This window comes from Pseudomonas fluvialis, assembly GCF_002835605.1.
GTDB lineage: Bacteria > Pseudomonadota > Gammaproteobacteria > Pseudomonadales > Pseudomonadaceae > Aquipseudomonas > Aquipseudomonas fluvialis.
Map to the genome: position 1 here is coordinate 1 of NZ_PIYS01000003.1, position 55609 is coordinate 55609.

Annotated in this window: 53 protein-coding genes and 1 riboswitch (1 of these 54 cut by a window edge); of the genes, 37 read left to right on the forward strand and 16 right to left on the reverse strand. The window is 65.0% G+C overall.

The annotated features are described in order from the left end of the window. Positions 1-81: 81 nt before the first annotated feature. Together tnpB and tnpC are read left to right on the forward strand one after the other, a co-directional pair. On the forward strand, positions 82-441 hold the full coding sequence (tnpB, locus tag CW360_RS01785; protein WP_058151328.1) for an IS66 family insertion sequence element accessory protein TnpB: 360 nt from the start codon (positions 82-84) through the stop codon (positions 439-441). Positions 442-460: 19 nt separating this feature from the next. Continuing rightward, positions 461-1972 (forward strand): IS66 family transposase, encoded by a 1512-nt coding sequence (gene tnpC, locus CW360_RS01790; RefSeq protein WP_101192531.1) that lies wholly within the window; start codon positions 461-463, stop codon positions 1970-1972. 324 nt (positions 1973-2296) lie between these two features. Here the strand turns inward: tnpC and CW360_RS01795 are convergent, their stop codons facing one another. The 3 genes from CW360_RS01795 to CW360_RS01805 are packed head-to-tail and all read right to left on the reverse strand — an operon-like array spanning position 2297 to position 6099. Next, on the reverse strand, positions 2297-3331 hold the full coding sequence (locus CW360_RS01795) for a hypothetical protein (protein ID WP_101192532.1): 1035 nt from the start codon (positions 3329-3331) through the stop codon (positions 2297-2299). After that, positions 3328-5199 (reverse strand): cell envelope integrity TolA family protein, encoded by a 1872-nt coding sequence (locus tag CW360_RS01800; RefSeq protein WP_101192533.1) that lies wholly within the window; start codon positions 5197-5199, stop codon positions 3328-3330. Before CW360_RS01800 ends, CW360_RS01795 begins: the two co-directional genes overlap by 4 nt. 12 nt (positions 5200-5211) lie before the next feature. Beyond that, on the reverse strand, positions 5212-6099 hold the full coding sequence (locus CW360_RS01805) for an SH3 domain-containing protein (RefSeq protein WP_101192534.1): 888 nt from the start codon (positions 6097-6099) through the stop codon (positions 5212-5214). Between the two features lie 278 nt (positions 6100-6377). Between CW360_RS01805 and CW360_RS01810 the strand changes: the two genes are divergently transcribed. After that, positions 6378-7559, forward strand: a complete 1182-nt coding sequence (locus tag CW360_RS01810) for an MFS transporter (RefSeq protein ID WP_101192535.1) — start codon at positions 6378-6380, stop codon at positions 7557-7559. Here the strand turns inward: CW360_RS01810 and CW360_RS01815 are convergent. Continuing rightward, the gene (locus tag CW360_RS01815; RefSeq protein ID WP_101192536.1) at positions 7556-8923 is read right to left on the reverse strand and encodes a heavy metal sensor histidine kinase; all 1368 of its coding nucleotides are present in this window, start codon (positions 8921-8923) and stop codon (positions 7556-7558) included. The genes CW360_RS01810 and CW360_RS01815 overlap by 4 nt on opposite strands. Continuing rightward, on the reverse strand, positions 8920-9591 hold the full coding sequence (locus tag CW360_RS01820; RefSeq protein ID WP_101192537.1) for a heavy metal response regulator transcription factor: 672 nt from the start codon (positions 9589-9591) through the stop codon (positions 8920-8922). The genes CW360_RS01815 and CW360_RS01820 overlap by 4 nt, the downstream gene beginning before the upstream one ends. A 149-nt stretch (positions 9592-9740) precedes the next feature. On the opposite strand from CW360_RS01820, the gene CW360_RS01825 reads away from it, so the two are divergent. Further along, entirely contained in the window at positions 9741-10241 is a 501-nt protein-coding gene (locus tag CW360_RS01825) for a GlcG/HbpS family heme-binding protein (RefSeq protein ID WP_101192538.1), read from the forward strand. A 14-nt stretch (positions 10242-10255) separates the two neighbouring features. Continuing rightward, positions 10256-10666 carry a hydroxyisourate hydrolase gene (uraH, locus tag CW360_RS01830; RefSeq protein ID WP_101192539.1) on the forward strand — a complete coding sequence of 137 codons (411 nt, stop codon included), beginning with the start codon at positions 10256-10258 and terminating at the stop codon, positions 10664-10666. A 55-nt stretch (positions 10667-10721) separates the two neighbouring features. On the opposite strand, the gene CW360_RS01835 is transcribed toward uraH, so the two are convergent. Together CW360_RS01835 and CW360_RS01840 are read right to left on the reverse strand one after the other, a co-directional pair. Then, on the reverse strand, positions 10722-11720 hold the full coding sequence (locus CW360_RS01835; RefSeq protein WP_101192540.1) for an AraC family transcriptional regulator: 999 nt from the start codon (positions 11718-11720) through the stop codon (positions 10722-10724). A gap of 83 nt (positions 11721-11803) precedes the next feature. Next, a complete protein-coding gene (locus tag CW360_RS01840) occupies positions 11804-13990 on the reverse strand; it encodes a putative bifunctional diguanylate cyclase/phosphodiesterase (protein ID WP_101192541.1) in 2187 nt (728 codons plus the stop codon). A 170-nt stretch (positions 13991-14160) separates the two neighbouring features. On the opposite strand from CW360_RS01840, the gene CW360_RS01845 reads away from it, so the two are divergent. From CW360_RS01845 to CW360_RS01855, 3 genes are all read left to right on the forward strand, one after another. Beyond that, entirely contained in the window at positions 14161-15300 is a 1140-nt protein-coding gene (locus tag CW360_RS01845) for an acyl-CoA dehydrogenase family protein (protein WP_101192542.1), read from the forward strand. Between the two features lie 89 nt (positions 15301-15389). Beyond that, positions 15390-17033, forward strand: a complete 1644-nt coding sequence (locus tag CW360_RS01850) for an AMP-binding protein (RefSeq protein WP_101192543.1) — start codon at positions 15390-15392, stop codon at positions 17031-17033. Between the two features lie 59 nt (positions 17034-17092). Continuing rightward, positions 17093-18274, forward strand: a complete 1182-nt coding sequence (locus CW360_RS01855; protein WP_101192544.1) for a CaiB/BaiF CoA transferase family protein — start codon at positions 17093-17095, stop codon at positions 18272-18274. 149 nt (positions 18275-18423) lie between these two features. Here the strand turns inward: CW360_RS01855 and CW360_RS01860 are convergent, their stop codons facing one another. Together CW360_RS01860 and CW360_RS01865 are read right to left on the reverse strand one after the other, a co-directional pair. After that, positions 18424-18921, reverse strand: a complete 498-nt coding sequence (locus CW360_RS01860) for a SprT family zinc-dependent metalloprotease (RefSeq protein ID WP_101192545.1) — start codon at positions 18919-18921, stop codon at positions 18424-18426. A gap of 23 nt (positions 18922-18944) precedes the next feature. Then, the gene (locus CW360_RS01865) at positions 18945-19538 is read right to left on the reverse strand and encodes a DNA-J related domain-containing protein (protein WP_093986913.1); all 594 of its coding nucleotides are present in this window, start codon (positions 19536-19538) and stop codon (positions 18945-18947) included. Between the two features lie 87 nt (positions 19539-19625). On the opposite strand from CW360_RS01865, the gene ttcA reads away from it, so the two are divergent. The 19 genes from ttcA (at position 19626) to CW360_RS01960 (ending at position 37255) form a co-directional block, all read left to right on the forward strand. After that, positions 19626-20450, forward strand: coding sequence for a tRNA 2-thiocytidine(32) synthetase TtcA (gene ttcA / locus CW360_RS01870; RefSeq protein WP_093986912.1), 825 nt, complete (start codon positions 19626-19628; stop codon positions 20448-20450). Between the two features lie 24 nt (positions 20451-20474). Further along, positions 20475-21146: a DNA-3-methyladenine glycosylase I gene (locus CW360_RS01875; protein ID WP_101192546.1), complete on the forward strand. Its 672-nt coding sequence runs from the start codon at positions 20475-20477 to the stop codon at positions 21144-21146. Positions 21147-21374: 228 nt separating this feature from the next. Continuing rightward, entirely contained in the window at positions 21375-21908 is a 534-nt protein-coding gene (locus tag CW360_RS01880; RefSeq protein WP_425439742.1) for a C40 family peptidase, read from the forward strand. 68 nt (positions 21909-21976) lie between these two features. After that, the gene (locus CW360_RS01885; RefSeq protein ID WP_093986909.1) at positions 21977-22507 is read left to right on the forward strand and encodes a C40 family peptidase; all 531 of its coding nucleotides are present in this window, start codon (positions 21977-21979) and stop codon (positions 22505-22507) included. 26 nt (positions 22508-22533) lie between these two features. Further along, a riboswitch (cobalamin riboswitch) is annotated at positions 22534-22754 on the forward strand. A gap of 114 nt (positions 22755-22868) precedes the next feature. Continuing rightward, positions 22869-24749, forward strand: coding sequence for a TonB-dependent vitamin B12 receptor (gene btuB / locus CW360_RS01890; protein ID WP_101192548.1), 1881 nt, complete (start codon positions 22869-22871; stop codon positions 24747-24749). Positions 24750-24770: 21 nt separating this feature from the next. Then, the gene (locus tag CW360_RS01895) at positions 24771-25343 is read left to right on the forward strand and encodes a hypothetical protein (protein WP_101192549.1); all 573 of its coding nucleotides are present in this window, start codon (positions 24771-24773) and stop codon (positions 25341-25343) included. Further along, complete coding sequence (gene cobO / locus CW360_RS01900) at positions 25343-25954, forward strand: cob(I)yrinic acid a,c-diamide adenosyltransferase (RefSeq protein WP_101192550.1); 612 nt, start codon at positions 25343-25345, stop codon at positions 25952-25954. The genes CW360_RS01895 and cobO overlap by 1 nt, the downstream gene beginning before the upstream one ends. After that, the gene (locus CW360_RS01905) at positions 25954-27243 is read left to right on the forward strand and encodes a cobyrinic acid a,c-diamide synthase CobB (protein WP_101192551.1); all 1290 of its coding nucleotides are present in this window, start codon (positions 25954-25956) and stop codon (positions 27241-27243) included. The genes cobO and CW360_RS01905 overlap by 1 nt, the downstream gene beginning before the upstream one ends. After that, positions 27240-27890 (forward strand): 5,6-dimethylbenzimidazole synthase, encoded by a 651-nt coding sequence (gene bluB / locus CW360_RS01910; RefSeq protein WP_101192552.1) that lies wholly within the window; start codon positions 27240-27242, stop codon positions 27888-27890. Before CW360_RS01905 ends, bluB begins: the two co-directional genes overlap by 4 nt. Beyond that, positions 27887-28792, forward strand: coding sequence for an adenosylcobinamide-phosphate synthase CbiB (cbiB, locus tag CW360_RS01915; protein WP_101192553.1), 906 nt, complete (start codon positions 27887-27889; stop codon positions 28790-28792). The genes bluB and cbiB overlap by 4 nt, the downstream gene beginning before the upstream one ends. Further along, positions 28785-29795, forward strand: coding sequence for a threonine-phosphate decarboxylase CobD (gene cobD / locus CW360_RS01920; RefSeq protein WP_101192554.1), 1011 nt, complete (start codon positions 28785-28787; stop codon positions 29793-29795). The genes cbiB and cobD overlap by 8 nt, the downstream gene beginning before the upstream one ends. Continuing rightward, positions 29783-31249 (forward strand): cobyric acid synthase, encoded by a 1467-nt coding sequence (locus tag CW360_RS01925; RefSeq protein ID WP_101192555.1) that lies wholly within the window; start codon positions 29783-29785, stop codon positions 31247-31249. Before cobD ends, CW360_RS01925 begins: the two co-directional genes overlap by 13 nt. A gap of 9 nt (positions 31250-31258) precedes the next feature. Next, positions 31259-31786 carry a bifunctional adenosylcobinamide kinase/adenosylcobinamide-phosphate guanylyltransferase gene (gene cobU, locus CW360_RS01930; RefSeq protein ID WP_093986900.1) on the forward strand — a complete coding sequence of 176 codons (528 nt, stop codon included), beginning with the start codon at positions 31259-31261 and terminating at the stop codon, positions 31784-31786. Then, positions 31783-32844 carry a nicotinate-nucleotide--dimethylbenzimidazole phosphoribosyltransferase gene (gene cobT, locus CW360_RS01935; protein ID WP_101192556.1) on the forward strand — a complete coding sequence of 354 codons (1062 nt, stop codon included), beginning with the start codon at positions 31783-31785 and terminating at the stop codon, positions 32842-32844. The genes cobU and cobT overlap by 4 nt, the downstream gene beginning before the upstream one ends. Next, positions 32841-33413 (forward strand): alpha-ribazole phosphatase family protein, encoded by a 573-nt coding sequence (cobC, locus tag CW360_RS01940; protein ID WP_101192557.1) that lies wholly within the window; start codon positions 32841-32843, stop codon positions 33411-33413. Before cobT ends, cobC begins: the two co-directional genes overlap by 4 nt. Further along, positions 33413-34150, forward strand: a complete 738-nt coding sequence (locus tag CW360_RS01945) for an adenosylcobinamide-GDP ribazoletransferase (protein ID WP_101192558.1) — start codon at positions 33413-33415, stop codon at positions 34148-34150. The genes cobC and CW360_RS01945 overlap by 1 nt, the downstream gene beginning before the upstream one ends. Before the next feature lie 49 nt (positions 34151-34199). Next, entirely contained in the window at positions 34200-34964 is a 765-nt protein-coding gene (locus CW360_RS01950) for a substrate-binding periplasmic protein (protein WP_101192559.1), read from the forward strand. After that, on the forward strand, positions 34965-35513 hold the full coding sequence (locus tag CW360_RS01955) for a glutathione peroxidase (RefSeq protein WP_093986895.1): 549 nt from the start codon (positions 34965-34967) through the stop codon (positions 35511-35513). Positions 35514-35644: 131 nt separating this feature from the next. Next, positions 35645-37255, forward strand: coding sequence for a hybrid sensor histidine kinase/response regulator (locus tag CW360_RS01960; protein ID WP_245874648.1), 1611 nt, complete (start codon positions 35645-35647; stop codon positions 37253-37255). Here the strand turns inward: CW360_RS01960 and CW360_RS01965 are convergent. After that, a complete protein-coding gene (locus CW360_RS01965; RefSeq protein ID WP_101192561.1) occupies positions 37247-37879 on the reverse strand; it encodes a response regulator in 633 nt (210 codons plus the stop codon). The genes CW360_RS01960 and CW360_RS01965 overlap by 9 nt on opposite strands. Then, positions 37876-38730 carry a sulfurtransferase gene (locus tag CW360_RS01970; RefSeq protein WP_101192562.1) on the reverse strand — a complete coding sequence of 285 codons (855 nt, stop codon included), beginning with the start codon at positions 38728-38730 and terminating at the stop codon, positions 37876-37878. Before CW360_RS01970 ends, CW360_RS01965 begins: the two co-directional genes overlap by 4 nt. 108 nt (positions 38731-38838) lie before the next feature. Here CW360_RS01970 and rnd point away from each other — a divergent pair, with 108 nt between their 5' ends. From rnd to CW360_RS02000, 6 genes are all read left to right on the forward strand, one after another. Further along, entirely contained in the window at positions 38839-39981 is a 1143-nt protein-coding gene (rnd, locus tag CW360_RS01975; RefSeq protein ID WP_101192563.1) for a ribonuclease D, read from the forward strand. Beyond that, entirely contained in the window at positions 39978-40271 is a 294-nt protein-coding gene (locus tag CW360_RS01980; RefSeq protein ID WP_093986890.1) for a YcgL domain-containing protein, read from the forward strand. The genes rnd and CW360_RS01980 overlap by 4 nt, the downstream gene beginning before the upstream one ends. Before the next feature lie 7 nt (positions 40272-40278). Further along, positions 40279-40728, forward strand: a complete 450-nt coding sequence (locus CW360_RS01985; protein ID WP_093986889.1) for a YcgN family cysteine cluster protein — start codon at positions 40279-40281, stop codon at positions 40726-40728. Positions 40729-40836: 108 nt separating this feature from the next. Next, entirely contained in the window at positions 40837-42063 is a 1227-nt protein-coding gene (locus CW360_RS01990; protein WP_101192564.1) for a hypothetical protein, read from the forward strand. A gap of 97 nt (positions 42064-42160) precedes the next feature. Further along, entirely contained in the window at positions 42161-42964 is an 804-nt protein-coding gene (locus CW360_RS01995; RefSeq protein WP_093986887.1) for an SDR family oxidoreductase, read from the forward strand. Positions 42965-43072: 108 nt separating this feature from the next. Then, on the forward strand, positions 43073-43486 hold the full coding sequence (locus CW360_RS02000) for a hypothetical protein (protein WP_101192565.1): 414 nt from the start codon (positions 43073-43075) through the stop codon (positions 43484-43486). On the opposite strand, the gene CW360_RS02005 is transcribed toward CW360_RS02000, so the two are convergent. Then, the gene (locus tag CW360_RS02005; RefSeq protein WP_093986885.1) at positions 43487-44401 is read right to left on the reverse strand and encodes a LysR family transcriptional regulator; all 915 of its coding nucleotides are present in this window, start codon (positions 44399-44401) and stop codon (positions 43487-43489) included. A 141-nt stretch (positions 44402-44542) separates the two neighbouring features. Here CW360_RS02005 and CW360_RS02010 point away from each other — a divergent pair, with 141 nt between their 5' ends. Then, positions 44543-45772, forward strand: coding sequence for an acyl-CoA dehydrogenase (locus CW360_RS02010; protein WP_101192566.1), 1230 nt, complete (start codon positions 44543-44545; stop codon positions 45770-45772). Between the two features lie 6 nt (positions 45773-45778). Here the strand turns inward: CW360_RS02010 and CW360_RS16890 are convergent, their stop codons facing one another. The 3 genes from CW360_RS16890 to xthA form a co-directional block, all read right to left on the reverse strand. Beyond that, positions 45779-45937 carry a hypothetical protein gene (locus CW360_RS16890; protein ID WP_170307343.1) on the reverse strand — a complete coding sequence of 53 codons (159 nt, stop codon included), beginning with the start codon at positions 45935-45937 and terminating at the stop codon, positions 45779-45781. A gap of 72 nt (positions 45938-46009) precedes the next feature. Next, positions 46010-47371 (reverse strand): substrate-binding domain-containing protein, encoded by a 1362-nt coding sequence (locus CW360_RS02015; protein WP_101192567.1) that lies wholly within the window; start codon positions 47369-47371, stop codon positions 46010-46012. Positions 47372-47470: 99 nt separating this feature from the next. After that, the gene (gene xthA, locus CW360_RS02020; protein WP_101192568.1) at positions 47471-48283 is read right to left on the reverse strand and encodes an exodeoxyribonuclease III; all 813 of its coding nucleotides are present in this window, start codon (positions 48281-48283) and stop codon (positions 47471-47473) included. 103 nt (positions 48284-48386) lie between these two features. Here xthA and CW360_RS02025 point away from each other — a divergent pair, with 103 nt between their 5' ends. From CW360_RS02025 to CW360_RS02035, 3 genes are all read left to right on the forward strand, one after another. Further along, positions 48387-50120 (forward strand): autotransporter assembly complex protein TamA, encoded by a 1734-nt coding sequence (locus CW360_RS02025; protein ID WP_101192569.1) that lies wholly within the window; start codon positions 48387-48389, stop codon positions 50118-50120. Beyond that, on the forward strand, positions 50117-53749 hold the full coding sequence (locus CW360_RS02030) for a translocation/assembly module TamB domain-containing protein (RefSeq protein WP_101192570.1): 3633 nt from the start codon (positions 50117-50119) through the stop codon (positions 53747-53749). Before CW360_RS02025 ends, CW360_RS02030 begins: the two co-directional genes overlap by 4 nt. 199 nt (positions 53750-53948) lie before the next feature. Beyond that, positions 53949-55298 (forward strand): alanine/glycine:cation symporter family protein, encoded by a 1350-nt coding sequence (locus CW360_RS02035; protein ID WP_101192571.1) that lies wholly within the window; start codon positions 53949-53951, stop codon positions 55296-55298. A 61-nt stretch (positions 55299-55359) separates the two neighbouring features. On the opposite strand, the gene fabI is transcribed toward CW360_RS02035, so the two are convergent. Beyond that, positions 55360-55609: the 3' end of an enoyl-ACP reductase FabI gene (gene fabI / locus CW360_RS02040; protein WP_093986878.1), read on the reverse strand. The gene runs 545 nt beyond the window's last position; only the last 250 of its 795 coding nucleotides appear in the window; the start codon falls outside the window, past its right edge; the stop codon is at positions 55360-55362.

Below are 55609 nucleotides of genomic sequence, written 5' to 3' on the forward strand. Positions count from 1 at the left end.
GTAAGCGCTCCATAAACCCCACCTGCCCATAGGCCGCAGATCATTGGATGCTGAGCTCCCGTTTTCACTGGAGTTCATCCCATGATGCGTCCCGATGCCAAGGTGCAGAAGGTCTACCTCTACCCAAAGCCCGTCGACTTCCGCAAATCCATCAACGGCCTGGCCGCCTTGGTCGAGCTGGACATCAAGGTGGAAGTGTTCAACCCGGTGCTGTTCGTGTTCCTCAATCGCACGCGCAGCCAGGTCAAGATTCTCTACTGGGAGCGCAACGGTTTCTGCCTGTGGCTCAAGCGACTGGAAGCCGAGCGCTTCAAGACCAAGCCCGATGCAGGCGACGAGGCCATCGAGCTGACGGTTGACGAACTGAACTGGCTGCTCGACGGAATTGACCTGTGGCGCAATCGTCCGCACCAGGTACTGACGCCGCGGTTCGTGGCCTGAGCCGGTATAATCCAGCGCCATGAAATTTGGCGCCGACAACCTTCCTAACGATCCCGTCCTGCTCAAGGCCTTGGTGCTGCAATTGCAGGAGCAGGTCGCCCTGCTGCGGCACAAGCTGTTCTCACCCAAGTCCGAGCGCAGCCCTGAAGATGCCGACTCACCGCAGCTGGCCATGTTCAACGAGGCCGAAGAGCTGGTCGAAGAGCCGACTGCCGAGCCAGCCGAAGCTGAAGCCGAAGAAGTCGTTGCGCCGATCAAGCGTCGTGGCAAGCGCAAGCCGCTGCCGGCCAATCTGCCGCGCGTCGAAGTCGTCCATGAACTGCCCGAGCACGAACTGACCTGCGCCTGCGGCGCCTGCAAGCAGGTGATTGGAGAAGAGACCAGCGAGCAACTGGAGATCATCCCGATGCAGGTGCGGGTTATCCGTCATATCCGCAAGACTTACGCCTGCAAGGCCTGCGAAACCGCACCGGTCACCGCCGACAAACCGGCCCAACTGATCGAGAAGAGCCTGGCTAGTCCCAGCGTGTTGGCGATGCTGCTGACCACCAAGTACGCCGACGGCATCCCGCTGTACCGTTTCGAGAAAATGCTCGGTCGCCACGGCATCGACATTCCCCGCCAGACCCTGGCGCGCTGGGTGATCCAAAGTGGCGAGCAGCTGCAGCCGCTGCTCAACCTGATGCGCGACAAACTGCTGGACTACCCGGTGCTGCACTGTGACGAAACCCGCCTGCAGGTGCTGCACGAACCCGGACGCGATCCCACCGCGCAGTCCTGGATGTGGGTGCAAAGCGGCGGGCCGCCAGATAAGCCGGTGATCCTCTTCGACTACACCACCAGCCGCGCGCAGGAGGTACCGCTGCGCCTGCTCGATGGTTATCACGGCTACCTGATGACTGACGACTACGCTGGCTACAACGCCGTGGCCGTGCAAGAGGGCATCGAGCGGTTGGCCTGCTGGGCGCATGCGCGGCGCAAGTTCGTCGAGGCGCAGAAAGTGCAGCCCAAGGGCAAGACCGGCCGTGCCGACATGGCGCTGAACCTGATCAATAAGCTCTACAGCATCGAACGTGAACTGAAGGACGCCAGCGATGCCGAGCGGCAGGCCACCCGAGTGCAACGCAGCCAACCGCTGCTCGATCAACTCAAGGCCTGGCTGGACAAGACCCAGCCGCAGGTTGCTGGGCAGACGGCTCTGGGTAAGGCCGTAAACTACCTGGCCAGCAACTGGGGCCGGCTGGTGCGTTACGTCGAAGGTGGAAACCTGCCCATCGATAACAACCGCGCCGAAAACGCCATCCGCCCGTTCGTCATCGGTCGCAAGAACTGGTTGTTCAGCGACACGCCCAAGGGCGCCACGGCCAGCGCACAGATCTACAGCCTGATCGAAACCGCCAAGGCCAACGGCCAAGAGCCTTACGCCTGGCTGCGCCACATCCTCGAACACCTGCCAACGGCACAGAGCGTCGAGGACTACGAAGCGCTGCTGCCGTGGAACTGCTCGCCGGCTTCTGCCTTTGCTTCCTGAAAACAAACCCCGTCCACTAGGACGGGGTTTATGGAGCGCTTACGAAATGAAAGGCTTGTTCATCTTCACCACAGGTTTCTGTAAAGGATGAAAGCCCTTCATGGCGATGGCCATGACGGTTCTTTCGGCAACCGGCTATGTTAAGCCATTCGGTGAGTAATGCCGAATGGTTGGGGGCGTTCGAGGAAAACGGCGTTGGCCAACCTCGGGCTTGGCAAGCGCTCAAGCTGAAGGCGCTGTGCTGAATGGGCCAGCAGGCAGCGCCGTGGCCGGGGCATTGCGCGGCGCAAGACAGGCAGCTAACTGCCTGTCTTCGCTGGCCTGTCAGAGGCTTTCCAGTTGCGGGTTGAGGCGGTCGAGCAGGCGATTGATGCGTGCCGGGCTGTCCAGCCGCTCCAGGTCGCTCAGGCGCACCCGTTCTTCAGGCTCCAGGCTCAGGCTGAGCCCGCGTATTTCTCCCAGGGCCAGTTGGCCGAGCAGCTCGCAGGTGTCTTCCAGGCCGCGTGGCAAACGGCCAAGCTCCTCGCTGCACTCGCGCTGCTGCTCTGCCACCTGTTGGCGCAGGTGCTTTTCACGTTGCTTGTCGGCACTGCCGGCAGTCGGGTCGAGGGGCGTGTTGTAGCGCTGGTAGAGCGCCGCGGAACGCTTGAGCATACCCAGGTCACGCAGGCTGACCTGCAGGCTACCCAGTTCGGCTCGTTGCATGGCCAGGGCCAGGTCCTCGGTTTCCTGGACCAGCAGCAGCGGGTTCTCCTGCAGGTCGGCGAGGTTGTCGGTAAAGCGTTGCAACTCGCGGTTGAGGTTGCGCAGGCCGTTCAACTGGTAGTGCAGGCGGGTGCTGAACAGCTCGGGCAGCTCCAGTTCCAGCTCGCTGACCAGGCTGCTGTCGTCGTCATCAATGTCGACGAACAGCGCCAGGTTGAACGCCGGCATTTCCCGTAGCCCGGTGTTGACCGCCGGGGCAAAGCGCGTGGCCTGGTTGAGTTGGCGGTTGAAGCCACCCATCTGGCCGAGTTGGCGCAAGCCGCCCATGGCTTGCTGGTCGGCTTCGATGCCTTGCAGGCGCAAGCGCATGCGGCTGCGCTGCTCGTCGCTGATCACTTCACTGATGTGCAGCTCGGCAGCGCGCAGCAGCGGCTCTTTGCCACCCACATCGAAGGTGATGTCGTGAATGCTGAGGCTGCCACCAAACGGCGATGCAGATACTTTGCTCCAGCTGAGTTTGTCGTCCAGTTGGTGTTCGTACACCCAGTCTTCGAGTCTTTTTTCCGCTTGGGCACTGCTGTAGCTGCTCAGACCGAAGTAGCCGGCCAGGCAGGCGGCCAGCGCGCCACCGGCAATCAGGGGAAGTTTGTTCATTCGTCGTCTCCGGCATCCTGTGCGCGGTCAGGCCAGGCTTGCTTGATCAGTTCCTTGGCGCGTTCGGGCGTCCATTGCGCATCGCCGACTTCCAGGCGTACCAGGCTGAGTGGGTCGCGCAGGTCGCTACAGCCTTTTTCCTCGCAGGGCAGCAGGCTGTTGGCATTGACCAGGGTCAGCGGCAACTGCTGCTCATCCAGGCGCTCGGGGTCGAGGCTGACCTGGCCTTGCACCAGGTACCAGCCTTTACCAGCCTGCTGCTCGCTGTCACGGCTATCGAGCAGGGCCGGGTAGGGGTACTCGACCTGCCACAGCCCGTCCTGTTCCCCGGTGATCTCGACAATCTGCCGGTAGGCGCGCGATTCGCCACGCATCAACGCGGCGTAGTCACCACCGCCCATCGGGTTGTAGCTGATATCGCTGAGGATGCGCTGGTAAAGCGCTTCGGGCTTGCGGGCATCGCGGCGCAGTTGCCGATACAGGGCCAGTTGCTGTTCAGCCTGACGGGCCTGCAGTTCGCGCTGCAGTTGTTCTTCGCGCTGGCGTTGCAGTTCGGCCTGGCGCTGTTGCTCGGCTTCCTTTTTCTCCAGGTTGAACAAGTGGTTCTGCGCGTATTGCGGGTTGAATTGCCATTGCTTGCTGCGGTAATGGCGGCTGACCTGTACCTGATACAGCCAATAGTCGCGGTTACCTTTCAGCAGACCTTGCTCGAGGTCGCGCATCGCGTAGTAGTCAAGGTTGCTCAGGCGCGGCAGCAGGCTGTCGAGACGGGTGGTGGCCAGCTCGATATTGCGGTTGATGGCCTCCAGCGTGCGGTATTGCTCGCGGTCTTCGGTGAGGGCGATCACGTCGGCGTTACCGGCGCTCCAGTAGCCATTCCAGTTGCGCGCCAGGCGCAGCAGGTAGTGGGTCTGGTTGGCTGGCTCGCTGTGCAGCAGGAGCAGCAGGTTCTTGTTGCCATCGAAGCCAACCACCGGCAGCGCCGGGGCGTTGCCTTCGACGGTAAGACCGCTGATGAAGCTGCCTTCGAACTGGTAGAGGCGCTTGCCGTCGCTACGGGTCAGCAGCAGGCTGCCCGGGCCGCTGGCGTAGCCATCGCTGCCACAGCTGACCTGTTGCGATTGCACGCTGATGTTGTACAGCGCTTCGTCAGGCTGGAAGCCCAGGCGGAAGCGGCAGCCTTGGCTGTCCTGTACTTCGACGAGGAATTCGGCCTTGGCCAGGGCCTGGCTGCTGCTCGGTGGTTGCCATCCCGCTACGGCAAAGTCGCGCTTGACCGGCGCCACTGCCGGGGCGGCTTCACGCGTGGTATCCGGTGTGTTGTCGGCCTCAGCCAACGGGCTGCTGCTCGGCGTGGCCGGCGCGGCGGCTGCTGGGGCTGGCTCGGCCGGGGTGCTCTCGTCAACCGGGGCGCTGGCCGGCGCAGCGGGGGCGTCGCTGACCGTCGCGGCGGGTGTTGTTGCCTGGACAGTGGCGCTGTTCTCAGTGGCGACGCTGTCCGGGGTGCTGGCTGCTGCTTGTGCCGGGCTGGCGTCTACCTGTACCGCCCAGCCGCTGGCCAGGCTGGCCTTGCCGCTGGCATGGGCCTGGCCATTGGCGTGCTGGCTGGTCCAGCTGAGTTGTTGCGCGCTGGGGCACTGGCTGCTGAACAGGCTGCCCAGCTTGGGCAGCAGACGTTCCACGGCGGCAACATCCGGCGTGTTGGCAAAGGCGAAGCGCAGGGTCAGGTTGTCGCTGCACCAGGCCTGGCCGTCGGCGTGTTCGACAAACACTTCGACGTTTTCGGCCTTGGAGTAGGCCAGCCGATGGCTGGCCGCCTCAGCCGATACCGCCAGGGCGAGCAGGCTGAGGGTGGCAAGGGTTTTCATGGGCGCGCTCCGTCAGATCAGTTCCCAGGCGCCATCGGCGGCCTGGCAGGCTTTGACGGTCTGCTGCTGGTTGCTGCCCTTGGCATTGACGTCATAGTTGAGCGTGCGACAGGTGGTTTGTGCGGTGACGGGTTGCTCTACCGGGGCGGCGGCAAGATCCACGGCATCCAGGTCGAAGCCCTGGCTCTTGGCGCTGGCCAGTTCGATGCTGTCCAGGTCGGTGGCGCTGTCGGCAACTGCGCGGGGGGCGCTGCTCGGGGTGGCGGGTTTCACGGCTTCCACCAGGGGGGCATAGACATAGCCGATGGTCACGCCACGGCGGCCGACCATGATCCAGTTGTTATCGGTGCGACCTACCGCGGTGAAGGTGCTGTCGGCCGGCAAGCCGCCGACTTTGGCGGCATTCAGATCAGGGGCATTGCGCACGTTGGCCGACTTGATGGCGCGATAAGGCTTGTTGAGCAGGGTCATGTTGGCCACTGGCTGCACCTTGGGGGTGCGCTTGACGGCTACCGGGCGAGCTTCGCTTTCGGTCTTGACCGGGGTGATGGTGGCGCTGGCGCCACTGTGTTCGGAGGTCCACTGGCTGCTCTGGCCGTCCTGGCTGTACTGCAGGGTCTGTTGGGTTTGCAGGGCCAGCGCCTGGCGATCACGCTGATCGAGGTTGGCGCCGATGGTCTTGCCCAGGTAGCCGCCGGCCAGGGCACCGGCAATCATTGCGGCAGTACGACCACGGCCATCGCCAATCTGGCTGCCTACCAAAACGCCTGCGGCTACGCCTACCAGGGTGCCGATGTTTTCCTTGTTCATCCACTGGTTGTCGGACATGTTGGCGCAACCGGAGGAGAAGGCAATGGCGCTGGCCAGCAGCAGGCTGGAGGATTTTTTCTTGAAGTTCATGCGAAGGATCCCTGTAGACGTGGTCTGTGTGCGGCAGGTCAGGGACGGCAGGCGCGCTGCAGGCGTGCCACCGATGCGCGAGGCAGGCGGGTTCATCCCTGAATCTGTGGCCGATTACACACAATAACCGCTGGCAAAACAATGGCTCGCCCGCTCGCCCGCTCGCCCGCTCGCCCGCTCGCGCAAAGCGCTTGTGCGAGGCTGGCAAAGCTCGGCAGCGACAGGTACTGGTAGAGTAGCGCCTGCATTGTTGACCGTTGTCTCAGGAGTTGCGTGTCATGTCCTCCGATCCCGCCAGCCATTGGCAGCGCGGCAGTGCCGGCTACCGGCGAGCCAGCCTGGCACTGTTCTGTGCCGGCTTTGCCACCTTTGCCTTGTTGTATTGCGTACAGCCGTTGTTGCCTTTGCTGGCGGCACATTTTGCGGTGTCGGCGGCGAGTAGCAGCCTGGCCCTGTCGCTGACGACCCTGAGCCTGGCATTGACCTTGTTGCTGGCAGGTGCGCTGGCGGAAAGCTGGGGACGCAAGGGCGTGATGGCCATGGCGCTGGCGCTGGCTTGTGTGTTGGGGCTGGCCTGTAGCCTGGCGCGCCAGTGGGAGCTGTTGCTGTGGCTGCGTGCCTTGCTGGGCCTGGCCCTGAGCGGGGTGCCGGCACTGGCCATGGCGTATGTCAGTGAAGAGTTCGAGCCGGCGGCGCTGCCGTCGGCCATGGGCCTGTACATCGCGGGTACGGCGCTGGGTGGTTTGCTGGGGCGGTTGCTGGCCGGTGTGCTGAGTGACCTGGGCGGTTGGCCGCTGGCCCTGGCAGGCATTGCCGGCCTGGCCGCGTTGGCCTTGCTGTTGTTTTGCTGGCTATTGCCGGCTTCGCGGCATTTCCTCGCCCAGCCGCTGTCCCTGCGTGGGCTGTTGGGTAACTTTGCCATGCATCTGCGTCAGGCCTCCCTGCGCCGCCTGTTCCTGCTGGCCTTCCTGCTAATGGGCTGTTTCGTAGCGTTGTTCAATTACGTGGGGTTTCGCCTGGCGATGCCGCCCTTTGCGCTGTCCAACAGCTGGATCGGCCTGCTGTTCAGCGTCTACCTGCTGGGCATGCTCAGTGCCGGTTGGAGCGGCCGCCTGGTGCTGCGCTGGGGGGCCAAGCCGCTGGTGCAGGCGGCGATCGGCCTGATGCTGCTGGGCGTGGCCCTGTGTGCTTTGCCCTGGTTGGTGGCGGTGGTGCCTGGCCTGGCACTGTTCACCCTGGGTTTTTTCGCTGCCCATGCGGTGGCCAGCGGGTTGCTGGGGCAGCGTGCGCAACAGGCCAAGGCCCAGGCGTCGGCGCTGTATCTGTTCGCTTATTACCTGGGCTCCAGCGTGCTGGGTTATGCCGCCGGGCATATTTGGCAGCAGGCCGGCTGGCTGGTATTGCTGGCCAGCCTGGCTCTGCTGCTGAGCCTGGCCCTGGGCTTGCTGCGACGTGCCTAGGCCGGTGTGGGAAAGTGCAGGCTAAAGCAGGTGCCCTGGGCATCGCTGTGTACGCTGACCTGGCCACCATGCAGGTGCATGATCGAGCGCACGATGGCCAGGCCGAGGCCCCCGCTGTCGCCGCTTTGCTGGCGTGACGGGTCGCAGCGGTAAAAGCGTTCGAACAGGTAGGGCAGGTGCTCGGCGGCAATCGCCTGGCCCTGGTTGTGGACGCTAATCGTGCAGTGCTGGCTATCTTGCAGGCTGCTGATCTGGATGCAGCTACCCGGCGTGGCATGGCGCAGCGCATTGGCCAACAGGTTGGCCAGGGCCCGGCGCAGTAACTGGGGATCAGCCTGCAGGGTGCCACTGCCTTGCTGGCTGAGGCGTAGCTGGCGTTCTTCCGCCACGTCTTCGAAGTAGTCGAACAACTGCGCCAGCAGTGCGGCCAGGTCTACCGTCTGGCGGGCGATCGAGGCCTGTGGTTGCTCGCAGCGGGCGAGGAACAGCATGCTGTCGATCATCCGCGACAGGCGCTCGTATTCTTCCTGGTTGGAGACCAGCACATCCTGGTAATCGCTCACCGAGCGGCTGTGCCGCAGTGCCTGCTGGGTCTGGCCCATGAGATTGCTGAGCGGGGTGCGCATTTCATGGGCGAGGTCTTCAGAAAAGCGCGATAGCTGGGCAAAGCCCTGTTCCAGGCGGGCGAGCATCTGGTTGAGCGCCTGGCTGAGCTGCGCCAGTTCCTGCACGGGCTGCTGTTCGTCGAGACGTGCATCCAGCGTGCGTACGCCGATCGAGGCCGCCTGTTGCGCCAGCTGGCGAACCGGCCGCAGACCGCGTGCACTGACCCAGCCGCCCAGGGCGAAAGCCAGCAGGCCGCAGGCTGCCAGGGCCAGCCACAGGCGCAGGCGATAGCTGGCGAGCATCTGCTGGCGTTCAGCCAGGCTGCGTCCGGCGATCAGGGTGAGTGGGCCTTGCGGGCTGTCCAGGGTTTGCCAGGCCAGGCGCAGGCCTGCGCGGTCGGTGGCATTTGTCAGGCGCGGCTGGGGACTGGCTGGCAGCGTGGGTAGCTGTGCGTTGCTCGGGTTGATGCTGATCAGTGCCTGGCCCTGCGCGTCCAGCAGCCACAGCAGGCTGTCGCGGTTGCCCAGCATGTTTTCATAGAGTGCCGGACGCTGCTGCAAGGCTTGGATACCCGCACTGTCGGCCAGCAGGGCCTGCATGCGTTGCAAGCGGCCGAGCAGCGCCTGGTCGTCGCGCCAGGCCAGCTCGCGGGCCAGCGAGTGATAGAGGTAGGTGCCGAGCAGCCCCAGTACCAGCATGCTGACCAGGGCAAACATCAGCGCCAGGCGCAGACTCAGGCGCCGTGGCCAGTGACTCATGCGGGGGCCTCCAGCAGGTAGCCGATGCCGCGCACGGTATGGATCAGCTTGACGGGGTAGGGGTCGTCGACCTTGGCGCGCAGGCGGCGGATCGCCACATCCACCACGTTGGTGTCGCTGTCGAAGTTCATCTGCCAGACGTGCGAGGCAATCAGTGCGCGAGACAGCACTTCGCCCTCGCGGCTGATCAGCAGGTGCAGCAGGGCAAACTCCTTGTTGGTCAGGGTGAGTCGTTCGCCGTTACGCGTCACCCGGCGACGCAGCAGGTCCAGTTGCAGGTCGGCCACCTGGTAGTGCTCCACCTCACGGACGGGGCCGCGGCGCAACAGGCTGCGTACCCGAGCCAGCAGTTCGGCGTAGGAGAAGGGCTTGATCAGGTAGTCGTCGGCGCCCAGTTCCAGCCCCTTGACGCGATCCTCCACGGCATCGCGGGCAGTGAGGAACAGCACCGGCACCTGGCTGCTACGGCGGATGCGTTGCAGCAGTTGCCAGCCGTCCAGGCCCGGCAGCATGACATCCAGGATGATCAGCGCGAACTCGAACTCTGCCGCCAGGTGCAGGCCGTCCAGCCCGTTGTGAGCGGTCTCCACGGCATAACCGGCCTCGCTCAGCGCCTTGCGCAGGTAATCGGCTGTCTTGGCTTCGTCTTCCACTACCAGGATACGCATCGTCTTCCTCTCCCAGACTGGCGCATAGCCTAGGCGCAATGCGCCGCGCCGCCCATTACAAATTGGTAATCCTCCGGCAATCGGTCTGTGCGGCGGGCTGCGCCAGTATGGCGGCGTGGCAACCAACAACCCCTTTGGAGGAGCGTGTGATGCACATTCGTCAAGCAAGCCTGTCGCTGGTCATTCTGGCCCTTGGACTGAATTCGGCCTGGGCCGCCGACAGCGGCATCGTCAATCGTCCCGAGGTGTCTTTGCAGTTGGCCAACCAGCTGCTTGCAGCCACCCTGGCCAGCTGCCATGCCGCTGAACGCAGCGCGGTTGCCGTGGTGGTCGATCGTGGCGGTAACCCGGTGGCTCTGCAGCGTGATGACAACGTCGGTCCGCACAACACCCTGGCGGCGCAGCGCAAGGCCTATACCGCGCTGTCGACCAAGACGCCCACCGGCCTACTGGCCGAGCGGGCGCGTAGCAACCCGCAGGCGGCCAACCTCAATACCCTCGATGAACTGTTACTGCTGGGCGGCGGTTTGCCGCTGCAGGCCCAGGGCCAGGTCATCGGTGCCATCGGCGTGGCCGGCGCCGGTGGTGCGGAGATGGACGAACGCTGCGCGCAGCAGGCCATCGATCAAGTACTCGGCAAAACCCACTGAAGGAGCGCTTCACCATGCATACCTTGCACAAACTGCTTGCTGCCGCCGCACTGTGCGGTCTGTCTTCGCTGGCCATGGCCAGTGGTAATCCGCTGAGCGTACATGTGCTCAACCTGCAGGATGGCCTGCCATCGCCCGGGGTTAGCGTGACGCTGGAAAAACACGCCGAGAACGGTTGGCAGGCGCTCAACCAGGCGGTGACCAACGAACAGGGGCGGATTACCGCGCTCTATCCGCAAGGGCAGGAGTTGCAGTCGGGCACCTATCGGGTGACGTTCAAAACCGGCGACTGGTTCAAGAAGCAGCAGACCGCCAGTTTCTTCCCGGAAGTCCCGGTGATTTTCGCGGTGGATGGCAGCGTGGCGCACTATCACATTCCGCTGCTGCTCAGCCCCTACGGTTTCTCTACCTATCGCGGCAACTAAGCCGCCACCTGCGGTCAGCCAGGGGCCTGTGTGGCGCCTGGCTGATGGCGTGTGTTCAGCCTTCCTGGGCGCGGTAGGCGCCGGGGGTCAGGCCGGTCCATTTCTTGAAGGCGCGGTGGAACGCCGACGGCTCGGAAAAGCCCAGCTGTTCGGCAATCGCCTGGATATCCAGGTCGTTGCGTCCCAGGTGATAGATCGCCAGATCGCGGCGCAGATGATCCTTGAGTTCCTGAAAACTCGAGCCTTCATCGCGCAGGCGCCGGCGCAGGGTTTGCGGGCTGCTGTGCAGTTGCCGGGCGACGCTTTCCAGGTCAGGCCATTGCTGGCAGTCGCGGCCAAGCAAACGACGTATCTGGCTGGTCAGGCTGTCGCCCGCGTCGGGGCGGGCCAGCAGGTCGGCCGGCGAATGTTGCAGGAACTGTTTGAGGGTGCGCTCGTCCTGCAGCAGCGGCATGTCCAGATAGCGGGCATGGAACAGCAGGCTGGTATGCCCGGCGCTGAAACGCCGCGTACCGGGAAACAGCAGTTCGTACTCGCTGGCATGCGCCGGTTGCGCATAGGTAAAGGTGGCTTCTTCCAGGCGGATACGCTGGCCGATCAGCCAGCTGCCCAGGCGATGCCAGATCACCAGCAGGCTTTCCACGAGAAAATGGTCGGGGTCCCAGAGGTTCTGGTCATCGACGCTCAGGCGCGCCCAGTCGCCTTCACGCTGCAGGGTGATGCAGGGTGCGTCGGGAAACAGCCCGTAGAACAGGCTGCCACGGCGCAGCGCCTTGTCCAGGCTGCGGCAATGGATCAGCGTGTGGCCCATCATGGCAAAGGTGCCGCGTTTGCTGGGCTGACGGCCAAACCCCAGGTATTCGTCGTCGAGCGTTTCCCACAGGCATTGAATGAGCCGGGCGAACTGTGCCGGGTCGACACGCGCACGGGGCTCGCGCAGCACCGCTTCCTGGATGCCGGCCTGGCGCAGTAGCGGCTGGCAGTCCAGGCCGCGGCGCTGGGCGCCGCGCAACGCGGCACGGACGAAGTGGCTGGCAATGGTACGTTCGCGCATGCACAAGCTTCCTGAGTGGGCGGGGCGATGGTAGAGGGCAGGATTGCCCCGGGACAAGCGCCGATCCTGCCAGGCAGGGGCGCTTATTCGGTCGCGCCGTCTTGCGCCCAGTGTGCCGCCGGCCAGTCCTGCAGGAGTGTTTGCAGTTCGTCAGCCGGGAGGGGCCGGGCATACAGGTAGCCCTGTGCCTGCTGGCAGCCCAGGCGATGCAGGGCGGCGGCGATGTCCTGGCTTTCCACCCCTTCGGCGATACAGGCCAGGCCGAGGGTATGTGCCATTTGCACAATGGCACTGACAATGGCCCGGTTGTCCTGGTTGAGGGTGAGGTCCCGGACGAACGACTGGTCGATCTTCAGCTTGTCCACGGCAAGCGTCTGCAGGTAGGCCAGGCTGGAGTAACCGGTACCGAAGTCGTCGATGGACAGGTTGACGCCCATGGCCTTCAGGCGCTTGAGGCTGTCGATGACCTGCTCGGTCTTGTCCACCAGGCTTGATTCGGTGATCTCCAGCTCCAGCAGGCTGGCTGGTAAATGGCTGTCGGCCAGCGCCTGCAGCACGCTTTCTTCGAGATGGCCGTGCTGCAACTGGATAGCCGAGATGTTCACCGCCACTTGCGGCAACGCCAGGCCCTGGCGCTGCCAGCTGGCCGCCTGTGCGCAGGCCTGGCGCAGCACCCACTCGCCCAGCGGAATGATCAGCCGGCTTTCTTCGGCGGCGGGAATGAACTCGGCGGGTGAAATCATGCCGCGTACGGGGTGCTGCCAGCGCACTAGGGCTTCCACGCCGCTCAGTCGGCCACTGGCCAGGTCGATCTGCGGCTGGTAGTAGAGCTGCAGCTGGTGCTGGGCGATTGCCTGGCGCAAATCATTGAGCAGTTGCAGGCGCGCCAGGGCCTGCTGGTTCATCGTGCTGTCGAAGAATCGCCAGGTTTGCCGGCCGTCCTGCTTGGCCTGGTACATGGCGGTTTCCGCGTTGCGCAGCAGGGTTTCGCAGTCCTGGCCGTCATGCGGGGCGACGGCGGCGCCGAGCGACAGGCTGATGGTCTGCAGATGACCATGCAGCAGGAAGGGGCGTTGCAGGCCGTTGAGGATGCGTTCGGCCAGCAAGCCCACGCTTTCGGCATTCTCGACGTCGGGCATGAGGATGACAAATTCGTCGCCGGTGGCTCGACACAGGGTGTCGGAGCTGCGCAGCAGGCCTTGCAGGCGGCTGCCCAGTTCACGGATCAGCGTGTCGCCGCAGGCATGCCCCAGCGAGTCGTTGACGTCCTTGAAGCCGTCGATATCCATGTACAGCAGGGCGACCTGCTGGGCATCTCGGGACAGCGTGCTGAGTGCCTTGCTGGTGCGGTCGCGGAGCAACTCAAGGTTGGGCAGGCCGGTCAGGTTGTCGTAGAACGACAGGGTTTCCACCTGCTGTTCGGCACGTCGTCGCTCGCTGATTTCACTGGTCAGCTGGATATACGGCTGCTGGATACTGGAGACGAATACCACTCGATAGACCACCAGGCAGGCCAGCACCTTATAGGCATGGCCGAGCAACTGGTAGATATCATGCGGGTTGCGGTAGGCGGTGAAGCACAACTCCGAAAGGATCGAAATGCCTACCGCCAGCAGCAGGCCTTGGCGGTCGAAGGGTTGCTCACGGCGTCGCAACAGACCCACGGCCGCACAGGCCAGCAGGCCGATGACCAGCCACTCCATGACAATCTTCAGCGGGGTAAGACCCTGGCCCTCGATGAACATGCGTGGAAACAGTTGTGGCTGGTAGAGGCGCAGGTAAACCATCAGGGCCACTCCGCCCAGGGTGGCCGCCAGCCACTGGTAGCGCTGCTGTGGATTAGAGAGCGGCCGCCAGGCACGAAGTGCCACACCGAGTAATACCAGTGCTTCGCTAAGACGGGCGGCCAACCAGAAGTCGATGGCTTTCTCCACGCTGGACGGGGTGATGAAGTCGGGCATGCCGCGATAGGACAGCAGATGGGCGCTGTCCAGCAGTGCCACCGCCAGGTAGCCACAGGCCAGCAGGCTGAGGTTGCCGGCCTGCTCGCTGCGGTAGCTGTGCCAGCTGATGCTGAACACCAGCGCAGCGACCACGATGGCCAGCAGCTCCATGCAGCTGTGTAGCCAGGTGGGGAACCAGTTGCCCGCGGTCTTCAGCAGGCTGTTAGCCGGCAGCAGCCAGACGATCAGGAGCACGGCGGCCAGCCAGCCGAGAATGACCAGGGTGCTGCGGCTGAACAGAGGGCTATTGTCGTGGCTCTGGTACATGCGTAACTCGTCGAAGCGGTTTGTTCTTGTGGTGGCGGCAGCCTAGCAAGACTCGTGACGCTTTGCCTCTGGACGAATGGGTCAATTGAGGCTGAGCACCTGCGTCATTGAGAGCGCTTGCCCGGCCAGCCTACCCTGCGTGGCAGATCAACCCGGCGGAGACCCGAACGATGCAGCGCACCCATTTCGAAACCGAACACAACATGTTCCGCGAGTCCTTCCGCGCCTTCCTGCTCAAGGAAGTGGTGCCGCACCAGGAAGCCTGGGAAGAGGCCGGCATGGTCAGCCGCGAGGTCTGGCTCAAAGCTGGCGAGCAGGGCTTCCTGCTGCCCTGGGCCGAGGAGGAATACGGCGGCCTGGGCCTGAAGGATTTCCGCTACGAGCAGATCATGTGCGAGGAACTGGCGCGCATCAACGAAGCCGGTTTCATGATTCCGCTGCACTCGGCCCTGTGCGGCCCCTATATCGCCGAGTACGGCAATGCCGAGCAGAAGGCCCGCCTGATGCCGGGCATCATCCGGGGCGAAACCATCCTCGCCGTGGCCATGACCGAACCGGGTGCCGGTTCCGATCTGGCCGGTATGCGCACCACGGCGGTGGACAAGGGCGACCACTGGGAGCTGAACGGCTCCAAGGTATTTATCTCCAACGGCTACCTGGCCGATGTGGTGATCGTCGCGGCGAAGACCGATCCGTCCAACAAGCACGCCATGGGCCTGTTCCTGGTCGAGCGCGGCATGCCGGGCTTCGAGCGCGGCAAGAAGCTGAAGAAGCTGGGCATGCATAGCCAGGATACCGCTGAGCTGTTCTTCAACAACGTCAAGGTGCCCAAGGCCAACCTGCTCGGCGACGCCAAGGGCGGCTTCTTCTACCTGATGAATATGCTCGCCCAGGAACGCCTGACCAACGCCTGCGGCGCGGTCGCCGGCGCCGAGGCGGCCCTGCAGACCACCATCGACTACGTGAAGGAGCGCCAGGCCTTCGGTCGTCCGGTGTCGCACTTCCAGAACACCCGCTTCAAGCTGGCCGAAATGCGCACCCAGGTGGACGTGGCCCAGGTGTTCACCGACCGCTGCGTGATGGACCACAACCAGAAGAAGCTCAGCCCCGAGGTGGCCGCCGAGGCCAAGCTGTTCACCACCGAGCTGCTCTGCAAGGTGGTCGACGAAGGCGTGCAGCTGCACGGCGGCTGGGGCTACATGTGGGAATACCCGATCTGCAAGATGTACGCGAACGCGCGCATCCAGCGCATCTTCGCCGGCACCTCGGAGATCATGAAGGAGATCATCAGTCGCGGGATGAAGCTGTAGCATCGGCTGCAAGCACAAGCAGCAAGCGAATAATGAATAGCACGCAGCCGTAACGTGATTCGAGCCATAACAACAAGAAGGATCTGGCGATGAGTGAGCCTCTGCAACTGCCGCTACAGCGCTTCAACCACTGGTTGCAGCAGCAGCCCGATGCCGTCTGGCTGCGCCAGCCGGTGGCCGGTGTGTGGCACGATTTCACCTGGCGGCAGGTCGACGAGCAGGCCCGCCGCCTGGCCAGTGCTTTGCTGGCGCTGGGCTGCGCGCCCGGCGAGCGGGTGGCACTGCTGGCGAAGAACTGCGCGGAGTGGTTCATCAGCGATCTGGCCATCCAGCTCGCCGGTCTGATCAGCGTGCCGCTCTACCCGCTGCAGGCGCCGGAGCAGATCGCCTACGTGCTGGAGCATGCCGACTGCAAGGTGATCCTGGTCGGCAAGCTGGATGAGTCGGACAAGCTCGCCACGGGGATCGCACCGCACATCAGGCGCATCGCCATGCCCTATCCGAGCATGCCCACGGCGCATGACTGGCACAGCCTGTTGGCCCGCCACGCGCCGCTGACCGGCACCCGTGAGCAGCAGGCCGATGAGCTGCTGTCGATTCTCTATACCTCCGGCACCACAGGCGCGCCCAAGGGCGTGATGCTCTCGGCCGGGGCCATGGCCCGTTCGGCGGCCTGGGCCACCAGCGAGCTGGGGGTCGGAGCGGGCGACCAGTTCTTTTCCTACCTGCCGCTGTCGCATGCCGCCGAGCGCTTTCTGGTGCAGTTCAACAGCTTGTACAGCGGCGCACCGGTGGCCTTTGTCGAGTCGCTGGAGACCTTCGCCAGCGACCTGCGGCATGTCCGGCCGACCGTGTTCTTCTCGGTGCCGCGCTTGTGGACGCGTTTCCAGCAGGGCGTGCTGGAGAAGCTGCCGCAGAGCAGACTGGATCGCCTGCTGGGCATCCCGCTGCTGGGCTGGCTGGTGGCGCGCAAGATTCGCGCGGGGCTCGGCCTGGACCGGGCGCGGGTGTTGATATCCGGCGCGGCCGCCATCTCCACCGGGCTGCTGGCCTGGTACCAGCGCATCGGCCTGACGATCTGCGAGGGCTATGGCATGACCGAGCATTTCGCCTATGGCTGCTTCAACCGGCCGGGGCAGGTGCGTCTGGACAGCGTGGGGCGGCCGATGCCCAACCTTGAGGTACGTATTGCCGAGGACGGCGAGATTCTGCTGCGCAGCCAGACGCTGATGCAGGGCTATTACCGCGACCCGGAGAAGACCGCCGAGACGCTGCGTGACGGCTGGCTGCACACCGGCGACAAGGGCACGCTGGATGACGACGGCTATTTGCGCATCACCGGGCGGGTCAAGGACATCTTCAAGACCAGCAAGGGCAAGTACGTGGCGCCGGCGCCCATCGAGGGTGAGATCGCCAAGTGCCCGTGGGTCGAGCAGGTCTGCCTGATGGGCAGCAACCTCGACCAGCCGCTGGCACTGATCGAGTTGTCCCCGGCAGCCCGCCAGCAGGCGCAGGCGCTTGTGTCAGCAGAACTGCTGGCACACCTGGCTGCACTCAATAGCCATCTGGAGCCGCACCAGCGGATCAGCCATTTCGTGCTGGTGCGCGAGCCCTGGACGGTGGACAACGGTTGCATGACGCCAACCATGAAGATTCGCCGCAATGTGCTGGAGGCGCGCTACGCCGGGCTGGTCGAACAGCTGCCGGCAGATCAGCCGCTGCTCTGGGAATGAACCTGATGACGGCGCGGGCCTGCTCCGCGCCGCACGTTGAACTGTATTGAGGAGTCGCTATGTCCGGTCCGTTGTCTTCGCTGAAAGTGCTGGATTTCTCCACCCTGCTGCCGGGGCCGTTCGCCTCGCTGCTGCTGGCCGACATGGGCGCCGAGGTGCTGCGCGTCGAGTCGCCGTCGCGCATGGACCTGGTGCGCGTGCTGCCGCCCCACGACCAGGGCGTGTCGGCCAGCCATGCCTATCTCAACCGCAACAAGCGCGGTATGGCCCTGGACCTGAAAAAGCCCGAGGCGGTGGCGCTGGTCAAGCAGCTGGTGCAGGAGTACGACATCGTCCTGGAGCAGTTTCGCCCCGGCGTGATGGACAAGCTCGGCGTGGGTTACCAGGCGCTGCGGGCGGTCAACCCGAAGCTGATCTATGTGTCGATCACCGGCTACGGCCAGACCGGCCCCTACAAGGATCGCGCCGGGCACGACATCAACTACCTGGCCCTGGCGGGGCTGGCCAGCTATACCGGCCGACGCGACACGGGGCCGCTACCATTGGGCATTCAGGCCGCGGATATCGCCGGTGGTTCGCTGCACGGGGTGATCGGCCTGCTGGCCGCCGTGGTACAGCGCCAGGTGACAGGGCAGGGGCAGCACGTCGATATCAGCATGACTGACTGTGCGTTCAGTTTGCATGCGCTGTCCGGCGCGGGCTACCTGGCCTGTGGCGTGGAGCCGCAGATGGAGAACCAGGCGCTGAATGGCGGCAGCTTCTATGACTACTACCGCACCCGCGACGGTCGCTGGTTCGCGGTGGGCAGCCTGGAGCCGCAGTTCATGCAGCAGTTCTGCGCCGCCATTGGCCGTCCCGAGCTGGCTGCCCGTGGCCTGTCGATGCAGCCCGCGGACCAGCAGGCGCTCAAGCGGGAAATCCAGATGGAATTCGAGAAGCGCGACTTCGCCGACTGGCGCGAGCGGTTCGCCGCGCTGGACGCCTGTGTCGAGCCGATGCTGGAACTGGCCGAGGCGGTTGAGCACCCGCAGCTCAAGGCCCGCGGGTTGGTTACCGAGGTGCCGCGCGAAGGTGCCGCGCCGCAGCGGCAAATTGCCTGCCCGATCAAGTTCTCCAGCGGGATCGATGCGCCGCGGCATATCGGCGTGCCGGTCGGCGCGCATACCGATCAGGTGCTGACCGAGCTGGGCTTTTCGGCTGAGCGTATTGCCGAACTGCGCGCCGGCAAGGTGGTGGCCTGAGAGCCTGTTTATGATCTCCTGGCTGTCGGCCATACAGCGTTAAAAACGATCTCGGATGCTCATTTACCACTCGTAAACTGCGCTTCCTCGACCGTTTTTGCCTTGTCTGGCTCTAATCCAGAAGATCGTAAATTGGCTCTGGCTTCGGGTTATTCGCGGCGCTGCTCGCCAGTAAAGCTCAGGGTGACCTTGCAGCGCCGGCAGAAATAGCGCCGGCCTTGCCCCACCAGGCGATGACGCTGGCTGGAGAAGGGAAACTCGCCGCCCTCGGTGCAGGCACAGCGATAGATGTAGCGGGTTTGTACGCGGCGCTGCACTTGGTAGCTGTGGCAGCGCTCCGGTACCAGGCCATAGACGCCGCGCATGATCAGTTGCCATTCCTCGCCATGCGGGGCGATGCGTGGGCCGAACATCTGGTGCGCGACCAGGTGGGCCACCTCGTGGGCCACGGTCTGGCGCAGGAAGTGCTCCTGGTTTTCGCGGTACAACTGGGCGTTGAAGCGCAGCTTGTTTTCCGTGAGGTGCGCAACGCCCGCTTTCAGACCGCGCAGGCGCAGGCTGACCGCAGGACGCAGGAAAGGACGCTGGAAGAAGGCCTCGGCCAGCTGGTAGCAGGCTTCGACACGCTGCAGAAGGGCTTCGCTCATGGCGCGATTATGCCAGAGCCAGCTCACTGGTAATGTCGGCGCAGCACTTCCATGGCCAGGTTGATGGTTTGCAGGCGCTCGTGGCTGCCGCCGCGGTCCGGGTGATGTTGGCTGACCAGTTGCCGGTAGCGCCGGGTGATCGCGCCCAGCGACAGGTCCTCTGCCGTGTGCAGCTCGAACAGCTCCAGCGCGGCCTGACGGTCTTCGTTGCCGTGCAGGCGTGTCCAGAAACTGGCCAGCAGGCGCTCCACGTCGTCACTACCGGTGTCCTCCAGGTGTTGCAGGTCAAGGTAGTAGCTGCGCAGCGGATCATGGCTGGCCAGCGCCTGGCTGCCCGGCGTCCAGGGCGCCAGCTGGACGCACAACGGGCTGATCAGCAGCTGCGCCTGGCCGCGCTCCAACAACAGGTCACGCAGCTGGTACAGACCGTTGAACAGCAGGAAATGGCAGCGAAACAGGCACAACGGGTCACTCAGTTCTCCGCTCGGCAACGGGTTGTCGGCCTGGCTGCGCAGCTGTTGCAGCAACTGGTATTCGCTAAGCCCGGCCGGTTGCTGTTGCAGCAGCAGGAGCAGTTGCTGGCAGAAGGTCGGTAGCGGGGCAGCGGCAGGGCACATGGTCGACTCATTGCAAGGGGGGGCTGGGGAGGCGCCGGCTTTGCGGGTAAAATGCCGGCCTTTTACGCATCCGGACCGACACCCAGCATGGCAACCCTTTCGGTGAACCAGAACAAACTGCAAAAACGCCTGCGCCGCCTGGCTGGCGAGGCGATTGCCGATTACAACATGATCGAGGACGGCGACAAGGTGATGGTCTGCCTGTCCGGCGGCAAGGATAGCTATACCTTGCTGGATATTCTGCTGTACCTGCAGAAGGTCGCGCCGATCCGCTTCGACATCGTAGCGGTCAACCTCGACCAGAAACAGCCCGGCTTTCCCGAGCATGTGCTGCCGCAATACCTGTCGTCGATTGGTGTGGATTACCACATCCTCGAGAAGGACACCTATTCGGTGGTCAAGGAGAAGATCCCCGAGGGCAAGACCACCTGTTCGCTGTGCTCGCGCCTGCGCCGTGGCACCCTGTACACCTTCGCCGACGAGATCGGCGCGACCAAGATGGCCCTCGGTCACCATCGCGACGACATCGTCGAAACCTTCTTCCTCAACCTGTTCTACGGCGGCACGCTGAAGGCCATGCCGCCCAAGCTGCTCTCCGACGACGGGCGCAATGTGGTGATCCGCCCGCTGGCCTACTGCAGCGAGAAGGACATCGAAGCCTATTCGGCGCTCAAGGAGTTCCCGATCATCCCCTGTAACCTGTGTGGTTCGCAGGAGAACCTGCAGCGCCAGGTGGTCAAGGAAATGCTCCTGGAATGGGAGCGCAAGTCACCGGGGCGTACCGAGATCATGTTCCGCGCCCTGCAGAACGTGGTGCCTTCGCAACTGGCCGATGGCCAGTTGTTCGACTTCAAGAGCCTGCGCATCGACGATAACGCCACACCGCGTTTTGTTGACGTGATGAATCTCTAGCCGGTTGCCAGAAGGAGCACGCACATGGCGGATTTCCAGCGGCTTTATGAATACGCGGTCAACCGGTTTGGCTCGCCGCAAGCCCTTGAAGCACGCCTGCCGCAACCGCTGAGCAACGCCGCGCTACGCGCGGTCAGTGATGATCGTTATTTGTCGCTGCTGACCCAGCGGATCTTTCGCGCCGGCCTCAAGCACAGCCTGGTGGATGCCAAGTGGCCGGCGTTCGAGGAGGCGTTTTTTCGCTTCGTGCCGGAAAAGGTCGTGCTGATGGGCGCCGAGCACCTGGAGCGGCTGATGGCGGATCGCCGGCTGATCCGTCACCTCGGCAAGCTGGCCAGCGTGCCGCGCAATGCGCAGATGCTGCTGGACATCGCGGCGACGCACGGCAGCTTTGCCGCCTGGCTGGCCGACTGGCCGGGCACTGACATCGTTGGCCTGTGGCGTTATCTGGCGCGGCATGGCCAGCAGCTGGGCGGCCTGTCGGCACCGCGTTTTCTGCGCATGGCCGGCAAGGACACCTTTATTCTCAGCCCGGATGTGCTGGCCGCACTCAAGGGGTTGGGCGTGATCGAGCGGCCGCCGACCAGCCAGGCCGCGCTGGCCACGGTGCAGGCGCAGTTCAACCAGTGGCAGGCAGAAACGGGCCGTCCCTTGGCGCAGTTGTCGATGCTTCTGGCGCTGAGCGCCGACCACTGAGCAAACGGCGCGGTTAGATGGCCCAGCTGCGGCACTGAGTCACAGCTGGGGCGATTGAATTTGCAAATCGATCCCATAGACGGCATAGTCGCGCGATTCCAACAATTCGACACGGTCGTGCCCATGCCTCATCGCTTCGCACCCCTCGTGCCAGTTACCTTGGCCCTCCTGTTGTCTGCCTGTGCCCATCAAGGCGCGTCTGACAGTCCATTTGCCGCTGCTGACAGCGTGGCAGAGTCCGTGCGTCTCGCCGAGCTGCAGCTTGATCAGACCCAGGCGGAAGAGCAGGCCATGGCCGAGCTCAGTGACGAACAGGACTACCAGATGCCCAGTCTGGCCGACAGCATGATCGAGCAAGGACGAGCCCTGCTGGGGACGCGCTATCGCATGGGCGGCAGCTCGGCGAAGACCGGTTTCGACTGCAGTGGTTTTGTCGGCTTCCTGTACAAGCAGGAAATGGGTATCCAGTTGCCGCGTTCCTCGCGGGAACTGATCAAGGTCGATGCGCCCAAGGTGGCGCGTGCCGAGCTGGAACCGGGCGACGTACTGTTCTTCAACAACCGCGGGCGTGGTCAGGTCAGCCATGTCGGCATCTTCATTGGCGATGACCAGTTCATCCATTCCTCCAGCTCGCGTAGCGGTGGCGTGCGTATCGACAGCCTGGAAGATCGTTACTGGAAAGCCAGCTACATGCTCGCCAAGCGCATCCTCCCGGAAGGCCCACAGCCGTTTGCCGAGCAGTCGTTGAGCAGCGAAAACTGACTGTCTGACTTGCCTGTCCAACGCATGGCAGGCAGAGTAGGGCGGTCGTCCGCCGGCTGGAGCCGCCCATGCCTTCATCGCGCCTGTCGCTTGCCAGCCTGCTGCTGAGCAGTGTGTTGCTGGTCGCCTGCAGCAGCCAGGCACCGCAACCCTATATCGCACCGCCCGTGCAGGTTGTCCCGGAGCGTTCCGGCGTGGCCGAGGACGTGCTGTTTCGCGCCATCGGCCTGGTCGGTACGCCCTATGTATATGGCGGCAACACGCCGCAAGGTGGCTTCGACTGCAGCGGGTTGATCGGTTTCGTGTTTCGTGACGCCGCCGGCGTGCAGTTGCCGCGTTCCACGCGCGAAATGATCGCCCTGCGCGTACCCAGCGTGCAGCGCCACAGCCTGCAGCCGGGCGACCTGGTGTTCTTTGCCACCAATGGTGGCGGCCAGGTGAGTCATGCCGGTATCTACGTCGGTGAAGACCGTTTCGTCCATGCACCGTCCAGTGGCGGTACGGTGCGCCTGGATAGCCTGTCGGCACGCTACTGGCAAAATAGCTACCTCGGCGCACGCCGCGTACTGGCTGGACAGCGCCTGGCCAGTAATCCCTGATTGACCCGGAGCGGTTAACCCTCTAGAGTCCGCGCCCTGCTTCAGGTGCCTCATGCAGAGGCTGAAACTGGGAAGCCGGTGAGAAACCGGCGCTGCCCCCGCAACGGTAAGTGAGATGAGCGAGCGGCTCTTGGCCGGCTCGCCTGTCGTGATGAATGCCACTGTGCGCCAGCATGGGAAGGTTTCACGACACCAGGCATGACCTGCATCCACCAGCCCGGAGACCGGCCTGTCGCATTCCCATGGCACGCGGCGGGCGTGGTCGGGCACGCCACGGCGCACCGCCGGGCTGTCTTGTCTCCTCTTGCTCTGCGTAGCCTTTACCGGCAATCACGCGGCGGGCGTGATGGAGACAGTTTTGATGCACAAGCAAGTCCTGCGCGCTGGCCTTTTCGGGCCAGCCAGTCTGTTCTGCCTGGTTGCCCAGGCCAGTCACGATACCCTCAATCTGCAGCAGCAATGGGTTACCGCAACCCGCACCAGCCAGGCCAGCCAGGCACGGCTGGCTGCCAGCAGCCTGCTCGATCGCCAGGCCATCGAGCACAGCCAGGCGCAATCGTTGCCTGAATTGCTGCAGCGTCTGCCGGGCATCAGCCTGACCAACAGCGGTGGCCCCGGCAAGGCCACCTCGCTATTCATGCGCGGCACGCCCAGCAACCATGTGCTGGTGCTCATCGATGGCGTAAAAGCCGGCTCGGTGAGCAGTGGTGGTCTGGCCTGGCAGGACCTGCCGCTGGAGTTGATCGAGCGTGTCGAGGTGGTGCGCGGGCCGCGTTCCGGCCTGTATGGCTCGGAAGCCATTGGCGGGGTCATCCAGATTTTCACGCGTCAGGCCGATAGCCAGCAGGCGCGGCCATTCTTCAGTCTTGGCTATGGCAGCCAGGCGACGCGCACGGCCAGTGGCGGGGTGAGCGGCGCGGCGGGGCCGGCCTGGTACAGTCTGGCGGCGAGCAGCCAGGCCAGTCATGGACTCGAAGCCAAGCAGCCGCGCGCCAGTGGTTATGAGGCCGACCACGACGGCTATCGCAACCTGGCCAGCAGCCTGCGCGGCGGTGTGCAGCTGAATGACGACCTGCAACTTTCCGCCAGTCTGTTGCAGGCGCGCACTCATAATGACTTCGACGGGGTGAACAGCAAGCGTACGACGGGCTTTTCCGCGTACGGCGAGGGTGTGCAGGACGTGCTGGGCGCCACCCTCAGCTATCAACCGCTGGGCATCTGGGGCAGTCGCGTGCAGGTGGGCCGCAGTCAGGACAAGTCGGATAATTTCCAGGATGGCCGGTTCTATTCGCGCTTCGACTCGCGGCGCGACAGCCTCAGCTGGCAGAACGACTTCACCCTCAGCGCGGGGCATGTGTTCAGCCTGGGGGTAGATGGCCAGCGCGACGAGATCAATGGCAGCACGCCCTATGCACGGGATAATCGCGACAGCCATGGCCTGTTCAGCCAATACCTCGGTGAACTGGGGCGTCACCAGTGGCAGGTCAATCTGCGTCGTGACGAGGATGAGCAGTTCGGTCGCCATGACACTGGCAGCCTGGCCTATGGCTATCAGCTGAACCATGCCCTGCTGCTGTCGGCCAGCTATGGCGAAGCCTACAAGGCGCCTACCTTCAACCAGTTGTACTACCCGGGATTCGGCAATCCGCAGTTGCAGCCCGAGCAGTCGCGCAGTGCCGAGCTGGGCCTGAGCGCTGAGCATGACTGGGGACAGTGGTCGCTGCATGCCTACCGCAGTGAAATCGACAACCTGATCGCCACCGTGACCCGCCTGGTCAACGGCAAGCGCCAGAGCATGGCCGAAGGCGTGGACCGGGCGCTGGTCCATGGCCTGGAGATGCAGTTGTCCAGTCAGTGGCAGGCCTGGAGCTGGCAGGCCAACTACAGCCTGATCGATACGCAGAACCGCAGCCGCCGCCTGGTTGCCGGCCAGTCGCTGTATGGCAAGCCGCTGAATCGCCGGCCACGGCAGACCTTCAACCTGGAGCTGGACCGCGCGCTGGGCCGCTTCAGCCTGGGTGGCAGCCTGCATGCCCAGGGCGCCAGCTATGACGACCTGGCCAAGCAAACCGAACTGGCCGGGTTCGTGACCCTCGACCTGCGCGGCGAATACCGCCTCAGCCCGGCCTGGCGCCTGCAGGCGCGCCTGAGCAACCTGCTGGATGCGGATTACCAGACCGTCGATGGCTTCAACCAGCCGGGCCGTGGTGCCTGGCTGACCCTGCGCTACAACGCTTTGTGACCTGACCTGAAGGAGATTTCCATGCCCCTTGCAACCCCGCGCCAGCAATGGCTGGTTGGCCTGATCCTGCTGTGCCTGCTGCTGCTCACCCGTGGTCAGCATTTCGCCACACTCAACCTGCCCAGTGCGTCCTGGGCGGTGTACTTCGTTGGCGGGGCCTTGCTGGCTTCGCCGCTGGCCTTTGCCGGTCTGTTTGCCGGCGCAGTGGCCATGGACTTTGGCCTGTTCAGCCAGGGGGCGGTCAGTGACTGGTGCCTGACCCCGGCCTACTGGCTGCTGCTGCCAGCCTATGCCAGCCTGTGGCTGGGCGGGCGCCTGTATGCGCGCGGGCATGCCTGCCAGGCCAGTGCGCTGTGGCGTCTGCTGTGCTGTGTGCTGGGTGCTTCACTGGTCTGCCATCTGTTGTCCAGCGGCGGCTTCTACTTCTTCTCCGGGCATTTTGCCGATGCCAGTCTGGCCAACTGGCTGCCACGCATTGCCGAGTACTATCCGCGCTCACTGGCGGCGATGAGCTTCTATGTATGCTTGGCCGCGGTGCTTTACAGCCTGCGCCAGGGCCTGGCCCTGGCCTCACGTCAGCAGCGGTGGCTGTGATGAGCGAGCAGACCGCCCGCGATGCCCGCCACCAGGCGCGCATGCAACGTAAGAAAGCGCTGATCGATCAGCGTATCGCCGAAGCCCAGGACGAGTACGGCTTGTTGTTGGTACACAGCGGCAACGGCAAGGGCAAGAGCAGTGCCGCCTTCGGCATGCTGGCGCGTACCCTCGGGCATGGCCTGCGTGGCGCCGTGGTGCAGTTCATCAAGGGGGCGGCCAGTACCGGTGAGGAGGCCTTCTTCCGGCAATTCCCCGAGCAGGTGCGCTACCACGTGATGGGCGAGGGCTTTACCTGGGAAACCCAGGACCGCCAGCGCGACATGGCCAAGGCCGCTGAAGCCTGGGCGGTGGCCCGCGAGCTGCTGAGTGACGAGACGCTTGCCCTGGTAGTGCTCGACGAGCTGAACATCGCGCTCAAGTACGGCTATCTGGCACTGGACGAGGTGCTTGCCGATATCCAGGCGCGCCCGTTGCACCAGCATGTGGTGGTGACCGGGCGCGGGGCGCCGGCGGAGCTGATCGAGGCGGCCGATACGGTCACCGAGATGGGCCTGGTCAAGCATGCCTTCAAGGCCGGGGTGAAGGCGCAACGCGGGGTGGAGTACTGATGGCCCGCCATTGCCCGGCGCTGCTGGTCGCGGCCCCGGCTTCGGGGCAGGGCAAGACCACCCTGACTGCCGCCCTGGCGCGCCTGCATGTACGCCAGGGGCGTCGGGTGCGGGTGTTCAAGTGCGGCCCGGATTTTCTCGACCCGATGATCCTCGCCCGCGCCAGTGCTGCGCCGGTGTACCAGCTGGACCTGTGGATGGTTGGCCACGCGGCCTCGCGCCGCTTGCTCTGGGAAGCGGCCGGCGAAGCCGACCTGATCCTCATCGAAGGGGTGATGGGGCTGTTCGATGGCCAGCCTTCGGCGGCCGACCTGGCCCGTGAATTTGGCGTGCCGGTACTGGCGGTTATCGATGGCAGTGGCATGGCGCAAACCTTTGGGGCCATGGCCCACGGCTTGGCCAGCTACCAGGCGGGCCTGCCGTTTGCCGGGGTGTTGGCCAACCGCGTGGGCAGCCTACGCCACGGCGAGATCCTGCGTGACAGCCTGCCGGCCGGGCTGGCCTGGTATGGCGCGCTGCCCCGTGAAGCGGCCTTCGCCTTGCCCAGCCGCCACCTCGGCCTGGTACAGGCCGAGGAGCTGGCTGATCTGGATGCCCGTCTGGATGCGGCCGCCGACGCGCTGCTGGCCAGTGCCGGCGCGCAGTTGCCGGCGGCGCTGGAGTTTCATGGCGAACCGCCTGCGGCGTTGCCGGCAAGCCTGGCGGGGCTGCGCATCGGGGTCGCCCGTGACGCCAGCTTTGCCTTTGTCTACCAGGCCAATCTCGATCTGCTGCGTGGTATGGGCGCCGAACTGAGCTTCTTTTCCCCGCTGCATGACCGGCAATTGCCGGCGGTGGACAGTTTGTACCTGCCGGGTGGCTATCCGGAGCTGCACCTGCAGGCGCTGGCCGACAACCAGCCGATGCTGCAGGCGATTCGTCAGCATCACGCCGCCGGCAAACCGATCCTCGCCGAGTGTGGTGGCATGCTCTATTGCCTGGAGCAACTGAGTGACCGACAGGGCCGGGCGGCCAGCCTGCTTGGCCTGTTGCCGGGCCAGGCGCAGATGCAGGAGCGCCTGGTGGCGCTGGCCCTGCAGGAAGTCGCACTGCCCGGCGGACGTTTACGCGGGCATACTTATCACCACTCGCAGCTGCACTGCACGCTGCCCGCCCTGGCCCGGGGCGAGTGCCCCAACTACCGGCGCACCAGCGAGGCGGTCTATCGCCTGGGACGCCTCACGGCCAGCTATATCCACCTGTACCTGCCGAGTAATCCTGCGGCGGCAGCGGAGCTGTTTTTGCCATGAATCCCCACGCCTTTTCTGCCGCAGAGCAGGCGGCCGTCTATCGGGCCATTGCCGAGCGGCGTGACATGCGCCACTTCAGCCCCGGCACGCTGAGTGACGAGCAACTGCAGCGTCTGCTGCAGGCCGCGCACTGCGCACCGAGTGTCGGCCTGATGCAGCCCTGGCGGTTTATCCGCATTACCCAGCCGACCCTGCGCCAGCGCCTCGGCGAGCTGGTCGAGGAAGAACGGCTGCGCACCGCCGAGGCGCTCGGCGAGCGCGGCAACGCATTCATGCAGCTGAAGGTCGAAGGCATCAACGAGTGTGCCGAGTTGCTGGTCGCGGCGCTCATGGAGGGGCGCGAGGCGCATGTGTTTGGGCGCCGTACCCTGCCGGAGATGGACCTGGCCTCGCTGGCCTGTGCCATCCAGAACCTCTGGCTGGCGGCGCGGGTCGAGGGGCTGGGCCTGGGTTGGGTGTCGCTGTTCGATCCGCAGGCAGTGGCTGAGCTGCTCGGCCTGCCGCCCGGTGCCAAGGCGGTGGCGATTCTCTGCCTGGGGCCGGTGCCGGCCTTTTATGCGCAGCCCATGCTGGTCGAGCAGGGCTGGATTGAACCGCGTCCGCTGCACGAGCTGCTGTTCACTGACCACTGGGGTGTCAGCGGATGAGCAGCGCCTGGCTGCTGCTGGCCGCGCTGGCTGTCGATCTGTGCTTGGGCGAGCCGCGTCGCGCACATCCGCTGGTGGCCTTCGGGCGCCTCGCGGAGCGCCTGCAGCAGCGCTTCAATCCGGGCGGGGCGGGCTGGCGTAGCCATGGGGTAAGCGCCTGGGCGCTGGCGGTGCTGCCGCTGACTCTGGCCAGCGCGGGGCTGGTGCAGCTGCCGGTCATCGGCGTCTGGCTGGAAATTTTCCTGCTGTACCTGGCGATTGGCCAGCGCAGCCTGCTGGAACATGGCCAGGCGGTGGCCAGCGCCTTGCGCCTCGGCGACCTGACGGCAGCCCGTGCGGCGGTGGCGCGCATGGTCAGTCGCGATACGGCTTGCCTGGATGAGCAGGGTGTGGCCCGCGCGGCCTGCGAGTCGGTGCTGGAAAACGGCAACGATGCCCTGTTTGCCACGCTGTTCTGGTTCTGCCTGTTCGGCGCTCCGGGGGCTGTGCTGTATCGCCTGGCCAATACCCTGGATGCCATGTGGGGCTACCGCACCGCCGAGCTGGAGCGCTTCGGCTGGGCCGCGGCGCGTATTGACGACCTGCTCAACTACCTGCCGGCGCGCCTGGTGGCGTTCAGTTATGCCTTGCTCGGCAATACCTGGCGGGCGCTGCGCTGCTGGCAGCTGCAGGCGGGCGAGCATGACAGCCCGAATGCCGGGCCGGTGATGGCGGCCGGCGCCGGCGCGCTGAACCTGGCGCTGGGTGGTCCGGCGCGTTATCACGGGGTATGGCAGATGCGCCCGCTGCTGGGCGAGGGACAGGCCCCACGGGCGCGTGATATCGAACGCTGCAACAATCTGGTCGTGGCCACCTGCCTGTTCTGGCTGCTGCTGATCGTTCTGGGATATGCCTATGTCTGAATGGCTGGAACACGGCGGCCAGCTGCGCCGGGCGGCACGTCACTACGGCATCGCCGAAGCGCGCTGGCTGGACCTGTCCACCGGCATCGCGCCCTACACCCTGGCGCTTCCCGAACTGCCGGCGAGTGCCTGGCAGCGCCTGCCGGAAGCCGACGATGGCCTGGAAGCCGCGGCCCGCGACTACTACGGCTGTGCCCAGCTGCTTGCCGTGGCCGGTTCGCAGGCGGCCCTGCAGGTGTTGCCGCAGCTGCGCGCAGCGGGCCTGGTCGGGGTGCTCAGCCCCAGCTATGCCGAACATGCACGGGCCTGGCGGACAGCCGGGCACCGGGTGCGCGGGCTCTCCGTGCAGGGCATGGAACGCCAGTTGGCACAGTGCGATGTGCTGTTGCTGGTCAACCCCAACAACCCCACCGGGCAGCGCCTTGAGCCACAGCGCCTGCTCGACTGGCACGCGCAACTGGCAGAACGTAGTGGCTGGCTGGTGGTTGACGAGGCGTTCATCGACTGCGCGCCGGCCTTCAGCCTGGCCAGTGCCTGCCCGCGTCCTGGGCTGATCGTGCTGCGCTCGTTCGGCAAGTTCTTCGGTATGGCCGGTGCTCGGCTGGGCTTTGTGCTGGGTGAGGCCGCGCTGCTGGAGCGCTTGGCGCAGCGCCTGGGACCCTGGGCGGTGAGTGGCCCGGCCCGCGCCATGGGCCGGGCGCTGCTGACTGACTACCCGGGGCAGGCGCGCCAGCGCCAGCGCCTGCTCGAAGACGGCGAGCGCCTGGCGCGCCTGCTGGCCGACTGTGGTCTGCCGGCCTGGGGTGAGGCGGTGCCGTTTCGCCTGGTACCGCACGCCGAGGCCGTCGCGTTGCATGCCTACCTGGCTGAACGGGCCATTCTTACCCGGCTGTTCAGCGAGCTGCCGGCACTACGCCTGGGCCTGCCCGGCGACGAAGCGGGCTGGCAGCGCCTGGCCCAGGCACTCCATGACTGGAAGGGGATACCGCTATGGCGTTGCTGATGGTGCAGGGCACCACCTCCGATGCGGGCAAGAGCACCCTGGTGACGGCCTTGTGCCGTTGGGCGCGCCGCCAGGGGCTTGCCGTGGCCCCCTTCAAGCCGCAGAACATGGCGCTGAACAGCGCGGTGACCATCGACCAGGGCGAGATCGGCCGCGCTCAGGCGGTGCAGGCGCAAGCGGCCGGGCTGGCCCCGCACAGCGACATGAATCCCGTGCTGCTCAAGCCCAACAGCGACACCGGCGCCCAGGTGATCATCCAGGGCCGGGCCATCGGCACTATGCAGGCGCTGGATTACCACCACTACAAGCAGACCGCGCGCGAGGCGGTGCTGCAATCCTGCCGGCGCCTGCAGGCGCAGTACTCGCTGCTGCTGGTGGAGGGCGCCGGCTCGCCGGCGGAGATCAACCTGCGCGAAGGCGATATCGCCAACATGGGCTTTGCCGAGGCGGTGGATTGCCCGGTGTTGCTGATCGCCGATATCGACCGTGGCGGGGTATTCGCCCATCTGGTCGGCACCCTGGCGTTGCTCTCGCCCAGCGAACAGGCCCGCGTGCGCGGCTTCGTGATCAATCGCTTCCGCGGTGACCTGGCCTTGTTACAACCTGGCCTGGACTGGCTGGAGCAGCGCACCGGCAAACCGGTGCTGGGCGTGCTGCCCTATGTACATGACCTGCATCTTGAGGCCGAGGACGCCATCCAGACGCGTCAGGAGGTGGCGGCTGAGATGCAGCGCCTGCGGGTCTGCGTGCCGGTGCTGCCGCGTATCAGCAACCACACCGATTTCGACCCGTTGCGCCTGCACCCGCAGGTCGACCTGCAGTTCGTCGGGCCCGGCCAGGCCATGCCGGCGGCCGACCTGATCATCCTGCCGGGCTCGAAAAGCGTGCGCGCCGACCTGGCCAGCCTGCGTGCGCAGGGCTGGGATCAGGCCCTGCTGCGCCACCTGCGCTATGGCGGCAAGCTGCTGGGCATCTGCGGCGGTCTGCAGATGCTTGGCCAGCGCATCGATGATCCGCTTGGCCTGGAAGGCGCGCCGGGCAGCAGCCCCGGCCTGGGCCTGCTGGAGCTGTCCAGCGAATTGCAGGCTGACAAGCAGTTGCGACGGGTCAGTGGCTGTTTGCTGCCGGAGGGGGCGACCGTGACGGGTTACGAGATCCATGCCGGGGTCAGCCAGGGGGCGGCGCTGGCACAGCCGGCGGTACGCCTGGACGACGCGCGTACGGACGGCGCACGCGGTGCCGACGGGCAGATCATCGCCACCTACCTGCATGGCCTGTTCGAGCAGCCCGAGGCCTGTGCGGCGCTATTGCGCTGGGCCGGGCTGCGCGAGGTGGTGCAGGTGGATTACCATGCGCGCCGCGAACAGGACATCGAGCGTCTCGCCGACCTGATTGAGGCGCATCTGGATACCCGTCTGTTGCGTGAATTATGTGGCATGAGCCCGCAGCCATGAGTAGCCGGCATGATTGAACTGATCCTCGGTGGCGCACGCTCCGGAAAGAGTCGCCTGGCCGAACAACGCGCCAGCGACAGCGGTCTGGAGGTGGTGTACGTCGCCACCAGCCAGGCCCTGGATGAAGAAATGGCCGCACGCATCGCCCATCACCGCCAGCAGCGTCCGGCGCACTGGCGGCTGCGCGAGGAGCCGCTGGCCCTGGCCGCGGTACTGCGTGAAGAAGCGGCTGCGCAGCGTTGCCTGCTGGTCGACTGCCTGACCCTGTGGCTGACCAACCTGCTGCTGGCCGAGGACAGCCAGGCCCTGGCGCGTGAGCGCCAGGCGCTGCTCGACTGCCTGGAACAGTTGCCGGGACGGCTGATCCTGGTCAGCAATGAAACCGGCCTGGGCGTGGTGCCGCTGGGCGAGCTGACGCGTCGCTATGTCGACGAAGCCGGCTGGCTGCACCAGGCGCTGGCGGCACGTTGCCAGCGGGTCACCCTGACCGTGGCCGGTCTGCCCATGATCCTGAAAGACAACGGAGTAGCCGGATGAGCACACAACCCTGGTGGCAGGCCGCTTGCCTGGCCCCTGATGAGGCGATGAGCAACGCCGCGCGTGCCCGCCAGGCGCAGCTGACCAAACCGGCCGGCTCGCTCGGTCAACTGGAAAGCCTGGCCATCCAGTTGGCCGGTCTGCAGCGCCGCGAGCGGCCCTGGGTAGCCCGCCCGCGCTTGTACCTGTTTGCCGCCGACCACGGCGTGGCGGCCGAAGGCGTCTCGTTGTTTCCCCAGGCCGTGACCGTGCAGATGCTGCACAACTTCGTGGCAGGCGGCGCGGCGGTCAGTGTGCTGGCGCGTGCCCAGGGCATGCCCATTGAACTGATCGATCTGGGCACCGTGCAGGAAGACCTGCAACTGCCCGGCGTGCGTCATCTGCGCCTGGGCGCCGGCACGGCGAATTTCTGCGAAGGGCCGGCAATGCGCGTGGAGCAATGCCAGGCCGCCCTGCAGGCCGGGCGGGATGCCGTACAGCGTGCTGCTGAGGCGGGCTGTGATCTGTTCCTGGCCGGTGAAATGGGCATTGCCAACACCACCTCGGCCACCGCGCTGCTGTGCGCCTTGGGTGGCTGGCCGGTGGCCGAGTTGACCGGACGCGGTACCGGCCTGGATGCCCAGGGGATGAGCCATAAACAGGCGGTCATCGAGCGTGCCCTGGCCTTGCACCGACCGGCCCTGGGCGAGCCCTTCGAGGTACTGCGCCGCCTCGGCGGCCTAGAAATCGCCGCCATGGCCGGTGCCTACCTGGCCTGCGCCCAGCAGGGCATCGCCGCGCTGGTCGATGGTTTTATCTGCACCGCCGCCGCTTACTGCGCGGTGCAACTCAATCCGGCCTGCCGTCCCTGGTTGTTGTTTGCCCATGCCAGTGCCGAGCGCGGCCATGCCGTGCCGGTGCAGGCGCTGCAGGCACAGCCACTGCTCGACCTGGGCCTGCGCCTGGGCGAGGGCAGCGGGGCGGCCCTGGCCTTACCGCTGGTTCGTCTGGCGTGCGAGCTGCACGCCGGAATGGCCACTTTTTCTGAAGCTAACGTCGCGGAGGGCGACCACCCATGACCTTGCACCTTGATCTATTGCGCCATGGCGAAACCCAGGCCGGCCCGGGCTTCATCGGCAGTACCGACACCCCACTGAGTGAACGCGGCCTGCAGCAGATGCGTGCCGCAGTGGCCGAAGGCGGCCCCTGGGATCTGCTGATCAGCTCGCCGCTGAGCCGCTGCCAGGCCTTTGCCAGTGAGCTGGCGGAACGCCTCGGCGTACCGCTGCGTATCGAGGAGGATCTGCGGGAAATCTGCTTTGGCGAGTGGGAAGGGCGTAATGCCGCGCAGATCCTCCTGGAAGATCCCAAGGGCCTGGAAGGCTTCTGGAACGACCCGCTGCACTACACGCCGCCGCAGGCCGAGGCGCTGCCGGCCTTCATCCAGCGTGTCGAAACGGCGGTTACCCGCCTGGCTGACGAACTGGCCGGACAACGTGTGCTGCTGATTACCCATGGCGGGGTGATGCGCCTGCTGCTGGCCCGCCTGCAGGGGTTGCCGCAGGCTCAGCTGATGCAGGTGGAAGTCGGCTACGGCGCACTGCACAGCCTGCGTGTGGATGCCGCACTGAACCTGGAACAGGCCTGATGCCGCTGCCCCTGCTGATTGCCCTGCAGTTTCTCACCCGCTTGCCGGTGAGCCTGCCGGGCATGCCGCCGCCTGATGAGCAGGGGCGTTCCTTGTTGTATTACCCGCTGGTGGGTGGCCTGCTCGGCGGCCTGTTGTGGCTGGCCAGCCTGGGCCTGGCCGATACCCCGGCGTTGCTGGGCGCCGCGTTGCTGCTCAGCCTCTGGGTGCTGCTCAGCGGTGCCCTGCACCTGGATGGTCTGGGCGACTGCGTGGATGCCTGGGTGGGCGGCTACGGCGAGCGCGAACGCACCCTGGCGATCATGAAGGACCCGCGTTGCGGCCCGATGGCTGTCGTGGCGCTGTGCCTGTTGCTGTTGCTGAAGTGCGCCGCGCTGAGTGTATTGCTGCCGGCCGGGCAGGGCGTGGCCGTGCTGCTGGCGGTCTGGCTGGCGCGCAGCCTGCTGCCCTTGCTGTTCTATTGCACGCCCTATGTGCGAGCGGAAGGCCTGGGTGCTGCGCTTAGCCGGCATTTGCCGCGCCAGACGGTGCCTTACCTGCTGGCTGTGCAGGCCGGCCTATGCCTGTTGTTCGGCTGGGCGGGCGTGTATGCCCTGCTGGCTGCGCTGGGCTGTTTCTACCTGGCACGCCGCGCCATGCTGCAGCGTCTGGGCGGTTGCACGGGGGATTGTGCCGGGGCGCTGGTGGAGCTGGCCGAGCTGGCCATTCTGCTGGCCCTGGCCCTGGCCCTTGGCTAGCCGGGCACCCCTGCTAGACTGCTGGGGGAATCTTCCCAGGAAGCCTGCTATGCGGCGTCTTCTACTGATCCTGTGGCTGCTGGCGGTGAGCGATGGACTGCGTGCCGAGCAAACCGTACTGCATCTGGTGGCTGATCGTTGGCCGCCGTTCAATGACCAGCGTCTGCCGGGTGACGGGCTGATGGTTCAGCTGAGTCGCGAAGCCTTGCAGCGTGCCGGTTATTCAATACGCTACACCGAGCTGCCCTGGGCTCGCGCGCTGCGTGGTGTGCGACTGGGCGAATACGACATCCTGGTCGGCGCCTGGCATTCGCTCGAGCGTGAAAGCTTCGGCCTGTTCAGCGATGCGGTGCTGGACAATCGCCTGCGTCTGCTACAACGCCAGGGCGAGACAGTACGCTTCAGTAGCCTGGATGACTTGCGCCCCTATCGGATTGCCGTGGTGCGTGGCTACAGCTATGGCGCGGCATTTGACGAGCATCCGGCGTTGCAGCGTGTTGCCGTACGCGACTTCCCCACTGGTTTACGCATGCTCCTGGCCGGGCGCGTCGACCTGGCGGTCGAGGACGAATGGGTGGCGCGTCTCCACCTGGCTGGCGAGCTGCGTGAACAGGCCGCAAACCTGGCCTTCGTCCCGGGCACGCTGAGCGAGAAACCGCTGTTCCTGCTGGCCAGTCGCAAGCATCCACAGCATCGGCAGATCATCGCCGCGTTCAACCAGGCGTTGGCCGCTATGCGCGTGGATGGCAGCTATGCCACCCTATTGCAGCGTCATGGCCTGAGCGAACCTGTCCCGTTACCCGAGGATCACTAGATGAAACGACTACGCTGTGTTGCCGGGCTGCTGTGCCTGGCCTGGGGTTCCCTGCAGGCTGCCGAATGCCCGCCACTGCTGCAGCAGCAATTGCCCAAGTTGCGCTCCCAGGAAACCCTCGATCTCTGCCAGTTCACCGGCAAGGCCCTGCTGGTGGTCAACACCGCCAGCCACTGTGGCTTTACCAGCCAGTTCAAGGGGCTGGAGGCCTTGTACCAGGAGTTTCGCGGCGAAGGCCTGGAAGTGCTGGGCGTGCCTTCCGATGACTTCTTCCAGGAGGCCAATGACCAGGAAGAAACCGCCACGGTCTGCTACGTCAACTACGGGGTGACCTTCAGCATGAGCCAGCCGCAGTCGGTGCGTGGCAGCCAGGCCACGCCGCTGTTCCGGCAACTGGCCGAGCAGAGTGGCACGGCGCCGAAATGGAACTTCTACAAATACGTGGTGGATCGCCAGGGCCAGGTCGTGGCGGCCTTCAACAGCAAGACCGCGCCGGATGACCCGCGTCTGCGCGAGGCCTTGCGCCGTGCACTGGACAGCCAGCCCTGAACGCCACATCAAACCTGCCGCCGGCCTGTGACGACGAGCGTCTGCTGCTGGCGGCGCGGCATACCGGTGGTTGGCGGCTGCGTTTTGTCGAGCCGCTGGAGCAGGCTTTCGGCCTTTGGCGGGTGGCGCGCATGCGCCGTCGCCTGGGGCTGATCATCAGTACCGCGGCGCTCTTCCAGCTGTGTTTCATGCTCCTCGATGCCTGGCTGCTACCGGCCGAGATTTTCGAGGGCAGCCTGTTCCTGCGTGGGTTTGGCCTGTTGTTGCTGGCCTTGGCCTGGCCGCTCTGTCGTCATCCAGGGTTGCCACCGCCACTGGCCCTGCACCTTTACTTCCTGGCTTTCCTCGGCAATGCCCTGGTGGTGGTGGCCTTCATCGGCTGGTGTTATCTGAATGATCTGGCCATGCGTTACGACGGTCTGTTTCTGGTGTTGCTGTTTGCCTTCCTGCTCACCGGCTTGTCCAGTCGCAATCTGATTGCCAGCGCCTGGCTGGTCTGCCTGAGCTATGTGTTGCTGATGCTCTGGTTGCGTGGCGCTCAGGCCGAGCTGTATTACGAAAGCCAGTTTCTGCTCTGTGCGGCGGTGATCGGCAGTATCGGCAGCTGGCAGCAGGAGCGTGGCCAGCGCCAGGCCTGGCTCGATCAACAGTTGCTGAGCCTGGCGCGCGTGCGTGCCGAGCAGGCTGATCAACGCACCCAGCGCCTGCTGGCCGCGGCCAGCCATGACCTGCGCCAGCCGCTCAACGCCATGGGCCTGTATGCCCGCCATTTGCAGGAGCAGGCCAGCGATGCGCAGACCCGGCAGATCAGCCAGCGCCTGGCGGTGTCGGCCGAGCAACTGGGACGCATGCTGCAGTCGCTGCTCGACTACACACGCATGAGCTTGCCGGAAGGTGGCAGCCCGCAATGGCAGGATGTGCAGCTGCAACCGCTGCTGGCACGCCTGATGGATGAACTCAAGGTGATTACCCGTGAGCAGCAGGAGGCTGCCGAGCTGCAGCTCGACTGCCCACTCGACTACTGGGTGCGCAGCGACCCGGTGCGCCTGGAGCGGCTGTTGCGCAACCTGCTGGTCAATGCCTGGCTACATGCCCAGGCGCGACGCATCTGGATCAGCGTGCGTGAAGAGCAGCAACAGCTATGTCTGGAGCTCGGTGATGATGGCCGCGGCTTGCTGGAGGAGGCTGGGCAGCCGCTACGCAGCAGCGCCGGTCTGGGGCTCGGACTGGCCATCGTGCGCCAGTTGGCCAGCCAGCTGGAACATGCCTTGCAGGTCAGCAGTGCTCCCGGTCAGGGGGTGCGCTATCAGTTGCGTCTGCCCAGGGTGGCCGCGCGCAGTCCGGAAACCGGCAACAGCCAGCCCGGCCAGTTGCCCATGCAGGTGCTGCTGCTGGAAGACGATGCGGCCAGCCGCGAAGCCCTGGCCGGCCTGCTGCAACGCTGGGGCTGCCAGGTGCAGGCCTGTGCCAACCTGGCCGAGGCGCGCCGGGCCCTGGCCAGCCAGCCGGTACAGTTGCTGATCAGTGATTACCGCCTGCAGGACGAATGCAATGGCCTGCAGGCCATCGAGCGACTACGCGAGCAGGCCGGGCGCATGCTGCCGGCCCTGCTGGTGAGTGCCGAGAGCAGCGCCGAACTGCAGGAACGTTGTGCGCCGGCGCATGTCAGCCTGCTGGCCAAGCCGATCCTGCCGGCGCGTCTGCGTCAGGTGCTGTTCAGCGGCCTGCTGCGCTCAGCCTAATAGACCGCGCTGGCGCGCCACGCTGACGCAGGCGGTACGGGTATGCACGCCCAGGTGCTGGAACAACGCCTTGAGGTGGGTCTTCACGGTGTCCTCGGACAACTGCAGCTGGCGACTGATGCTTTTGTTGGGCAGGCCTTCGGCCAGCAGCAGGAGGATTTCCTGCTGGCGTGGCGTCAGGCTGCCGGCCGGCGGGTTGCCAGCCAGTGGCAACGGCAGCGGCAGACACTCGCCAAGCAGCAGACGGCTGATGGCGCTACGCAGGCTCTGTGCATCACTGCTCTTGGCAATGAAACCGAGCGCCCCGGCCTGCAGTGCCGCCTGCATGTCGGCGGGGCTTTCGCTGGCACTGAGTACCGCCACCGGGGTCGGGTTGCCGGCCTGTTGCCAGTCGCGCAACAGTTGCAGCCCCGAGCGATCCGGCAGGCGCAAGTCGAGGAGGATCAGGTCGTAGTCATGCTGGCGACGCAGTTGGTCGGCCGCCGCCGCACTATCGGCCAGGTCGATGTGCACGGCGCGGCTGAGTGGCTGCAACACCAGCGCCAGGCCTTCGAGAAACAGCCGGTGGTCATCGACCAGCAGCAGGCGCAGCTGGTCGGGCAGTTGCAGATGCAGCAGGCTCATGCGCCGGTCGCCACGGGACGTTGCGGATCGGTGATCCATTCGCTCCACGAGCCGGCATACAACGGCAGCAGCGGATAGCCAGCCAGGCACAGGGCGAACAGGTTGTGGCAGGCGGTAATTCCCGAGCCACAGTAGGCCACCGCGGCGGCAGGCGGACGCGTACCCAACAGCGCAGCAAAACGGCTACGCAGGGCTTCGCTAGGCAGGAAACGGCCATCAGCCTGCAGGTTTTCCGCAAAGGGCGCGCACTGTGCGCCGGGAATGTGCCCGCCGCGCGGGTCGATGGGCTCCTGTGCACCAGTGAAGCGTGCCGGGGCGCGGGCATCGAGCAGGGTCAGCTGGGGATCGTCCAGGCGGGCCAGCAGTTGCTCGGCGCTGACCAGCAGGCTCGCCTCGGCACGCGCCTGGAACTGCCCGGGGTTGATTGCCGGCTCCGCCTGGCTGAGCGGCAACCCGGCGGCTTGCCAGGCGGCCAGTCCGCCGTCGAGCAGGTAGAGGCCGTCACGCTTGCCCAGCCAGGCGAGTATCCACCAGGCCCGTGCGGCAAAGGCATTGCTGTTGTCGTCGTAGAGCACCACCGTGCTGTCATCGTTGATACCCAGCTGGCACAGGCAGTCTTGCAGCGCCTGCGGGGTTGGCAGGGGATGGCGGCCGGTCTGCCCCGGACGATGAGCGGCGCTGAGCTGACGGCCGATGTCGACGAAGCGTGCCTGGGCAATATGCCCGGCGCGATAGCTGAGCAGGCCGTAGTCGGCATCGTCCAGGGCAAAGCGGCAGTCCAGCAGGACCAGTTGCGGGTCGTGCAACTGGTCGTTAAGGGTGAGCGGATCCATCAGGCGGGCAAGCGACATGACACACTCCAGACAGGCAAGTGCCCGAATCATAAGCGCTTTATCAGCCGTATGGCAGCTTGCTGGCGGCAGCTCGTTTATACTGCCAGCCTTGCACAGGAGAGCTGCGTGGCCATCACCATTCACTGGATACGAGACAATGCCGAGCTGGCACAGCAATGCCAGGCCTGGCGGCAGCAGCCGTTCGTGGCGCTGGATACCGAATTCATGCGGGTCGATACCTTTTATCCGATTGCCGGTTTGCTACAGGCCAGCACCGGGGAGGGTGCCTGGCTGATCGATCCATTGTGCATCGACGACTGGACGCCGCTTGCCGCACTGCTCGATGACCGTGGCGTGACCAAGGTGCTGCATGCCTGCAGCGAGGATCTGGAAGTCTTCCAGCGCCTGCTGGGCTGCCAGCCGCGTCCGCTGTTTGATACCCAACTGGCTGCTGCTTACCTCAACCTGGGGTTTTCCATGGGCTACTCGCGCCTGGTACAGGCGGTGTTTGGCCTGGAGCTACCCAAGGGGGAAACCCGCTCCGACTGGCTGCAGCGCCCTCTCAGCGAAACCCAGGTCAGCTATGCCGCCGAAGACGTGCAGCACCTGGCCGAACTGTATCAGGCACTGCTGCCACGCCTGAGCGCAGAAAAACATGCCTGGCTGCTCGAGGATGGCGCCGAGCTGGTCGACAGCCTGGGGCGCGACAGCGACCCGCAACAGGCCTGGCGCGAGGTCAAGCTGGCCTGGAAACTCAGTCGCCAGCAACTGGCCGTGCTGCGTGCCCTGTGCGCCTGGCGCGAGACGCAGGCCCGGCTGCGTGACCAGCCGCGCAATCGCATCCTCCGTGAGGGCACGCTCTGGCACCTGGCGCGCCTGCAGCCGCAGGACCGGGTCAGCCTGGCGCGTATCGAAGACATGCACCCACGCACCGTGCGCCAGGATGGCGAGACTCTGCTGCGCCTGATTGCCGAGGCGGCCAGCCTGCCGCCCGAGCAGTGGCCGCAGCCGCTCGATGAGCCGCTGCCACTGGAAGCCAGCGGCCTGCTGAAGAAACTGCGCAGCGTCGGCCAGCAGGAGGCCGAACAGCTGGACATGGCCCCCGAGCTGATGTTGCGCAAGAAAGTCCTCGAAGCCTTGCTCAAGAGCGGCTTTCCGCACGGACCTTATCACCTGCCTGACAGCCTCAAGGGTTGGCGACGCGAGCGCATGGGCGCTGCCTTGCTGGCCCGGATTACCGCGCTGACCACCCCCGGAGCTTCGGCATGAAACGTATCTGCTCGATCTACAAGAGCCCGCGCAAAAACGAAATGTATCTTTACGTGCTCAAGGCCGAGGCGCTCAGCCGCGTTCCCGAAGCGCTGCTGCAGGCCTTCGGCACGCCGCGTCACGCCTTTGACCTGGTGCTCAGCGAGGCGCGTCAACTGGCCCGCGAAGACATCCACAAGGTGCTGGAAAACCTCGACAAGCAGGGCTTCCACCTGCAAATGCCGCCGGCCGAAGAGGAGTACATCGAGCACCTGCCCGATGAACTGCTGCGCATGAACGATCCACTCTGAGGTAGCCATGGCAGCCAAGGTCGAACCCTTCTGGAAACGCAAGAGCCTCGCCCAACTGGATGCCGAGGAGTGGGAGTCGCTGTGCGACGGTTGCGGCCTGTGCTGCCTGCAGAAGCTTGAAGACGAGGACGATGGCAGCGTCTACTACACGCGCATCGCCTGCAAACTGCTCGACCGTGACAGCTGCCGGTGCAGCGACTATGCCAACCGGCGAGCCCAGGTGCCCGACTGCATCCAGCTCGATGCGGCGCAGGCCGAGCAGTTCAAGTGGCTGCCGCCAACCTGTGCCTATCGGCTGGTAGCCGCCGGCAGCGACCTGCCGCCCTGGCACCATCTGGTCTGCGGTGATCGCAATGCGGTGCATGAGCAGCGGATTTCCCAGGCCGGTCGTATGCTCAGCGAAAACCAGGTGGCCGAGGACGACTGGGAAGATCATCTGATTTTCCGCGCCGGCTGAGGGTTTCCGGCACACCGCGGCGCTGACCGGCAAGCACCGTGCACCGCGGCTCAACGATATCGCTTATCCAGCGCCCAGGTGGGCGCGCCTGACCGGGAGATTCCCCAGATGAACCTGCTACGTCCGTCAGCATTGCTGATTCTGCTTGGCCTGTTGTGCAGCAGTCCGCTGTGGGCGGCCAAGCGTGAACGCGTGGACCTCGATTACCACGTGCGTTTTCTCCCTGAAGCCGACCAGGCCGAGGTCAGTCTGAGCCTGTCGCGCGCCGACAACCTCTACTACTTCAACTTCAACCTCGGCGATGAGGGGGCCTACAGCGATTTTGCCGGTGACGGCACCTTCGAGCAGAAGGACAACAAGCTGTACTGGCAACCCGGCAAGGGCAAGAGCACCCTGAGCTGGAAGGTCAGAGTCAGTCATCCGCGAGGCGAGCGCTACGATGCGCTGATGACCCCGCAGTGGGCGCTGCTGCGTGGCGACGATCTGGTGCCCCCGGCGCACATGGACAACGACCCCAAGGTGCAGCTGGTCGCGCGCCTGCAGTTCCAGCTGCCCAAGGGCTGGAAGTCGGTGGAAACCGGCTGGCCACGGATCGGCAAGCACAAGTTCCGCATCGATAACCCGGAGCGGGTATTCGACCGTCCCACCGGCTGGATCATTGCCGGCAAGCTCGGCACGCGCCGCGCGCAACTGGGCAACACCGACATCACCATCAGTGCGCCAACCGGCCAGGGCATGCGCCGCATGGATGTGCTGACCTTGCTGACCTTCATCTGGCCGCATGCCCAGCAGGTCTTCCCACGTGATCCGGCCAAGCTGCTGATCGTTGGCGCTGGCGACCCGATGTGGCGGGGCGGCCTGTCGGCAAGCAACTCCTACTACATGCACAGTGACCGTCCACTGGTCAGCGAGAATGGCACCAGTTCCCTGGTGCACGAACTGGTACATGTGTTCAGCCGTATCCGAGACACCGATCGCAGTGACTGGATCAGCGAGGGTATCGCCGAGTACTACGCCATCGAGCTGATGCGCCGTGCCGGCGGGCTCAGCGAAGACCGCTACCACAAGGTGCGTGCCCAGCTGAAACGCTGGAGCAAGGATGTGAAGAGCCTGCGTGGCGAGAACAGCAGCGGGCCGATGACCGCGCGGGCCGTGCTGCTGTTGCAGGACCTGGACAAGGAGATCCGCCAGCTCAGCGAGGGTCGCCACTCGCTGGATGACCTGACCCGGGCGCTGATGCGCCTGGAAAAGGCCAGCACCGACGATGTGCTGGCGATCAGCGAAAGCCTCTTGGGCGCGCCTTCCGAAGTGCTGGACAGTCGTCTGCTGCGTTGAGAGCAGATCATTCAGCGGGATGATGGTGCACTGCCGCGCCAGCCGGCGCGGCTACACTGCCGGTCAGTCGTTTACTCACTGAACAAGGCAGGCACGCATGCACAACCGCATCATGATTACTGGCGCAGGCTCCGGTCTGGGCCGCGAGATGGCTCTGCGCTGGGCACGCGAGGGCTGGCGCCTGGCGCTGTCCGACGTCAACCAGGCCGGTCTGGAAGAAACCCTGCGCCTGGTGCGCGAAGCCGGTGGCGATGGCTTCATCCAGCGCTGCGACGTGCGTGACTACAGCCAGCTGACCGCCCTGGCGCAAGCCTGCGAGGAGCGCCTGGGCGGTATCGATGTAGTGGTCAACAATGCCGGGGTGGCCGCCGGCGGCTTCTTCAGCGAGTTGAGCCTGGAGGACTGGGACTGGCAGCTGTCAATCAACCTGATGGGCGTGGTCAAGGGCTGCAAGGCCTTCCTGCCGTTGCTGCTGAAGAGCCAGGGCCGGCTTATCAATATCGCTTCCATGGCCGCGTTGATGCAGGGGCCGGCGATGAGCAACTACAACGTGGCCAAGGCCGGCGTGGTAGCGCTCTCGGAAAGCCTGCTGGTGGAGTTGCGCGACCAGCAGGTCAAAGTGCACGTGGTGTGCCCGTCGTTCTTCCAGACCAACCTGCTCGACTCGTTCCGTGGCCCGACGCCGGCCATGAAGGCCCAGGTCGGCAAACTGCTGGAAAGCTCGCCGATCAGTGCCGGCGAGATCGCCGACTACATCTTCCAGCAGGTGGCAGCCGAGGAATTCATGATCCTGCCCCACGAGCAGGGGCGCATGGCCTGGGCCATCAAACGCCAACAGCCGCAGGCCATCTACGACGAGATGGCGCGCATGGCGGCGCGCATGCGCAGCAAGAACAGCTGATTGATGCAGGCGACGACGGGGTGCGGCGCATCGCGCTTTGCCCCGTCGCGACTTTGCGCACGCGCCGGGCTGTGTTAGAAGGCAGCACGAATTTTCAGGAGCGTGTGCGTGCAGTCGGAATCCATCGTCTACGGCAGCATTCAGGACTGGCCGGCCGCTGACGCCGAGCAGACCCTGCTGCGCCGGGCCAGCAACCGCCAGGTGCTGGACAGCCTGGCGCATGAACCGTGGGACTTCCTCGGCCGGCAGATGTTTGCTTGCCAGCAACTGCCGGAGCGCGGTCTCTACCAGACCCAGGTGATTCATTTCGGGGCCAGCTACGCCAACATCGAGTACGAGTGGAGCCTGTGGATCGAGCAGTTCGAGGCGTTGCTGCGGCGCCTGTACTGGTCCAGCGCGGTGGTTCACCTGACCACCGAACTTAACGGGACGCATACCTTTCGCTGGCACAGCGAGCAGGGCGGTAGCGCGCCGCAGGAAGGGCCACTGCGCCTGCGCTGCGTGTGGGAGCGCGAAGCCTGATCAGTGCCCGGGCTGGGCACAAACCTGCTGGGCAATCTCGATGATCTGTTCACGCATCCAGCGGTTGGCCGGATCCTGATCGGTACTTTCGTGCCAGTACAGGTGGGTTTCCAGATTCGCTACGCCGTTGACCGGCAGATCCAGCACATGCATCTGGTGGCGCCGCGCAAAGCGCTCGGGCACGGTCATCGCCATGTCGGTCTGCTGCAGCACGCTGGAGGCCATCAGGTAGTGCTGCGAGCGCAGGGCAATGCGCCGCTGCAGGCCCATCTTGCCCAACGCCAGGTCGACATAGCCCAGGCCGTTGCGGCGACTGGAAATATGGATATGCGACAGCGACAGGTAGTCGTCGAGGCTGATGCGCTCACGGGCCAGCGGGTGCCCCGGGCGCAGCGCACACACGTAGCGGTCTTCCATCAACTTGACGTGGCGCACCTGGGGGTCGGTGTTGAGCGGTGCATCAACGGCGAAGTCCAGGCGGCCGGCGGCCAGCTCCTTGGTGGTTTCGCGGCGCCGCGCCAGCATGCTTTCGATGCTCACCAGCGGCGCCTGGCGGCGCAGGCGCTGGAACAACGGTGGCAGGATCACCGCTTCGGAAAGGTCGGTCATGCTGATGCGGTAGGTCTTGTTGGCCTGCTGCGGGTTGAAGGTTCGGCTTTCCTGCACCGAGACACGCAGCAGCTGCAGGGCGTTGCGCACCGGGCCGATGATGTTTTGCGCCATGGGCGTGGGCACCATGCCCTGCGCGGTACGCACGAACAGCGGGTCGTTGAAGGTTTCGCGCAGGCGGGCCAGGGCGTTGGATACGGCAGGCTGGGTAATGCCGACGATCTGCCCGGCACGGGTCAGGTTGGCCTCGCTGTAGATGGCGTCGAAGACGATGAACAGGTTGAGATCGACTTTGTTCAGGTTCATGCGGACTCCCGTGCCTTGCCGGACTGAATATGGCTTATGAATGTTAATAAGCAGGCAAAATAGATTAGGTGGATTCTTGCGCCTGGGCTAGCCTCTTTTTACATCAACAACCCGCTGGTTCATTTTCTGGAAGGTCAGCCCATGGATTTCGCCTATTCCCCCAAGGTCCAAGCCCTGCGTGAACGTGTCAGCGCGTTCATGGAAGAGCATGTCTATCCGGCCGAGGCCGTGTTCGAGCAGCAGGTGGCCGAAGGTGACCGCTGGCAGCCCACGGCGATCATGGAGCAGCTCAAGGACAAGGCCCGCGAGGCCGGTCTGTGGAATCTGTTCCTGCCCGAGTCGGAGTATGGTGCCGGCCTGAGCAATAGCGAATACGCACCGCTGGCGGAAATCATGGGCAGCTCGTTGATTGGTGCCGAGCCATTCAACTGCTCGGCACCGGACACTGGCAACATGGAGGTGCTGGTGCGCTATGGCAGCGCGGAACAGAAGAAAACCTGGCTGGAGCCGCTGCTGGCTGGCGAGATCCGCTCGGCGTTCGCCATGACCGAGCCGGGCGTGGCCTCTTCCGATGCCACCAACATGCAGGCCCGCGCGGTGCGTGAGGGCGACCAATGGCTGATCAACGGACGCAAGTGGTGGACCTCCGGGGCCTGCGACCCGCGCTGCAAGATCATGATCTTCATGGGCCTGACCAATCCGGACGCGCCCAAGCATCAGCAGCACTCGATGATCCTGGTACCGACCGATACCCCCGGGGTGAAGATCATTCGCCCGTTGCCGGTCTTCGGTTACGACGATGCGCCGCATGGCCACGCCGAGGTGCTGTTCGAGAATGTCCGGGTGCCTTACGAGAACGTCATCCTTGGCGAGGGACGTGGCTTCGAGATCGCCCAGGGCCGCCTTGGCCCAGGCCGCATCCACCACTGCATGCGCTCTATCGGCATGGCCGAGCGGGCCCTCAAGCTGATGTGCCAGCGTTCGGTCAGCCGCAGCGCCTTCGGCAAGCCGCTGGCGCGCCTGGGCGGCAACCTCGATCACATCGCCGACTCGCGCATGGAGATCAACATGGCGCGCCTGCTGACCCTCAACGCGGCCTACATGATGGATACCGTGGGTAACAAGGTGGCGGCCAGCGAGATCGCGCAGATCAAGGTGGTGGCCCCCAACGTGGCGCTGCGGGTGATCGACCGGGCCATCCAGATACATGGCGGCGCCGGGGTGTCCAACGACTTCCCGCTGGCCTACTGGTATGCCATGCAGCGCACCCTGCGCCTGGCCGATGGTCCTGACGAAGTGCACCGCATGATGGTTGGTAAGTACGAGCTGGGCAAATACGTCAGCCGCGAGCAGATGAAAGCCTCGCGCTGAGGCGTTTCAGCCGCGCTTGTGCTGCGGCGGGGTCGTGTGCAGATGCAGCTGGCTGGCAAACTGCCGGGCCAGCTGCAGATCCTGGAAGGTGATGACTCGCCGACCCAGGCGAACCTGCCAGAGCGAGCGACCATTGCGCTGGATGGCGTGAATTTCCACGTGCATGCGACTGTCCTCCGCGCCCAGTGGGCTGACAGTGCATGCTAGCGCCAGGCTAGCTGGCCTGGCTGTGCCACTTTAGTAGACCCACACCTCGACCCGGCGATTCTTCAGGCGGCCGTCGTCCTCCTGGTTGCTGGCGACCGGCAGCTGCTCGCCCAGACCGAGGATGTCGCGGGGCAGGATGCCGGCCCGCGCCAATTCGCGGCGCACCGCCATGGCGCGCAGCTTGGAGAGCAGGGCAGCCCGTGCGGGGTCGCTTTTCGGGTCGCCAAAGCCGACCAGCACCAGTTGCCGATGCTGCTTGTCGTTGGCCTTCAGGTAGTCGAGCAGGCGTTGCAGGTCGTGCAACGCCTTGTTGTCCAGTTCGGCACTGCCTTCACGGAAGCGGAAGTTCACGCTGAGGCGCTGCGCCTGCGCGGCGAGGCGCTGATAGACCCTGGGTTGGCTGGCATCCACGGCAACACGCATGGCCTGCACCTGCTGGCCGATGAAGCCGTTGGCCGTGACGATGGCCTGGCCCTCGGCACTCTGGGCGAACTCGACCAGCGCGCGCGCCCAGGGATTGCTTTCATCAGGCTTGAGGTAGAAGAACAGGCGTCGTGACAGCGGGTAGTCCTCGGTGCTGATCAGCTCGCGACTGGCCGGCATGGCCTGCGAACCCTGGTCGGCGATGTGCAGGGCCTTGGCCTGGCGGATGTACGGCAGGCCGATGAAACCGATGGCCTGCGGGTCCTGGCTGACACGCTCGGACAATTCGTCGCTGGATTCGAAGCGCTGCGCGGCACCAGCCAGTTGCTTGCCCTGGCTGCTCAATACCAGCTCCTTGAACGTATCGAAGGTCCCGGAATTGTCATCACGGGCATACAGGCGTACCGCCCCCGCGGGGCCACCGAGAGCTTGCCAGTTATCGATTTCTCCGGCGAACAGCGCAGCAACCTGGGCGATATCCAGCTGCTGCACGGGATTGTCCGGGTGCACGATGATAGCCAGCCCGTCCAGGGCGATGACCTGTTCGGCGCTGGCACTGCGCAGGTCCCCCAGGCTGGCCAGACTGGCCTGCTCGCTGCCCTTGATCGGCCGCGAGGAGGCGGCCAGCTCGGCGCTGCCTTCAGCCAGTGCGACAAAACCGGTGCCCGAGCCATGGGCGGCGACAGTGATCTGCAGCAGGCGCCCCTGGGCGTCCCGTCCGCTGACGCTTACTTCGTTCGGCCCGCTGATCTGTTGCTCGGGATGGGCAACGCCCTGCTGACGCAGCAGGCCGGCCGCCAGGGCCGGTGCCAGGTGGGCACCGATGGTGTTGGAGCCCTGGATGCGCAACAGCAGGTTGGCCTCGCCAGCGCTGGCCGGCCAGGGCATGACGTAGCAGCAGAAAGCCAGCGCAAGTAGCGCGGCTGTTTGGCTCCAGGGACGGGATTCCGGGGTAAAACGCGAAGACATGCGACACACCTTGCAACAGCGGAGAAGGTGCGCCGCAGCCTAGGCAGACCGTATGACAGGCGTGTGACAGAACGGTGAAGCCTGCGCGGCAGCGTCCCGTCAGCTCAGTTGCAACCAGATCGGCGCATGGTCGGAGGGCTTCTCCATGCCGCGTAGCGCATAGTCGACGCCAGCCTCACGCAAGCGTTCACGCAGGCCCAATGAGGCGAGGATTACATCGATGCGCAGGCCGCGTCGCGGGCTGTCTTCGAAGCCGCGGCTGCGGTAATCGAACCAGCTGAAACAGTCATCGACCGTCGGGTGCAGTTGTCGGTAGCTATCGACTAACCCCCAGTCCTTGAGGCGTTGCAGCCACTCGCGCTCTTCCGGGAGGAAGCTGCACTTGCCGCTTTTCAGCCAGCGCTTGCGGTTTTCCTCGCCGATACCGATATCACAGTCTTCCGGGGAGATATTGATATCACCCATCACCACCAGCGGTTGCTGCGGCTGGAAGCGGTTTTCCAGCAGCTGCTGCAGGTCTGCGTAGAAACGCTGCTTGGCAGGAAACTTGCTCTCATGGCTGCGGTTTTCCCCTTGCGGGAAGTAGCCATTCATCACGGTCAGCGGATTACCTTGGGCGTCGGCATACACGCCCCAGATGAAGCGTCGTTGGGCGTCCTCGGCATCGCCGGGAAAGCCCTTGTGCAGTTCCAGGGGGGGCTGGCGGGACAGCAGGGCCACGCCGTAGTGGCCTTTCTGCCCGTGGTAATGCACGTGATAGCCCAGCTGGCGAATCTCGCCTTCGGGGAACTGCTCATCAGCCACCTTGGTCTCCTGCAGGCCGATGATGTCTGGCTGGTGTTTCTCGATCAGCGCCGCCAGCTGGTGAGGACGGGCGCGCAGGCCGTTGATATTGAAGGAAACCAGTTTCATGCAGAGCGCCCCAGGCAAACAAAGGCGCATGGTAGTCAGCCGGCCGGGGCATCGGCAAGCCAGGCTTGGCGGCATGGAGCAGGGCTCTGCTAGCATGTGACCGATGAAGGATCTGTCCCTGGGCCGTGTTGCCCTGTTCTGCCTGGCGCTGTTGCCGGGCTTGCCGGTGTGGGCCGAGGCGTTGCTGGAAGTGCGCCTGCGCCCCAGCGATAGTGCCTTGCGCGCCAATATCGAGGCGTATGTAGGCAACCTGGGTGAGCGTGACCCGGCGGCCCTGCAGCGCTTTGCACGGAGTGCCGAGCAGCAGGCGCAACAGGCTCTGCAGGCCCTGGGCTATTACCGCGCGCAGGTGGTCAGCCAGGTTGACGAACACCAGGGGCGACCGCGCCTGCGCCTGCTGGTGCGCCAGGGCGAACCGGTGCGCCTGCAGCAGGTAACTATCGAGGTACTCGGCGAGGCGGCCAGCCTGGCGGCTTTTCGCCGGCCACGCAGCAGTCGCCTGCAGCCTGGCCAGGTGCTGGATCATGGCGCCTACGAGGCGGCCAAGAAGCTGCTCGCCAGCCAGGCGCAGCGTTATGGCTTCTTCCAGGGGCGCTTTATCGAGCAGCGTCTGCGTGTCGACCCGCAAGCGGGCACGGCAGATATCCATCTGCGTTATACCAGTGGGCCACGGCATCGTTTTGGCGCGGTGAGCTTCCAGGGCGACTTTGCCATCGATGAGCGCTTGCTGCAGCGCCTGCAACCCTTCGCGGTGGGTGATGCCTATGATGCCGACCTGGTGGCGCGCTTCGCCCAGAACCTGCGTGACAGTGGCTACTTCGCCGAGGTGCGGGTCGATGCGCTGGCCGAGCAGCGCAGTGGGCTGGCCGTGCCAGTGCAGGTCAATCTGCAACAGGTATTGCCACGCAGTTTCACCCTGGGGCTGGGCTACTCGACCGACATTGGCCCTCGCAGCCGTGCCAGCTGGACGCGTCACTGGCTCAATCCACAGGGGCACAGCCTGGGCGCGGATGCCGAGCTGGCCCTGGAGCGTCAGGCGGTTGGCAGCTGGTACCAGATACCTTTGCAGCAGGCACTGACCGACCACCTGCGCTTCACTGCCGGGTACCAGCAGGAGCAAATGATCGATATCGACACTCGTCGCTATCGCCTGGGCGCCGAGTGGCAGGCCATGCTGGCCGGGGACTGGCAGCGCAACCTCAGCCTGAACTGGCAGGAGGAACGCTATGACTATGGTCAGGGCAGCCCGGACGGGCGCAGCCAGTTGCTGCTTGCCGGGCTGGGCTTCAATCATCTGCACAGTGACTCCCCGATCAATCCCAGCCAGGGCTATCGTCTGCAGATCGACAGCCAGATGGCCAAGCGCGGCCTGCTGGCCGATACCGACCTGCTACAGGTCAATGCCCAGGCCAAGGGCCTGTACAGCTTCGCAGCGGGTCATCGTCTGCTGGCCCGCGTACAGGCCGGTGGTATTGCCACTAACGACTATGCGGCGGTACCGCCTTCGCTGCGCTTCTTTGCCGGTGGTGACCAGAGTGTGCGCGGTTACGACTACCAGAGCCTGTCCCCTGAGGATCGCCGGGGCAATAAGGTGGGGGCCCGCTACCTGCTGGCCGGCAGCCTGGAGTATCAGTACCCGCTGCGCGAGCAATGGCGCCTGGCGACCTTTGTCGACCGGGGCAATGCCTTCGACAGCCTCAGTGCACGGCACTTTACCGGCATCGGGCTGGGGCTGCGCTGGCTTTCCCCGGTGGGGCCGCTGCGCCTTGACCTGGCGCATGCGCTGGATGAGCCAGGCGGTGTGCGTCTGCACTTTTCCATGGGGCCGGAACTGTGAAGCGCCTGCTCTATGCCCTGTTCGGGTTATTGCTGGGCGGTGTCGCCAGCCTGCTCGGTCTGCTGTACAGCGAAGCCGGCAGTCGCTGGTTACTTGGCCAGGTCGGGGGGCTGCAGGTACTCGGTAGTCAGGGGCACCTGGCCGGTACCTGGCAGGCGCGGACCGTGCGCTGGGAAACGGCTGACCTACGCCTGCAGCTGGATGATGTGCAGTTGTCCTGGACGCCCGCTTGTTTGTGGCGCCTGCAGCTATGCGTAGAGCGGCTACAGGCTGCCCGTCTGGCGGTGTATACGACGGCAAGTGAGGAACCGGCAGCGCGTCAGGCGTTGCGCTTGCCGGTGCTGGATATGCCGTTGGCGATCGCGTTGCACACTGTGCAGCTGGACGCGCTGTATGTGCAGGACGAGCTGCGCATCGAGAACCTGCAGCTGCGTGCTCGCTGGCAGGGCCATGAGCTGCAGGTCGAGGCGCTGCAACTGCGCCAGGCCGACCTGCAGCTGCACCTCAGCGGGGTACTGCAGACCGTGCGCGACTGGCCCTTGCAGGCCACGACCCACCTGGCGCTTGCGGCTCCGTCCGGGCAGGACTGGAACCTTGCCTTGCAACTGCACGGCGACCTGCAGCAGCGCCTGCATTTACAAATGCACAGCAGTGGTTACCTGCAGGCACAGGGTGAAGGCTGGTTGCAGCCGCTGGCCGAGCATTGGCCAGCCCGTTTGCAGGTGCAGGCCAGCGACTTCCTCGCCACTCCGACACTGCCGGCCACCTTGCGCATGGAGCATGTGCAGCTTGATCTGCAGGGGGATCTGCAGAGCGGCTATGCCCTACAGGGACAGGCCAGCCTGGCCGCCGAGCAGCATCCCATGAGCCTGCTGCTGGACGCCTTGCTGACCGCGCAGGGCCTGCAACTCAAAGAGGTGCGCCTGGGTGACAGGCAGCAGGGCTACCTGCAGGTGCACGGCGAGGTTGACTGGCAGTCCAGTCTGGCCGTGCAGGGCCAGCTGGACTGGCAGGACCTGCCCTGGCAGCGCCTCTGGCCGCAGCTCGATGCCCTGGACTGGCGACTGCGTCGCCTGCAGGGCCCCTTCAGTTATCAGGATGGGCGCTACCAGGGCGAGCTGCATGCCGAGGCGGATGGCCCGGCGGGACCGTTCACCCTGCACAGCCCCTTTGCCGGCGATTTGCAGCGTGTGCAGCTGGCTGATGTGCGCCTGCAGGCTGGTCGGGGTCAGGCCAGTGGCCGGCTTGAGCTGAGTATGGGTGCCCAGGCGGGTTGGTCGACGCACTTGCAGCTACGGGATATCGATCCGGCCTATTGGCAGGCCGGTTTACCAGGACGCATCGCCGGTAGCCTGCACAGTGAGGGACAGTGGCAGCCCGCGTTGCAAGGACGCCTGGTAGTGGACCTGCATGGCCAGGTGCGCCAGCAGCCCTTGCGCTGGCAAGCCACGCTGCAGGCGCAGGGCGAGCAATGGTCACTGGCCCCGCTGCAGTTGCAGCTGGGCGATAACCGTATTGACGGCCAGGCCAGCCTGGGCAGTGGTCAGCGCCTGGCGGGCGAGCTGCGCTGGAAGCTGCCCGCCCTGCAACAGCTCTGGCCGGAACTGGCTGGGCGTGTGCAAGGGCAGTTGCAACTGGCGGGTACCCGGCAACGTCCGCAAGGTCAGTTGCAACTGCAAGGCCAGGCCCTGCGTTTCCAGCAGCTGCGCTTGGCCAGCGTGCAGCTGGATGCCCGCCTGGATGCCCGGCAGCAGGGCACCCTGCGTCTGCAGAGTGGCGTGCTGCGGCAGGGTGACAGGAACCTGGGAGAAGGGCTGCTTAGCGGGGCCGGCACCTGGCAACGACATCAGCTGGACCTTGACTGGCTTGCCCCCAACTTTGCCGTGAACCTGCAGCTCTCTGGCGCTCAGCAAGCGCCGGGCTGGCGGGGCGAGTTGCGCCAGGCCCGCGTGCAGCTGGCTGAACTCGCCTGGCAATTGCAGGCACCTACGGCCGTGCGGTTCAACGCTCAGGCCTGGAACCTGGCAGCCCACTGCTGGCAGGCCGAGCAGGCCAGCCTGTGTGCCGGCGCGCAGCGCCTGTGGCCGGACAGTCGCCTGGACTATCGTTTGCGCCAGTTGCCGATGAGCAGCCTGGCGGGCTGGTGGCCGGAGGACTTCGACTGGCAGGGCCAGCTGGACGGTGAATTGCAACTGCAACTGACTGAGCGCGGGCCGCGAGGCCAACTGCGCCTGGATGCCGGACAGGGCCAGTGGCGCTTACGCGAACAAGGCCAGTGGCTGACGTTTCCCTACCAGCAGTTGCACCTGCACAGCCGGTTGCAGCCGCACGGTGTAGAGGCTCGCCTGTGGCTGGATGGTGAACGACTGGGACAATTCGAGTTGGATATGCAGATCGACCCGCGCACGGCCAGCAAGCCGTTGCGCGGCCAGTATCGCCTGACGGGACTGGATATCGGCCTGGCCCGGCCCTTCGTATCGGGACTCGAAGCGCTGGAGGGGCGTTTGCAGGGCCAGGGGCGGATCACCGGCAGCTTGCTGGCCCCCTGGGTGGAGGGCGACTTGCAACTCCTCGACGGGCGGGTTGCTGGGGCCGGTTGGCCATTGAATCTGGATGCCCTGGCTGTGCAGATACAGATTGTTGGCCAGCAGTTAGAGGTGCAAGGCAACTGGCGCAGTGGCGAGCTGGGGCGCGGTCAGTTCACCGGGCAACTGGGCTGGCATGAAGCGCTGCGTGCCCGCCTGGCGGTTAGTGGTAGCCAGTTGCCCGTGGTGGTCGAACCCTACGCCTATCTGCAGGTCGAGCCCCGTCTGCAGCTGCAGTTGGACGAACAGGGCCTGGCCCTGAGTGGCGAAGTGGATGTCCCCAGTGGCTTGATCGAGGTACGCGAGCTGCCTCCGCAAGCCGTACGCGTATCAGCGGATGTCGAGGTAGTGGGTGCAGCGCCCGCTAGCGAACGCAATCTGCCACTGGCCATGGATGTGCGCCTGCGGGTCGGTGCGCAGCGCTTGCGTTTTCGCGGTTTTGGCCTGACTGCCGAGGTGCGTGGTCAGTTGCATATGACAGATCAGCTACGCAGCCAGGGTGAGCTGGAATTGCTTAAAGGCCGTTATCAAGCCTATGGACAACGCCTTAACGTGAGGCGTGCACGCTTGCTGTTCAATGGCGCTTTGGATCGTCCGTTCCTGGATATCGAAGCGGTGCGCAAGGTGGGGACGGTGAGCGCAGGGGTGCGTGTCTCGGGCAGTGCCGAGCAGCCGCTTAGTCAGGTATTTGCGGATCCGCCGATGAGCGACGAGCAGGCCTTGTCCTATCTGGTACTCGGCCGTCCGCTGGGCAGTCGCGGCGATGGCGCGGCCCTGGGCAGCGCAGCACTGGCCATGGGACTGTCAGGTAGCCTGCCGTTTACCGGACAACTGGCCGAGCGGCTAGGTATCGATGACTTCCAATTGGGCAGTGAAGGGGCCAGCGGCCGCTTCTCCGAGCGGCTGAGCCTGCGCTACGGCCTGGGTTCCCTGGAGCAGGGCAGCCTGTTGGCGGTGCGCTACGAATTAAGCAAACGCCTGTACCTGGAGGCGGCCAGTGGCCTGGCCAGCTCGCTGGACCTGGTGTATCGCCACGATTTCTGAATAAAACCGACTGGTCGAACAGCTTTTACAGCAGCGACTGGTCGCCAGTGGAACGCTTCGTGCTAGCATCCAGCCGCACAGGCTTAGCACGGACACACCCTGTTACGCCTGCCTCACAGCATCGCTGCGCTATCCGCGCAGGGTGGCCTGCCGCTGGCCGGTTATCCCGGAAGCGGCGATAACAAGAAAGGAGCCGTACATGGAATCCATCAACGCGTTGGTCAACAGCGTCAATGGCCTGGTCTGGGGGCCACCCATGCTGGTTGCCATCCTGGGCACTGGCCTGTTCCTCATGCTTTTCCTCCGCTTCATGCCGTTGGCGCGCATCGGTACCGGTTTTGCCCTGATGTGGCGCGGTCGCCGGCGCGGCGATGCGGAAAGTGGCGAAATCAGTCCTTTTGAAGCGCTGATGACCTGCCTGGCAGCCACGGTGGGCACGGGCAACATTGCCGGTGTGGCCACCGCCATTTTTCTCGGCGGCCCCGGCGCCTTGTTCTGGATGTGGTGTACCGCGCTGGTCGGCATGGCCACCAAATACGCTGAAGTGGTGCTGGCCGTGCACTACCGCGAGAAAGATGACCGTGGTGAACATGTTGGCGGCCCCATGTATGCCATCAAGAACGGCCTGGGTGCCAAGTGGCTATGGCTGGGTACCGCCTTTGCCATCTTCGGCGGGTTTGCCGGCTTCGGCATCGGCAATATGGTGCAGGTCAACAGCATGGCACATGCACTGCAGACCACCTTCAACGTACCGCTGTGGGTCACCGGGGTGAGCAGCATGGTATTGGTCGGGCTGGTCATCCTTGGCGGGATCCAGCGTATTGGCAAGGTCGCTGCGGCACTGGTGCCGTTCATGTGCCTGGCCTATATCGTCGCGGCAATCGTGGTTCTGGCGGTCAATTTCTCGGCTATTCCTGCCGCCTTCGATCTGATCTTCACCCATGCCTTCAGTCCGATTGCCGCTACCGGCGGCTTTGCCGGTGCAGCGGTGATGGCGGCGATTCGCTTTGGTGTGGCGCGGGGCATCTTTTCCAACGAAGCGGGCCTGGGTACTGCCGGTATCGCCCAGGCGGCCGGTACCACGCATAGCTCGGTACAGTCTGGAATGATCGGTATGCTGGGTACCTTCATCGATACCATCATCATCTGCAGCCTGACCGGCCTGGCGATCATTTGCTCCGGGGTATGGACCAGCGGTGCCAGTGGCGCAGCGCTCTCGGCCGCGGCCTTCGAAAGTGCCATGCCGGGCTTCGGTGGCGCCATCCTGACCCTGGCACTGGTGATCTTTGCCTTTACCACCATTCTCGGCTGGAGCTATTTCGGCGAGAAGTGCTGGGAATTTCTCGTCGGCACCAAGTCGATCCTGCCGTTCCGTATCATCTGGGTACTGGCCGTACCGTTCGGCGCGATTGCCCAGCTGGACTTCGCCTGGTTGCTCGCCGACACCCTCAACGGGCTGATGGCCATTCCCAACCTGCTGGCGCTGATCCTGCTCAGCCCGGTGGTGGTCAAGCTGACCCGCGAATACTTTGCGCGACCGACCCAGTAGTTTTTCCGCCACAAAAAACAACGGCTCCCGCGGGAGCCGTTGTTGTTTGTGGCCGGGCCAGTCAGTCTTCGATGGCACCCATCGCGGTGGTGTTGAAGCCGCCGTCGACGTAGAGGATTTCGCCACTGATGCCCGAGGCCAGGTCGGAGCAGAGGAAGGCACCGGCGTTGCCGACTTCCTCGATGGTCACGTTGCGGCGCAGCGGGGTCTGCTTCTCGTTGGCGGCGAGCATCTTGCGGAAGCTCTTGATGCCGGACGCTGCCAGGGTACGGATCGGCCCGGCGGAAATGGCATTCACGCGAGTACCTTCC

Excerpts from the sequence above, each read along its gene's own strand:
- cobU (WP_093986900.1), top strand. The coding sequence starts at position 31,259 with ATGATTGAACTGATCCTCGGTGGCGCACGCTCCGGAAAGAGTCGCCTG.
- CW360_RS01805 (WP_101192534.1), bottom strand. The coding sequence starts at position 6,099 with ATGAACTTCAAGAAAAAATCCTCCAGCCTGCTGCTGGCCAGCGCCATT.
- CW360_RS01925 (WP_101192555.1), top strand. The coding sequence starts at position 29,783 with ATGGCGTTGCTGATGGTGCAGGGCACCACCTCCGATGCGGGCAAGAGC.
- ttcA (WP_093986912.1), top strand. The coding sequence starts at position 19,626 with ATGGCAACCCTTTCGGTGAACCAGAACAAACTGCAAAAACGCCTGCGC.
- cobD (WP_101192554.1), top strand. The coding sequence starts at position 28,785 with ATGTCTGAATGGCTGGAACACGGCGGCCAGCTGCGCCGGGCGGCACGT.
- CW360_RS02035 (WP_101192571.1), top strand. The coding sequence starts at position 53,949 with ATGGAATCCATCAACGCGTTGGTCAACAGCGTCAATGGCCTGGTCTGG.
- CW360_RS01865 (WP_093986913.1), bottom strand. The coding sequence starts at position 19,538 with ATGTGCCCTGCCGCTGCCCCGCTACCGACCTTCTGCCAGCAACTGCTC.
- tnpC (WP_101192531.1), top strand. The coding sequence starts at position 461 with ATGAAATTTGGCGCCGACAACCTTCCTAACGATCCCGTCCTGCTCAAG.
- CW360_RS01800 (WP_101192533.1), bottom strand. The coding sequence starts at position 5,199 with ATGAAAACCCTTGCCACCCTCAGCCTGCTCGCCCTGGCGGTATCGGCT.
- CW360_RS01985 (WP_093986889.1), top strand. The coding sequence starts at position 40,279 with ATGGCAGCCAAGGTCGAACCCTTCTGGAAACGCAAGAGCCTCGCCCAA.
- CW360_RS01990 (WP_101192564.1), top strand. The coding sequence starts at position 40,837 with ATGAACCTGCTACGTCCGTCAGCATTGCTGATTCTGCTTGGCCTGTTG.
- CW360_RS01905 (WP_101192551.1), top strand. The coding sequence starts at position 25,954 with ATGGCCCGCCATTGCCCGGCGCTGCTGGTCGCGGCCCCGGCTTCGGGG.
- CW360_RS01875 (WP_101192546.1), top strand. The coding sequence starts at position 20,475 with ATGGCGGATTTCCAGCGGCTTTATGAATACGCGGTCAACCGGTTTGGC.
- CW360_RS02015 (WP_101192567.1), bottom strand. The coding sequence starts at position 47,371 with ATGTCTTCGCGTTTTACCCCGGAATCCCGTCCCTGGAGCCAAACAGCC.
- CW360_RS01970 (WP_101192562.1), bottom strand. The coding sequence starts at position 38,730 with ATGTCGCTTGCCCGCCTGATGGATCCGCTCACCCTTAACGACCAGTTG.
- CW360_RS01840 (WP_101192541.1), bottom strand. The coding sequence starts at position 13,990 with ATGTACCAGAGCCACGACAATAGCCCTCTGTTCAGCCGCAGCACCCTG.
- CW360_RS01995 (WP_093986887.1), top strand. The coding sequence starts at position 42,161 with ATGCACAACCGCATCATGATTACTGGCGCAGGCTCCGGTCTGGGCCGC.
- cobO (WP_101192550.1), top strand. The coding sequence starts at position 25,343 with ATGAGCGAGCAGACCGCCCGCGATGCCCGCCACCAGGCGCGCATGCAA.
- CW360_RS01885 (WP_093986909.1), top strand. The coding sequence starts at position 21,977 with ATGCCTTCATCGCGCCTGTCGCTTGCCAGCCTGCTGCTGAGCAGTGTG.
- xthA (WP_101192568.1), bottom strand. The coding sequence starts at position 48,283 with ATGAAACTGGTTTCCTTCAATATCAACGGCCTGCGCGCCCGTCCTCAC.
- CW360_RS01820 (WP_101192537.1), bottom strand. The coding sequence starts at position 9,591 with ATGCGTATCCTGGTAGTGGAAGACGAAGCCAAGACAGCCGATTACCTG.
- CW360_RS01960 (WP_245874648.1), top strand. The coding sequence starts at position 35,645 with ATGCGCCGTCGCCTGGGGCTGATCATCAGTACCGCGGCGCTCTTCCAG.
- bluB (WP_101192552.1), top strand. The coding sequence starts at position 27,240 with ATGAATCCCCACGCCTTTTCTGCCGCAGAGCAGGCGGCCGTCTATCGG.
- CW360_RS01980 (WP_093986890.1), top strand. The coding sequence starts at position 39,978 with ATGAAACGTATCTGCTCGATCTACAAGAGCCCGCGCAAAAACGAAATG.
- CW360_RS01815 (WP_101192536.1), bottom strand. The coding sequence starts at position 8,923 with ATGAGTCACTGGCCACGGCGCCTGAGTCTGCGCCTGGCGCTGATGTTT.
- CW360_RS01845 (WP_101192542.1), top strand. The coding sequence starts at position 14,161 with ATGCAGCGCACCCATTTCGAAACCGAACACAACATGTTCCGCGAGTCC.
- CW360_RS01945 (WP_101192558.1), top strand. The coding sequence starts at position 33,413 with ATGCCGCTGCCCCTGCTGATTGCCCTGCAGTTTCTCACCCGCTTGCCG.
- CW360_RS01835 (WP_101192540.1), bottom strand. The coding sequence starts at position 11,720 with ATGCGCGAACGTACCATTGCCAGCCACTTCGTCCGTGCCGCGTTGCGC.
- tnpB (WP_058151328.1), top strand. The coding sequence starts at position 82 with ATGATGCGTCCCGATGCCAAGGTGCAGAAGGTCTACCTCTACCCAAAG.
- uraH (WP_101192539.1), top strand. The coding sequence starts at position 10,256 with ATGCATACCTTGCACAAACTGCTTGCTGCCGCCGCACTGTGCGGTCTG.
- CW360_RS16890 (WP_170307343.1), bottom strand. The coding sequence starts at position 45,937 with ATGCACGTGGAAATTCACGCCATCCAGCGCAATGGTCGCTCGCTCTGG.
- CW360_RS01965 (WP_101192561.1), bottom strand. The coding sequence starts at position 37,879 with ATGAGCCTGCTGCATCTGCAACTGCCCGACCAGCTGCGCCTGCTGCTG.
- CW360_RS01850 (WP_101192543.1), top strand. The coding sequence starts at position 15,390 with ATGAGTGAGCCTCTGCAACTGCCGCTACAGCGCTTCAACCACTGGTTG.
- CW360_RS02010 (WP_101192566.1), top strand. The coding sequence starts at position 44,543 with ATGGATTTCGCCTATTCCCCCAAGGTCCAAGCCCTGCGTGAACGTGTC.
- CW360_RS01795 (WP_101192532.1), bottom strand. The coding sequence starts at position 3,331 with ATGAACAAACTTCCCCTGATTGCCGGTGGCGCGCTGGCCGCCTGCCTG.
- CW360_RS01895 (WP_101192549.1), top strand. The coding sequence starts at position 24,771 with ATGCCCCTTGCAACCCCGCGCCAGCAATGGCTGGTTGGCCTGATCCTG.
- CW360_RS01950 (WP_101192559.1), top strand. The coding sequence starts at position 34,200 with ATGCGGCGTCTTCTACTGATCCTGTGGCTGCTGGCGGTGAGCGATGGA.
- CW360_RS02005 (WP_093986885.1), bottom strand. The coding sequence starts at position 44,401 with ATGAACCTGAACAAAGTCGATCTCAACCTGTTCATCGTCTTCGACGCC.
- btuB (WP_101192548.1), top strand. The coding sequence starts at position 22,869 with ATGCACAAGCAAGTCCTGCGCGCTGGCCTTTTCGGGCCAGCCAGTCTG.
- CW360_RS01860 (WP_101192545.1), bottom strand. The coding sequence starts at position 18,921 with ATGAGCGAAGCCCTTCTGCAGCGTGTCGAAGCCTGCTACCAGCTGGCC.
- cobT (WP_101192556.1), top strand. The coding sequence starts at position 31,783 with ATGAGCACACAACCCTGGTGGCAGGCCGCTTGCCTGGCCCCTGATGAG.
- cobC (WP_101192557.1), top strand. The coding sequence starts at position 32,841 with ATGACCTTGCACCTTGATCTATTGCGCCATGGCGAAACCCAGGCCGGC.
- CW360_RS01855 (WP_101192544.1), top strand. The coding sequence starts at position 17,093 with ATGTCCGGTCCGTTGTCTTCGCTGAAAGTGCTGGATTTCTCCACCCTG.
- CW360_RS01825 (WP_101192538.1), top strand. The coding sequence starts at position 9,741 with ATGCACATTCGTCAAGCAAGCCTGTCGCTGGTCATTCTGGCCCTTGGA.
- CW360_RS02025 (WP_101192569.1), top strand. The coding sequence starts at position 48,387 with ATGAAGGATCTGTCCCTGGGCCGTGTTGCCCTGTTCTGCCTGGCGCTG.
- CW360_RS01955 (WP_093986895.1), top strand. The coding sequence starts at position 34,965 with ATGAAACGACTACGCTGTGTTGCCGGGCTGCTGTGCCTGGCCTGGGGT.
- cbiB (WP_101192553.1), top strand. The coding sequence starts at position 27,887 with ATGAGCAGCGCCTGGCTGCTGCTGGCCGCGCTGGCTGTCGATCTGTGC.
- CW360_RS01810 (WP_101192535.1), top strand. The coding sequence starts at position 6,378 with ATGTCCTCCGATCCCGCCAGCCATTGGCAGCGCGGCAGTGCCGGCTAC.